This window comes from Streptomyces sp. NPDC058683 (assembly GCF_042716195.1).
Classification (GTDB): domain Bacteria; phylum Actinomycetota; class Actinomycetes; order Streptomycetales; family Streptomycetaceae; genus Streptomyces.
Genome location: NZ_JBHXSK010000017.1, coordinates 114,392 through 170,630, shown reverse-complemented (window position 1 = coordinate 170,630; position 56,239 = coordinate 114,392). Strand labels below are relative to the sequence as shown.

Annotated in this window: 53 protein-coding genes and 1 riboswitch (2 of these 54 cut by a window edge); of the genes, 27 read left to right on the top strand and 26 right to left on the bottom strand. The window is 70.7% G+C overall.

Annotated elements, in window-relative coordinates; genetic code table 11:
- Positions 1–34: the 3' end of a hypothetical protein gene (locus tag ACFWXC_RS20650; RefSeq protein WP_384480622.1), read on the top strand. Its footprint begins 425 nt before the window's first position; 34 of the gene's 459 nt are visible here — the last part of the coding sequence; its start codon lies off the left edge, out of view; its stop codon occupies positions 32–34.
- A 156-nt stretch (positions 35–190) separates the two neighbouring features.
- Here the strand turns inward: ACFWXC_RS20650 and ppk2 are convergent, their stop codons facing one another.
- From ppk2 to ACFWXC_RS20635, 3 genes are read right to left on the bottom strand one after another with little or no spacing between them, the layout of a single operon-like run.
- On the bottom strand, positions 191–1,105 hold the full coding sequence (gene ppk2 / locus ACFWXC_RS20645) for a polyphosphate kinase 2 (RefSeq protein ID WP_384480621.1): 915 nt from the start codon (positions 1,103–1,105) through the stop codon (positions 191–193).
- Positions 1,106–1,139: 34 nt separating this feature from the next.
- Complete coding sequence (locus ACFWXC_RS20640) at positions 1,140–1,370, bottom strand: hypothetical protein (protein ID WP_384480619.1); 231 nt, start codon at positions 1,368–1,370, stop codon at positions 1,140–1,142.
- Positions 1,371–1,384: 14 nt separating this feature from the next.
- Positions 1,385–2,539, bottom strand: coding sequence for an anion permease (locus ACFWXC_RS20635; protein WP_384480617.1), 1,155 nt, complete (start codon positions 2,537–2,539; stop codon positions 1,385–1,387).
- 106 nt (positions 2,540–2,645) lie between these two features.
- Here ACFWXC_RS20635 and ACFWXC_RS20630 point away from each other — a divergent pair, with 106 nt between their 5' ends.
- The 6 genes from ACFWXC_RS20630 (at position 2,646) to ACFWXC_RS20605 (ending at position 7,364) form a co-directional block, all read left to right on the top strand.
- A complete protein-coding gene (locus tag ACFWXC_RS20630) occupies positions 2,646–3,044 on the top strand; it encodes a helix-turn-helix transcriptional regulator (protein WP_351705021.1) in 399 nt (132 codons plus the stop codon).
- A gap of 112 nt (positions 3,045–3,156) precedes the next feature.
- Entirely contained in the window at positions 3,157–3,525 is a 369-nt protein-coding gene (locus ACFWXC_RS20625) for a hypothetical protein (protein WP_384480615.1), read from the top strand.
- 1 nt (position 3,526) lies between these two features.
- Positions 3,527–4,843 carry a tetratricopeptide repeat protein gene (locus ACFWXC_RS20620; protein ID WP_384480613.1) on the top strand — a complete coding sequence of 439 codons (1,317 nt, stop codon included), beginning with the start codon at positions 3,527–3,529 and terminating at the stop codon, positions 4,841–4,843.
- Positions 4,824–6,137 (top strand): Clp protease N-terminal domain-containing protein, encoded by a 1,314-nt coding sequence (locus ACFWXC_RS20615; protein ID WP_384480611.1) that lies wholly within the window; start codon positions 4,824–4,826, stop codon positions 6,135–6,137. The genes ACFWXC_RS20620 and ACFWXC_RS20615 overlap by 20 nt, the downstream gene beginning before the upstream one ends.
- Before the next feature lie 50 nt (positions 6,138–6,187).
- The gene (locus tag ACFWXC_RS20610; protein WP_384480609.1) at positions 6,188–6,604 is read left to right on the top strand and encodes a VOC family protein; all 417 of its coding nucleotides are present in this window, start codon (positions 6,188–6,190) and stop codon (positions 6,602–6,604) included.
- 19 nt (positions 6,605–6,623) lie between these two features.
- A complete protein-coding gene (locus tag ACFWXC_RS20605) occupies positions 6,624–7,364 on the top strand; it encodes a VOC family protein (RefSeq protein ID WP_384480607.1) in 741 nt (246 codons plus the stop codon).
- Here the strand turns inward: ACFWXC_RS20605 and ACFWXC_RS20600 are convergent.
- The 4 genes from ACFWXC_RS20600 to ACFWXC_RS20585 form a co-directional block, all read right to left on the bottom strand.
- The gene (locus tag ACFWXC_RS20600) at positions 7,361–7,693 is read right to left on the bottom strand and encodes a DUF952 domain-containing protein (protein WP_384480605.1); all 333 of its coding nucleotides are present in this window, start codon (positions 7,691–7,693) and stop codon (positions 7,361–7,363) included. The genes ACFWXC_RS20605 and ACFWXC_RS20600 overlap by 4 nt on opposite strands.
- 16 nt (positions 7,694–7,709) lie before the next feature.
- Entirely contained in the window at positions 7,710–7,913 is a 204-nt protein-coding gene (locus tag ACFWXC_RS20595; protein WP_384480603.1) for a hypothetical protein, read from the bottom strand.
- A gap of 208 nt (positions 7,914–8,121) precedes the next feature.
- The gene (locus ACFWXC_RS20590) at positions 8,122–9,222 is read right to left on the bottom strand and encodes a family 2 encapsulin nanocompartment cargo protein polyprenyl transferase (RefSeq protein WP_384480602.1); all 1,101 of its coding nucleotides are present in this window, start codon (positions 9,220–9,222) and stop codon (positions 8,122–8,124) included.
- A 113-nt stretch (positions 9,223–9,335) separates the two neighbouring features.
- A complete protein-coding gene (locus ACFWXC_RS20585; protein ID WP_384480600.1) occupies positions 9,336–10,742 on the bottom strand; it encodes a family 2B encapsulin nanocompartment shell protein in 1,407 nt (468 codons plus the stop codon).
- A gap of 287 nt (positions 10,743–11,029) precedes the next feature.
- On the opposite strand from ACFWXC_RS20585, the gene ACFWXC_RS20580 reads away from it, so the two are divergent.
- Together ACFWXC_RS20580 and ACFWXC_RS20575 are read left to right on the top strand one after the other, a co-directional pair.
- Complete coding sequence (locus ACFWXC_RS20580) at positions 11,030–11,620, top strand: N-acetylmuramoyl-L-alanine amidase (RefSeq protein WP_384480598.1); 591 nt, start codon at positions 11,030–11,032, stop codon at positions 11,618–11,620.
- 6 nt (positions 11,621–11,626) lie between these two features.
- Positions 11,627–12,535: a 1-aminocyclopropane-1-carboxylate deaminase/D-cysteine desulfhydrase gene (locus tag ACFWXC_RS20575; protein ID WP_384480596.1), complete on the top strand. Its 909-nt coding sequence runs from the start codon at positions 11,627–11,629 to the stop codon at positions 12,533–12,535.
- A 20-nt stretch (positions 12,536–12,555) separates the two neighbouring features.
- Here ACFWXC_RS20575 and ACFWXC_RS20570 read toward each other — a convergent pair whose 3' ends face one another.
- Positions 12,556–14,151, bottom strand: a complete 1,596-nt coding sequence (locus ACFWXC_RS20570) for a Na+/H+ antiporter (protein WP_384480594.1) — start codon at positions 14,149–14,151, stop codon at positions 12,556–12,558.
- Positions 14,152–14,212: 61 nt separating this feature from the next.
- Between ACFWXC_RS20570 and ACFWXC_RS20565 the strand changes: the two genes are divergently transcribed.
- The 3 genes from ACFWXC_RS20565 to ACFWXC_RS20555 all read left to right on the top strand — a co-directional run bounded on the left by ACFWXC_RS20565 (position 14,213) and on the right by ACFWXC_RS20555 (position 16,249).
- Complete coding sequence (locus tag ACFWXC_RS20565; RefSeq protein ID WP_384480592.1) at positions 14,213–14,473, top strand: UBP-type zinc finger domain-containing protein; 261 nt, start codon at positions 14,213–14,215, stop codon at positions 14,471–14,473.
- 271 nt (positions 14,474–14,744) lie between these two features.
- Positions 14,745–15,158, top strand: coding sequence for an anti-sigma regulatory factor (locus ACFWXC_RS20560; RefSeq protein WP_020130755.1), 414 nt, complete (start codon positions 14,745–14,747; stop codon positions 15,156–15,158).
- Positions 15,155–16,249 carry an RNA polymerase sigma factor SigF gene (locus ACFWXC_RS20555; protein ID WP_384480590.1) on the top strand — a complete coding sequence of 365 codons (1,095 nt, stop codon included), beginning with the start codon at positions 15,155–15,157 and terminating at the stop codon, positions 16,247–16,249. Before ACFWXC_RS20560 ends, ACFWXC_RS20555 begins: the two co-directional genes overlap by 4 nt.
- A 21-nt stretch (positions 16,250–16,270) precedes the next feature.
- Here ACFWXC_RS20555 and ACFWXC_RS20550 read toward each other — a convergent pair whose 3' ends face one another.
- Positions 16,271–16,711: a hypothetical protein gene (locus ACFWXC_RS20550; RefSeq protein ID WP_384480588.1), complete on the bottom strand. Its 441-nt coding sequence runs from the start codon at positions 16,709–16,711 to the stop codon at positions 16,271–16,273.
- A gap of 135 nt (positions 16,712–16,846) precedes the next feature.
- Between ACFWXC_RS20550 and ACFWXC_RS20545 the strand changes: the two genes are divergently transcribed.
- Positions 16,847–17,815, top strand: coding sequence for a diacylglycerol/lipid kinase family protein (locus ACFWXC_RS20545; protein WP_384480586.1), 969 nt, complete (start codon positions 16,847–16,849; stop codon positions 17,813–17,815).
- A 320-nt stretch (positions 17,816–18,135) separates the two neighbouring features.
- Positions 18,136–18,393, top strand: a complete 258-nt coding sequence (locus ACFWXC_RS20540) for a WhiB family transcriptional regulator (protein WP_006142322.1) — start codon at positions 18,136–18,138, stop codon at positions 18,391–18,393.
- A gap of 163 nt (positions 18,394–18,556) precedes the next feature.
- Here the strand turns inward: ACFWXC_RS20540 and ACFWXC_RS20535 are convergent, their stop codons facing one another.
- Complete coding sequence (locus tag ACFWXC_RS20535; protein ID WP_384480668.1) at positions 18,557–20,023, bottom strand: sensor histidine kinase; 1,467 nt, start codon at positions 20,021–20,023, stop codon at positions 18,557–18,559.
- A gap of 573 nt (positions 20,024–20,596) precedes the next feature.
- On the opposite strand from ACFWXC_RS20535, the gene nagB reads away from it, so the two are divergent.
- Positions 20,597–21,382, top strand: coding sequence for a glucosamine-6-phosphate deaminase (nagB, locus tag ACFWXC_RS20530; RefSeq protein ID WP_384480584.1), 786 nt, complete (start codon positions 20,597–20,599; stop codon positions 21,380–21,382).
- Between the two features lie 127 nt (positions 21,383–21,509).
- On the opposite strand, the gene ACFWXC_RS20525 is transcribed toward nagB, so the two are convergent.
- From ACFWXC_RS20525 to ACFWXC_RS20510, 4 genes are all read right to left on the bottom strand, one after another.
- Positions 21,510–23,012, bottom strand: coding sequence for a glycoside hydrolase family 3 protein (locus ACFWXC_RS20525; protein ID WP_384480582.1), 1,503 nt, complete (start codon positions 23,010–23,012; stop codon positions 21,510–21,512).
- An 8-nt stretch (positions 23,013–23,020) separates the two neighbouring features.
- A complete protein-coding gene (locus ACFWXC_RS20520; RefSeq protein ID WP_384480580.1) occupies positions 23,021–23,857 on the bottom strand; it encodes a carbohydrate ABC transporter permease in 837 nt (278 codons plus the stop codon).
- Entirely contained in the window at positions 23,854–24,840 is a 987-nt protein-coding gene (locus ACFWXC_RS20515) for a carbohydrate ABC transporter permease (protein ID WP_384480578.1), read from the bottom strand. Before ACFWXC_RS20515 ends, ACFWXC_RS20520 begins: the two co-directional genes overlap by 4 nt.
- Positions 24,841–25,017: 177 nt before the next feature.
- Positions 25,018–26,304 (bottom strand): extracellular solute-binding protein, encoded by a 1,287-nt coding sequence (locus ACFWXC_RS20510; RefSeq protein WP_384480576.1) that lies wholly within the window; start codon positions 26,302–26,304, stop codon positions 25,018–25,020.
- A gap of 358 nt (positions 26,305–26,662) precedes the next feature.
- On the opposite strand from ACFWXC_RS20510, the gene ACFWXC_RS20505 reads away from it, so the two are divergent.
- The 3 genes from ACFWXC_RS20505 (at position 26,663) to mctP (ending at position 29,445) form a co-directional block, all read left to right on the top strand.
- Positions 26,663–27,427, top strand: coding sequence for a GntR family transcriptional regulator (locus tag ACFWXC_RS20505; protein ID WP_093499171.1), 765 nt, complete (start codon positions 26,663–26,665; stop codon positions 27,425–27,427).
- A gap of 123 nt (positions 27,428–27,550) precedes the next feature.
- Positions 27,551–27,820, top strand: coding sequence for a DUF3311 domain-containing protein (locus tag ACFWXC_RS20500; protein WP_384480574.1), 270 nt, complete (start codon positions 27,551–27,553; stop codon positions 27,818–27,820).
- Entirely contained in the window at positions 27,817–29,445 is a 1,629-nt protein-coding gene (mctP, locus tag ACFWXC_RS20495) for a monocarboxylate uptake permease MctP (RefSeq protein ID WP_384480572.1), read from the top strand. The genes ACFWXC_RS20500 and mctP overlap by 4 nt, the downstream gene beginning before the upstream one ends.
- Before the next feature lie 30 nt (positions 29,446–29,475).
- Here mctP and ACFWXC_RS20490 read toward each other — a convergent pair whose 3' ends face one another.
- Complete coding sequence (locus ACFWXC_RS20490) at positions 29,476–33,099, bottom strand: NACHT domain-containing protein (protein ID WP_384480570.1); 3,624 nt, start codon at positions 33,097–33,099, stop codon at positions 29,476–29,478.
- A 176-nt stretch (positions 33,100–33,275) separates the two neighbouring features.
- Here ACFWXC_RS20490 and ACFWXC_RS20485 point away from each other — a divergent pair, with 176 nt between their 5' ends.
- The 3 genes from ACFWXC_RS20485 to ACFWXC_RS20475 all read left to right on the top strand — a co-directional run bounded on the left by ACFWXC_RS20485 (position 33,276) and on the right by ACFWXC_RS20475 (position 37,464).
- A complete protein-coding gene (locus ACFWXC_RS20485) occupies positions 33,276–33,830 on the top strand; it encodes a GNAT family N-acetyltransferase (protein WP_384480568.1) in 555 nt (184 codons plus the stop codon).
- Between the two features lie 29 nt (positions 33,831–33,859).
- Positions 33,860–33,938: riboswitch (cobalamin riboswitch) on the top strand.
- 146 nt (positions 33,939–34,084) lie between these two features.
- Complete coding sequence (locus ACFWXC_RS20480) at positions 34,085–36,451, top strand: ribonucleoside-diphosphate reductase subunit alpha (protein ID WP_384480566.1); 2,367 nt, start codon at positions 34,085–34,087, stop codon at positions 36,449–36,451.
- Positions 36,451–37,464 (top strand): ribonucleotide-diphosphate reductase subunit beta, encoded by a 1,014-nt coding sequence (locus ACFWXC_RS20475; RefSeq protein WP_384480564.1) that lies wholly within the window; start codon positions 36,451–36,453, stop codon positions 37,462–37,464. The genes ACFWXC_RS20480 and ACFWXC_RS20475 overlap by 1 nt, the downstream gene beginning before the upstream one ends.
- Here ACFWXC_RS20475 and ACFWXC_RS20470 read toward each other — a convergent pair.
- A complete protein-coding gene (locus ACFWXC_RS20470; protein WP_384480562.1) occupies positions 37,377–37,619 on the bottom strand; it encodes a hypothetical protein in 243 nt (80 codons plus the stop codon). The two genes, ACFWXC_RS20475 and ACFWXC_RS20470, sit on opposite strands and share 88 nt — an antisense overlap.
- Before the next feature lie 93 nt (positions 37,620–37,712).
- Here ACFWXC_RS20470 and ACFWXC_RS20465 point away from each other — a divergent pair, with 93 nt between their 5' ends.
- Entirely contained in the window at positions 37,713–38,678 is a 966-nt protein-coding gene (locus tag ACFWXC_RS20465; RefSeq protein ID WP_384480560.1) for a helix-turn-helix domain-containing protein, read from the top strand.
- Positions 38,679–38,717: 39 nt separating this feature from the next.
- Here ACFWXC_RS20465 and ACFWXC_RS20460 read toward each other — a convergent pair whose 3' ends face one another.
- The 10 genes from ACFWXC_RS20460 to ACFWXC_RS20415 form a co-directional block, all read right to left on the bottom strand.
- Positions 38,718–40,097, bottom strand: a complete 1,380-nt coding sequence (locus tag ACFWXC_RS20460; RefSeq protein WP_384480558.1) for a cytochrome P450 — start codon at positions 40,095–40,097, stop codon at positions 38,718–38,720.
- Entirely contained in the window at positions 40,094–41,179 is a 1,086-nt protein-coding gene (gene cyc1 / locus ACFWXC_RS20455) for an epi-isozizaene synthase (RefSeq protein WP_384480666.1), read from the bottom strand. Before cyc1 ends, ACFWXC_RS20460 begins: the two co-directional genes overlap by 4 nt.
- Before the next feature lie 293 nt (positions 41,180–41,472).
- On the bottom strand, positions 41,473–42,123 hold the full coding sequence (gene def, locus ACFWXC_RS20450) for a peptide deformylase (RefSeq protein WP_351704917.1): 651 nt from the start codon (positions 42,121–42,123) through the stop codon (positions 41,473–41,475).
- Between the two features lie 150 nt (positions 42,124–42,273).
- Entirely contained in the window at positions 42,274–43,254 is a 981-nt protein-coding gene (locus ACFWXC_RS20445; protein ID WP_384480555.1) for a tetratricopeptide repeat protein, read from the bottom strand.
- Positions 43,255–43,365: 111 nt separating this feature from the next.
- Positions 43,366–44,610, bottom strand: coding sequence for an HD-GYP domain-containing protein (locus ACFWXC_RS20440; protein ID WP_384480553.1), 1,245 nt, complete (start codon positions 44,608–44,610; stop codon positions 43,366–43,368).
- 224 nt (positions 44,611–44,834) lie between these two features.
- On the bottom strand, positions 44,835–46,154 hold the full coding sequence (locus tag ACFWXC_RS20435; RefSeq protein WP_384480551.1) for an HD-GYP domain-containing protein: 1,320 nt from the start codon (positions 46,152–46,154) through the stop codon (positions 44,835–44,837).
- Positions 46,155–46,289: 135 nt separating this feature from the next.
- On the bottom strand, positions 46,290–46,631 hold the full coding sequence (rsrA, locus tag ACFWXC_RS20430) for a mycothiol system anti-sigma-R factor (protein WP_384480549.1): 342 nt from the start codon (positions 46,629–46,631) through the stop codon (positions 46,290–46,292).
- Positions 46,628–47,311 carry an RNA polymerase sigma factor SigR gene (gene sigR, locus ACFWXC_RS20425; protein ID WP_362569623.1) on the bottom strand — a complete coding sequence of 228 codons (684 nt, stop codon included), beginning with the start codon at positions 47,309–47,311 and terminating at the stop codon, positions 46,628–46,630. Before sigR ends, rsrA begins: the two co-directional genes overlap by 4 nt.
- 256 nt (positions 47,312–47,567) lie before the next feature.
- Entirely contained in the window at positions 47,568–48,200 is a 633-nt protein-coding gene (locus ACFWXC_RS20420) for an alpha/beta family hydrolase (protein WP_384480546.1), read from the bottom strand.
- 9 nt (positions 48,201–48,209) lie between these two features.
- Positions 48,210–49,025: an SOS response-associated peptidase gene (locus tag ACFWXC_RS20415; protein ID WP_384480544.1), complete on the bottom strand. Its 816-nt coding sequence runs from the start codon at positions 49,023–49,025 to the stop codon at positions 48,210–48,212.
- 332 nt (positions 49,026–49,357) lie between these two features.
- Here ACFWXC_RS20415 and ACFWXC_RS20410 point away from each other — a divergent pair, with 332 nt between their 5' ends.
- The 5 genes from ACFWXC_RS20410 to ACFWXC_RS20390 form a co-directional block, all read left to right on the top strand.
- On the top strand, positions 49,358–49,921 hold the full coding sequence (locus ACFWXC_RS20410) for a hypothetical protein (RefSeq protein WP_384480542.1): 564 nt from the start codon (positions 49,358–49,360) through the stop codon (positions 49,919–49,921).
- 104 nt (positions 49,922–50,025) lie between these two features.
- Complete coding sequence (locus ACFWXC_RS20405) at positions 50,026–51,525, top strand: ABC1 kinase family protein (RefSeq protein ID WP_384480540.1); 1,500 nt, start codon at positions 50,026–50,028, stop codon at positions 51,523–51,525.
- A gap of 80 nt (positions 51,526–51,605) precedes the next feature.
- Positions 51,606–52,364, top strand: a complete 759-nt coding sequence (locus ACFWXC_RS20400; RefSeq protein WP_384480538.1) for a thioesterase II family protein — start codon at positions 51,606–51,608, stop codon at positions 52,362–52,364.
- Positions 52,358–53,128 carry a class I SAM-dependent methyltransferase gene (locus ACFWXC_RS20395; RefSeq protein ID WP_384480536.1) on the top strand — a complete coding sequence of 257 codons (771 nt, stop codon included), beginning with the start codon at positions 52,358–52,360 and terminating at the stop codon, positions 53,126–53,128. The genes ACFWXC_RS20400 and ACFWXC_RS20395 overlap by 7 nt, the downstream gene beginning before the upstream one ends.
- A protein-coding gene (locus ACFWXC_RS20390; protein WP_384480534.1) for an amino acid adenylation domain-containing protein crosses the window boundary here: on the top strand, positions 53,125–56,239 show its 5' portion. Its footprint extends 2,738 nt past the window's final position; the window shows 3,115 of its 5,853 coding nt (coding positions 1–3,115); the start codon lies at positions 53,125–53,127; the stop codon falls past the right edge of the window. Before ACFWXC_RS20395 ends, ACFWXC_RS20390 begins: the two co-directional genes overlap by 4 nt.

Here is a 56,239-nt window from a genome sequence, read left to right as displayed (position 1 = left end):
CCGGATCATCGTCGAGCGCTGGCATCACTCCTGAGCGAGCAGGACGACGACGCCGCGGCACTCCTGTCCGCGGGTCGTCACGCGGATCATGCGGAAGATGCCGGGGCCCCGCGCCGAGCCGTGTTCATTCGGTTCCACGAGCAAAGGGGCCGACCGGAGATCCGGTCGGCCCCTGCCCTGTTCGCCGGTGCTAGTGCCCGCCGCCGTGGTCGTCCTCGCCGGCCTCCAGGAGGCCCGCCGCCGCACCTACGATCCGCGGGTCCGGGCTGCCGACGACCTCCTCGTCCTTGTTGGCGTAGTCGAAGCGGGCCAGGACGCTGCGCATGGCCTCGACCCGGGCGCGCTTCTTGTCGTTGCTCTTGACCACCGTCCAGGGCGCGTACTCGGTGTCCGTCTCGCGGAACATCGCGACCTTCGCGGCCGTGTAGTTGTCCCAGAGATCCAGCGAGGCCAGATCCATCGGGCTGAGCTTCCACTGCCGTACCGGGTCGACCTGGCGGATGGTGAAGCGGGTCCGCTGCTCGCTCTGCGAGACCGAGAACCAGAACTTCACCAGGTCCACCCCGTCGTCCACCAGCATCCGCTCGAACAGCGGGGCCTGGCGCATGAAGCGCCGGTACTCGTCGTCCGAGCAGAAGCCCATGACCCGCTCGACGCCGGCCCGGTTGTACCAGGACCGGTCGAAGAGGACGATCTCACCGGCCGTCGGGAGGTGTTCGACGTAGCGCTGGAAGTACCACTGGCCGCTCTCGCGTTCGCTGGGCTTCTCCAGCGCCACCACCCGCGCGCCACGGGGGTTCAGGTGCTCCGTGAAGCGCTTGATGGTGCCGCCCTTGCCGGCCGCGTCCCGTCCCTCGAAGACGATGACGATCCGGCGGCCGGTCTCCTTGATCCAGGTCTGCAGCTTCAGCAGTTCGATCTGCTGGAGCCGCTTGTGCCACTCGTACTCCTTGCGCTCCATGCGCTGCGGGTACGGGTAGTTCTCCCGCCAGGTGTCGATCGGGGATCCGTCCGGGCGGATGAGTACGGGGTCGTCGGGGTCGCTGTAGTCGACCTTCAGATGGGCCAGGTCGGCCAGGTCGGACAGCAGGTCCGGCGTCGTCATCCAGTCCTCCTCAGCGGCTCGGTGGGGCAGGGGATCAGTGGAACTGCGGGACGATCAGGTAGATGCCGTACGCCACCACCGCCAAGCAGGCGAGGCAGCACAGCCCCGCCTGGGCGGCGCCCACGGTGCTGGTGCCGCCCTGCTCCTTGGCACCCTCGTAACGGGCGAGCCCGAGGACACCGAGGGCGAAGACGACCACCACTGCGACTGTAACTCCGATGCTCACCGCGGTGACCTGCCCGAGTGTGCTCCAGTCGATACTCATGGGAACTCCCTCACTCAGGCGGCGGTGCCGACGTTGGACGGGGGCGTGGTGCGGATGGCGACCTCGTGGCCGTCGTTGACGTTCTTCGCGTCGATCGGGTTGCGACGCGACAGCAGGACGATGCCCGCCGCGAGCGCGGCGCCGACCAGCGCGACCACGACCGTGCCGAAGTTGCCGCCGTGCTTGACCGCGGCCGCGGAGACGCCGCCGACCAGCGCGGCACAGGGCAGGGTGATCAGCCAGGCGGCCACCATGCGGCCGGCGATGCCCCAGCGGACCTCGGCGAGTTTCCGGCCGAGGCCCGCGCCGAGGATGGAACCGGAGGCGACCTGCGTGGTGGACAGGGCGAAGCCCATGTGGGCGGAGGTCAGGATGACGGCCGTGGAGGCGGTCTCCGCCGCGAAGCCCTGCGGGGACTGGATCTCGGTCAGGCCCTTGCCCATGGTGCGGATGATCCGCCAGCCGCCGATGTAGGTGCCGAGGGCGATGGCGAGACCGGCGCTGAAGATCACCCAGACCGGCGGCCCGGCGTCCCCCGGGAGCGCGCCGACCGAGATCAGGGTCAGGGTGATGATGCCCATGGTCTTCTGGGCGTCGTTGGTGCCGTGCGCGAGCGAGACCAGCGAGGCCGAGCCGATCTGCCCGAGCCGGAAGCCCTTGGTCACGGAGTTCTCGCGGCCGCGGGTGGTGATCTTGTAGGCGAGGTACGTCGCGATCAGCGCGGCGACGCCCGCCACCACCGGCGAGGCGAACGCCGGGATGATGATCTTCTCGAGAACCTTGTCGAAATTGACCGCCCCCGAGCCGGCACCGACCCACACCGCGCCGATCAGCCCGCCGAACAGAGCATGGGAAGAACTGGAAGGCAGTCCGACCAGCCAGGTCAGCAGATTCCAGAGGATCGCACCCACCAGCCCCGCGAAGATCATCCCGGGGGTCACCTTGGCGTCGTTCACAATGCCGCCGGAGATCGTCTTGGCGACCTCCGTCGAGAGGAAGGCTCCGACCAGGTTCAGCACACCACTGATCAGAACGGCTGTCTTCGGTTTGAGCGCGCCGGTCGCGATGGACGTGGCCATCGCGTTCGCCGTGTCGTGGAACCCATTGGTGAAGTCGAAAGCAAGTGCAGTGACGATCACGACCGCCACGAGGAACGTGATGTGGTCCATTCTTTAATGCAAACAAGCGCGAGCCAATTGCGCGAGAACCGGAGGCAAACGAAGGTTCAAGAACAGAGCTGGTCCGTGTGGGGGATGTGCATGCCATGCTGAGGCCATGACCCTGGAGGACCTGAGACGGCTGCGCCGGGCGCGCGACCGCATGGACCGCGAGTACGCCGAGCCGCTCGACATGACCGAGCTCGCCAGGACGGCCCTCATGTCCCCGGGACACTTCCAGCGCAGCTTCCGCAAGGCCTTCGGGGAGACGCCGTACAGCTATCTCATGACCCGCCGGGTCGAACGGGCCAAGGCGCTGCTGCGGCGCGGCGACCTCACGGTCACGGACGTGTGCATGGCCGTCGGCTGTACGTCGCTGGGGTCCTTCAGCTCGCGGTTCACCGAGCTGGTCGGGGAGACGCCGAGCGCGTACCGGGCGCGGGACCACGAGGAGAGCACGGTGATCCCGTCCTGTGTGGCCCGTACGTTCACCAGGCCCCGTCGCCGTCCGTACTGACCAGGTCGCTTTCCGCTGCCCCGGCCCTACACTGGCCGTCAAGGTCGACACCGTCGCCCGACAGCGTCCGTGCACGCTTCGGGCAAGGTCGGTGCACGCATCGGGGGGATCCTTGGCAACTGCGATCATCTCTGTCCTGAGCCCCGCCCCGGTCACGGACGCAGAGTCCCTGGCCGACTGGCTCAGCGGCGAGCCGACGCTCGCCGGCAAGGTCCGACTGACCGGGGGCGCCCCGGCCGAGGGCCGGCTGGGCGTCCCGCTCGACACGGTGTCCGTGCTGCTGGGCGCGGGCGGCCCGCTCACCGTGCTCGCCTCCTGTCTGCGCGCCTGGATCACCCAGCCGCGCCGCAGCGACGTGAAACTGAGCGTCAAGCACGAGCACGGCCCGGCCGTCGAGATCGACGCCAAGCGGGTCAGCCGCGAGGACGTCGAACAGATCCTGCGGCAAGCCCTGGAGGAGCGGCCGGACCAGGGCGGGTGACATGCGCCTCCCCGACCCCCACCGCTCCCGGGTCGTCCTGATCGGCGCGAGCCGCTACTCCGACCCGGCACTGCCCGACCTGCCGTCCGTCGAACGGACCGTGACCGACCTCGCCGGGCTGCTCACCGAGCCCTTGTACCGGCTCGTCCCCGAGAGCCACTGCACGGTCCTGCTCGACGACGGCGACCTGCGCACGGTCGGCGACCGGCTGCGCTCCGCCGTCGCCGAGGCCGAGGACCTGCTGCTGGTCTACTACGCCGGTCACGGCCTGGTCGCCGGCCGCCGCCACAGCCTGTACCTGGCGCTGCCGGACAGCCGCTGGGAGGCGCCCGAGTTCAACTCCCTGGAGTACGACAAGCTGCGCGACGCCGTCCTGGACTCCCCCGCCGAGACCAAGGTGGTCGTCCTCGACTGCTGCTTCTCCGGCCGGGCCGTCGGCGACTCGCTCAGCGGCGACACCGGGCGGATCGACCGGCTGGAGGTGGCCGGCACCTACGTTCTGACCTCCGCCCAGCGCGATCAGGTCGCCCTCGCCCTCCCCGACGAGGAACACACGGCGTTCTCGGGCCGGTTGATACGCCTGCTGCGCGAAGGAGTGGTCGGCGGGCCCGAGTTGCTCACGGTCGACGACCTCTACCGCCGCCTGAGCGCCATCATGGCCGCCGAGGGCCTGCCCACCCCGCGCAACCGGGGCGCCGGCACGGCCAGTTCGATCGCCCTGGGCATCAACCGCGCGTTCGGCACCACCGCCGGGCCCGAGCTGCGCCGCCGCCACACGGCCGCGGTCGAGCAGGGCCGGGCCGGGGACTGGACGGGGGCCGCCGCGCTGCTCCGGGAGATCGTCGACGAGCAGACCCGGATCCTGGGCGCCGAGCACGAGGACACCCTGCGCGGCCGCCAGTCCCACGCGCACAGCCTCGGCGGCGCCGGCAGTCCCGTGGAGGCGGCCGGGCTGCTGCGCCGGCTCCTCGCCGAACAGCTGCGGCTGCTCGGCCCCGACCACGAGGACACCCTGCGCACCCGGCAGTTCCTCGCCGTCAACCTCGGCGAGGCGGGGCACCGGGAGGAGGCGGTCGGGATGCTCCGGGTGCTGCTCGCGGACCGGGGGCGGGTACTGGGCACGGAACATCCGCACACGCTGCGGACCCGGCATCTGCTGGCCCGCAACCTGGCGTTCGCGGGCGGCCGGGAGGAGGCACTGGCACTGCTGCGGGAGGTGGTGGCGGTACGGGAGCGGCTGCTGGGCGCGGAGCACCCGCACACCCGAAGGGCCCGGGCGGACCTGGCGGGGGTGAGCCATGTACGAGAGGTTCAGTGACCGGGCGCGGGAGGTCGTCGACCTCGCCCGCGAGGAGGCACGGGCGCTCCGGCACTGGTACGTCGAGTCCGGGCATGTCCTGCTCGCGCTGCTCGTCGCGGACGAGACCGAGGTCGTAGGGCTGCTCGGCACCCCCGCCGAAGGGCTGCGCGCGGCGCTGACCACCGCCCTGGGCCGGGGCACGGCCGAACCGGGGGACCACCTGCCGCTGACCGGTGAGACCACCGCCGTCTTCGAGCGGGCGCCTCAGGAGGCCGACCGGCTCGGTCACCGGCTCGTGCAGCCCGTTCACATCCTGCTCGCGCTGCTGGCCACCGCGCACACCCTGCCGGCGGACATCCTCACGGAACACCAGTTCGCCCCCGGGCGGGTCCGCGCGTCCTCCACCGCCCCGGACTCCCTCAGCCGGGACCCGGCCACCCTCTCCCTGCTGGAGTCCCTCACCCGGGATCCGGCCGCCGGCGCCCTGCCCGTCATCGGCCGCACCGCCGAGATCGACCGGGTCCTGCGCACCCTCACCCGCCGTGACCGCCGGGTCCCGCTCCTCACCGGCCCGCCCGGCGTGGGCAAGGAGGCCGTGGCCGTGGGGGTCGCCCGGGCCGTCGGCGAGGGCCGGGTACCGGACGCCCTCCTCCGCCACCGGGTCCGCGCCCTCGACCTGAGTGCCGTCCTGACCGACCCCGAGCACCGCGCCCGCGGCACCGCCCTGATCGCCGGCCTCCTCAACGAGATCAAGGGGAGCACCGGCCTGGTGCTCTACCTGAAGGGTGCCCTCACCCCCCTGCGCCTGCCCGAGGGCACCACCACCCCCCTCGGTCTGCTCCGCCCGCTCCTGGACGCCCCGGGGGTCCTGGTCTTCGGCGACTGCGGCCCGAGGGACTACGACCGCCGGGACCCCGACCCCGGCCTCGACCGTCTCGTCCAGCCCGTCCCGCTCGAAGAGCCGCCCGCCGCCGACGTACGCGAGATCCTCCGCGCCGGGCGGGCGGGCCTGGAGGAGCACCACGCGGTGACACTCACCGACGAGGCCCTGGCGACGGCCGCCGCCCTCGCCCACGACCACGTGCCGGACCGGGCGCTGCCCGGCTCGGCGTTCGACCTCCTGGACGAGGCGGCGGCCCTGGCCCGGACCCATGCCGCCCGCGCGGACCCACCCCCGGACGGCCCGCTGACCGTCACGGCCGCCCATGTCACCGAGGCCCTCGCCACCACCTCGGGGATCCGCACCCCGGCCCCCACCGCTCAGGCCGGCCCGCCCCCCGGGCACGACCCCTACGTCTGGGCCATGAGCTGAGGCCATGAGCCGATCCGGCACGGCCGGCCGTTTCCTCCTAGCCTGACCCCATGGACGTAAAACTCGCGCAGTGTTTCATCGCCGTCGACGACCATGACAAGGCTCTGGCCTTCTACCGGGACGTCCTCGGCCTGGAGGTCCACAACGACGTGGCGTTCGAGGGGATGCGCTGGGTGACCGTCGGGTCGCCCCAGCAGCCGGGCGTGGAGATCGTGCTGGAGCCGCCCGGCGCCAACCCGGACGCCTCCCCCGCCGACCGGCAGGCCATGGCGGAGCTGCTCGCCAAGGGCATGCTGCGCGGGGTGATCTTCTCCACCACCGACTGCGACGCGCTCTACGAGCGGGTGCGGGAACACGGCGGTGACGTGATCCAGGAGCCGACGGACCAGCACTGGGGTGTCCGGGACTGCGCGTTCCGGGATCCGGCGGGCAACCTGCTGCGCTTCACGGAACGCCGGGACAACTAGCACCTTTACGATCCCGTCCATGACCATCCGCTGGACGTACGCCTTCGCCGACCGCCCCGCCGCGCACCTCGCCGCCGCCCAGGCCTTCTGGACGGCCGTCACCGGCACCTTCCTCTCCGCACCCCGCGGGGAGAACGACGAGTTCGTGACGCTCCTGCCGGCCACCGGCGTCGACGCCTGCGTCAAGCTCCAGGGCGTCGACTCGGGCCCCGGCGGAGCCCACCTGGACCTCTGTGCGGAGGACGTGCCGGGCCTGGTGAAGCGGGCCCGGGAACTCGGTGCCGAACCGGTCGCCGAGCACGAGGGCTGGGCCGTACTGCGGTCGCCCGCCGGGCAGTTGTGGTGCGCGGTGCCCTGGCAGGGGGAGTCGGTACGGCCGCCGGTCGCCGCGGGCAGCCGGCTCGACCAGGTCAGCCTCGACATCCCGCCGTCCGCGTACGAGACGGAGACCGCGTTCTGGGCGGAGCTGACCGGCTGGGAGCTGCTGACCGGTGTGCTGCCGGAGTTCCGGGTGCTCAGGCCTCCGGCGGGGCTACCCGTGCGGATCCTGCTCCAGCGGCTGGCCGACGAGCGGCCCGCCGCCGCCCACCTCGACCTGGCCTGCGCGGACATCGCGGCGACCCGGGCCCGGCACGAGGAGCTCGGCGCCGTCCATGTGGCCGACGGCCGGCACTGGACGGTCCTGCGCGACCCGGCGGGCGGCGTCTACTGCCTGACCGGCCGGGACCCGGAGACCGGCGGACTTCCGGTCCGTGGCTAGCCCCAGGGCTCCACATCCACCACGGCCGTGACCGGGATCGGCCCGTACACGTGCGGGAACTCCTCGCCGCCCGGCTCCGCCGACTCCCACTTCACCGGTACGCCGACCAGGGCCGGGTCCACGACCAGCACCACCAGCTCGTCCGGGCCGTCGTAGGAGCCGTACAGGAAGGCGGCTATGCGCGGGAGTTGGTCGCGGGTGGAGCAGTGGATGAAGCCCTCCTCCCGGAGGGTGCGGCCGCGGGTGGACAGCTCGTAGGTGCCCCGCGCACGGGCCTCCTCCCACAGGGAACGCTCGGTGATGTGCAGGATGTTCGGAAGTCCGGTCATGGGAGCACGCTACGGGTCAGCGAGCAGGGCTCGCATCATCCGATTCGGGCGGCGCGGGCTGGGGCGCCGGCTGCTCTTCTGTGCGGTTCTCGGCGCAGTCGGGGTTACGGCAGGGACCGGGCCTCCAGACGGGAACCCACGCACCCAGCGTCTTGTGCCGACGCACCACACTCCCGACGGTCTGCCCGCACACCGGACAAACCTGGCCTTGGCTGTCCATACCCCCAGCGTAGGCCGAGGCCGGAAGCGCTGCCCGTTGGAAAACAGCGGAAAACAGCGATGAACGGCGGTGAACGGCGGTGAACGGCGGGAAAAAGCGGAAATCGGCGGGCCCCGCACACCGTGGGGATGTGCGGGACCCGTCGGGCCGGAGCCCCCGGGGGCCGTGCGGGGTCAGGAGCCGCACGGTTCCGGGGACTCCGGGGTCTTCACCTGCTGCGCCGGGTCACGAACTCGGCGAGCGCGAGCAGACCGCCGGCCGACTCGGGTGCGGGTACGGCACGGGCGAGCTCCTGCACAGCCCGGGCCATCCGGTCGGCCGCCTCGGCCTGCGCCCAGTCGCGGCCGCCCGCCCGCTCCACGGCCAGTGCCGTTCGCGCGATCTCGTCGGCGTCGGCCCGCACCCGCGGCCTGGCGTACAGCTCGGCGAGTTCGTCCGCGGCCGGGGTGCCGGAGGTGAGGGCCGCGACGACCGGCAGGGACTTCTTGCGGGCTGCCAGGTCCGCGCCGGCCGGCTTGCCGGTACGCCGTGGATCACCCCATATCCCGATGACGTCGTCGATCAGCTGGAAGGCGAGCCCGGCCTGCCGGCCGAAGCCGTCGAGCGCGGCCACCTCCTCCGCTGCCGCCCCCGCGTACAGCGCTCCCAGGGCGCAGGCGGAGCCGAGCAGCGCCCCGGTCTTGGCCTCGGCCATGACGAGCACCTCGTCGAGGGTGACCTCGCCGGGGGCCCGGTCCTCCATGGCCGTGTCCGCGTGCTGACCGGCGCACAGTTCGAGGACGCACTGGGCGAGCCGGGCGGCGGCCGGGCCGGACGCCGGGTGCGGGTCCTCGGCGAGCAGCCGCAGGGCCAGCGCCTGGAGGGCGTCCCCGGCGAGGATCGCGTCGGCGTCACCGAACACGGTCCAGGCCGTGGGCCGGTGCCTGCGGGAGGTGTCCCGGTCCATGACGTCGTCGTGCAGCAGCGTGAAGTTGTGCACCAGCTCCACCGCGGCCGCGGCCCGTACGGCGGTCGCGCGGGCTGCCGGTCCGCCGAGCGCGTCGGCGGCGGCGAGGACCAGGGCGGGCCGGATGGCCTTGCCCGCGTCGCCGGCCGCCGGGGTGCCGTCCGCCTGCTCCCACCCGAAGTGGTAGCGCGCGATCCGCCGCATCGAACCGGGCAACGAGTCGACGGCCGCGTGCAGTTCGGGATCGACGCAGGCCCGGGCCCGCTCCAGTATGGCCGTCGCCTCGGCCCCGTCGGGGGACTCGGACCTCTCCGGCGGCACCCCCGTGGCAACCTGCTGCCGCTCCGTCACGAACTCGGCCATGGCCTCCCCCTCGCGGAGTGCGCATACGGTGGCGTCTCCGCCCCGGCTCGGCACGTACCCCGAGGGTGTACCCGCCCCGGAGGGCGGGAACACGGCCGCCAAGTGCGGAAACGTCACCTCCAGCGGCCGATCTCGACGTTCTCCAGCACGCCGAGCGCGTCGGGGACCAGGACGGCCGCCGAGTAGTAGGCCGTGACCAGGTAGTTGATGATGGCCTGCTCGTTGATGCCCATGAAGCGCACCGAGAGGCTCGGCTCGATCTCGTCGGGGATCCCGGACTGGCGCAGCCCGATGACGCCCTGGTCCGCCTCGCCCGTACGCATGGCGATGATCGACGTGGTCCGGGCGTCGGAGACCGGGATCTTGTTGCACGGGTAGATCGGGACCCCGCGCCAGGTCGGGATGCGGTTGCCGCCGACCTCGACGGACTCGGGGACCAGTCCCCGCTTGTTGAGCTCACGGCCGAAGGCGGCGATCGCTCGCGGGTGGGCGAGCAAGAGCTTGGTGCCGCGGCGGCGGCTGAGCAGCTCGTCCATGTCGTCCGGGCTGGGCACGCCGTCGTGCGGCTGCAGCCGCTGGTCGTACTGGCAGTTGCTGAGCAGACCGAACTCGGCGTTGTTGATCAGCTCGTGCTCCTGGCGCTCCTTCAACGCCTCGACGGTGAGCCGGAGCTGATGCTCGGTCTGGTTCATCGGCTGGTTGTAGAGGTCGGCCACCCGGGTGTGGATGCGCAGCACGGTCTGGGCGATGCTCAGCTCGTACTCGCGCGGCCGGGCCTCGTAGTCGACGAAGGTGTGCGGGATCTCGGGCTCGCCGCTGTGGCCGGCCGCGAGGGCGACCTCCTTCTCGCCGAACTTGTTGGTGCGCTGCTCGGGGATCGCGCGCAGCTGCTGAAGGTGCTCGCGCAGCGAGTCGGCGCGCTCCGCGACCTGCTCGAAGTCCTGCCGGGACAGGGTCAGCACGGTGCAGGCCGTGTCCGCGCGGGCGGTGTACTCCCAGATGGCGTCCGGGTCGATCAGGCCCTGCTCGCCGAAGTGCGCGCCGTCGGCGAGGACGCCGAGCACCGCGTCGTCGCCGTACGGGCCGGTGCCGATCTTCTCGACACGGCCGTGGGCCAGCAGATAGACCTCCTCCGCCTGGTTGCCGAACGAGGTGATGACCTCGCCCGCGGCGAATTCGCGCTGCCGGCAGCGCTGGGCCAGCTCCCCCAGCACCTCCTGGTCCTCGTAGGACCGCAGGATGGGCAGCTCGCCCAGCTCCGCGGGGATGACCTCGACCCGGTCGCCGGTCTTCAGGAACGTGATACGGCCGTCGCCGACCGTGTAGGTGAGCCGCCGGTTCACTCGGTACGTGCCGCCCTGGACATCTACCCAGGGCAGCGTCCGCAGCAGCCAGCGGGAGCTGATCTCCTGCATCTGGGGCGCGGACTTGGTCGTGGTGGCCAGGTTCCGCGCGGCCGCCGTGTCCAGAGACTGCTGCGGCTTGCCCTGATCCGTGCGGACCTCTTCGCCTACCGACATAAGGAAATGCCCTCCCATACCTGCGCGGGCGCCGAACTGCCCGCGCATCGGTCTCACCGGCCACCCTGTCATCACGGAACGTGTCGGGGCCATTACCCGAAAGAGCGGGAATAGATCATCGAACAAGTGGGCATGCCGGGCGAATATCCGCTCGCCTGACCCGCGATATGGCGACTTGTCCGGATCGGCTCGCACACGATCCGAACACCTTCGTGGGAGCTGGTCCGGGGCCCGCACCTTCGGTAGAAGTTCCGGCACAAGCCAGTACAAAAGCGAAGGAGGCGGTCATGGCCCCACCCATGTCCGCGGGCGCTTTCCTCGACGCGTTGCGGAACGAGGGCGTCTCGGTCGTCGAGGTCGGCGACTGGAGAGAACACAACCGGAACCACAAGGGACCCTGGGGCCCCGTCCACGGCGTGATGATCCACCACTCGGTGACCCACGGCACCGGAGCCACGGTCCGGATCTGCTACGACGGCCGCCCCGACCTCCCCGGCCCGCTGTGCCACGGCGTCATCACCAAGGATGGCACGGTCCACCTCGTCGGCCACGGCCGCGCCAACCACGCGGGACTGGGCGACGACGACGTCCTGCGCGCCGTGATCGCGGAGAAGGCCCTGCCCCCGGACAACGAGGCGAACACCGACGGCAACCGGCACTTCTACGGCTTCGAGTGCGAGAACCTGGGCGACGGCGAGGACCCCTGGCCCGAGGCCCAGCTGGAGGCGATCGAGAAGGTGGCCGCGGCGGTGTGCCGGCGGCACGGCTGGTCCGAACGGTCGGTGATCGGCCACGCGGAGTGGCAGCCCGGGAAGGTGGACCCCCGCGGCTTCACCATGGGCTGGCTGCGCGAGCGCGTCCGGGACCGCCTGAAGTGAGCCCCGATGCGCGCTACGGGCGACAATGACGGCGTGACCAGCGCCGACATACTTTCGCCCCGGCTCCCGTCCCCCCTTGAGGAGGTGGCCGACGACCGGTTCGCCCGCCAGGGCGTCCGGCTCCTCCTCAAGCGGGACGACCTGATCCACCCGGAGCTGATCGGCAACAAGTGGCGCAAGCTGGTCCCGAACATCGAGGCGGCGGCCGGACGGCCGGTGCTCACCTTCGGCGGGGCGTACTCCAACCATCTGCGGGCGACGGCCGCCGCCGGGCGCCTGCTCGGTTTTCCGACGGTGGGCGTGGTCCGGGGCGAGGAACTGGCCGCCCGGCCGCTGAACCCCTCGCTGGCCCGGTGCACGGCCGACGGCATGCGTCTGCACTTCGTCGACAGGTCGACCTACCGGCGCAAGACCGAACCGGAGGTGCTGGCCGCTCTGGCGCGGGCGGCGGGGGCCGAGCACGCGTATGTCGTGCCGGAGGGCGGCAGCAACGCGGCGGCGGTACGCGGGTGCCGGGCCCTCGGCGAGGAGCTGCGCGGACGGGCCGACCTGGTGGCGATCGCGTGCGGGACCGGGGGCACGCTGGCCGGGCTCGCCGCCGGGCTGGGCGCGGGACAGCGGGCGCTGGGGGTGCCGGTGCTGCGGGGCGGGTTCCTGGCGGGGGAGGCGGAGCGGCTCCAGACCGAGGCGTTCGGGGGACGCCGGGGGGACTGGTCGCTCGACGAGCGGTTCCACTTCGGCGGATACGCGCGGACGGCGCCCGGACTCGACGACTTCGCGCGGGACTTCGAGGACCGGCACGGGATGGCGGTGGAACGGTTGTATGTCGCCAAATTGCTGTATGGGCTTGTCGAGCTGGCGACGGAAGGCGCGTGGGAGCGCGGGACCCGGGTGGCGGCGGTCATCACCGCCTGACCAGTGCTTCTCCTGGTGACTCAGGCCGCCTCCCGGTACGCCGCCGCCTCCTCCAGGTCCAGTCGGCGCAGCAGGGTGCGGAGCATCTCGTCGTCGATGTAGCGCTTGTCGCGGAGCCGGACGAAGACCGCGCGTTCGGCGCTGATCATGTCGCGGGACAGCCGGCGGTAGGTGTCGTCGACCGACTCGCCGGTGACGGGGTTGGTCTGGCCGAGGCGCTCCCAGACGGCGTTGCGGCGGCGTTCCAGGACCGAGCGCAGGCGGTCGGCGAGTGGCGGCGGCAGCTCGTTGCGTTCGTCGGAGAGGAGTTCGGCGAGGCGGTTCTCGGCCGCGCGGGACGCCTGCGCCTGGGCGTTGGCCTCGGCGAGGGTCTCGGCCTGCACGTCCCGGGGCGGAAACTTCATCAGGCGGATCAGCGGGGCCAGGCTGAGGCCCTGCACCACCAGGGTGCCGATGACGGTCGTGAAGGTCAGGAACAGGATCAGGTTGCGCTGCGGGAAGTCACCGCCGTCGTGCACGGTGAGCGGGATCGAGAAGGCGATGGCCAGCGAGACGACCCCGCGCATGGCGGCCCAGGACTCGACGACGGGCGTTCTCCAGGTGGGACTCTCCTCCCGTTCGCGGATCCGCCGGAACAGCAGGCGCGGCAGGAAGGCCGCCGGGTAGATCCACACGAACCGGGCCGCGACCACGACGAGGAAGAGGGCGATCGCGTACCAGGTGGCGTCGATGCCCTTGTACGCGCCGAGCCCCTTCAGGACGACCGGCAGTTGCAGTCCGATCAGCGCGAAGACCGCCGACTCCAGCAGGAACGCGACCATCCGCCACACCGCGTCCTCCTGGAGACGGGTGGCGAAGTCGACCTCCCAGGCGCGGTGGCCGAGATAGAGGGCGACCACCACGACCGCCAGCACACCGGAGGCGTGGAACTGCTCGGCGACGCCGTAGGCGACGAACGGGATCAGCAGCGACAGCGTGTTCTGGAGCAGGGGCTCCTGGAGATGGGTGCGCAGCCAGTGGATCGGCACCATCAGCGCCAGCCCGACCAGCACGCCGCCGATCGCGGCCACCAGGAACTCGCCGACCCCGTGGATCCAGGAGGCGCCCTCGCCGAGGGCGGCCGCGACGGCCACCCGGTAGGCGGTGATCGCGGTGGCGTCGTTCAGCAGGGACTCGCCCTGAAGGATCGTGGTGAGCCGGGACGGCAGCCCCACCCGGCGGGCGATCGCGGCGGCCGCGACGGCGTCCGTGGGCGCCAGCACCGCGCCCAGCGCCAGCGCCGCGGGCAGCGGCAGCCCGGGCACGATCACGTAGGCGGCCCAGCCGACCACGAAGGTCGCGAAGAGCACGTACCCCACCGACAGCAGCGCCACGGGCCGCATGTTGGCCCGCAGATCGAGATACGAGCTCTCGGTGCCTTCCTTGTACAGCAGCGGGGGCAGCACCAGTGGCAGCACGATGTCCGGGTCGAGGGTGTAGTCGGGAACTCCGGGAATGTACGACACGGCCAGCCCGACGGCGACCAGCAGCAGGGGCGCCGGCACCGGGGTGCGACGCGCCGCACCGGCGATCGCCGCGCTTCCGGCCACCAGCAACAGCAGTGGCAACACGTCCATGATCCTCGCCCGCCCTCATTTTCCGCGCGGCCACCCGCACAGCCGTCGTAATCTGGCAATCATGAAACAGTGCACGCACGCCGGCGCGCTGCCGCACCCGGAACCCGAGCCACTGAACGAGACCTGCCCGGAGTGTCTCGCCCGGGGCTGGCACCCGGTCCAGCTGCGGCTCTGTCTGTCCTGTGGCCATGTCGGCTGCTGCGACTCGTCACCGGGAAGACACGCGACGGGCCACCACGAAACGTCCGGTCACCCCGTGATGCGGACCTTCGAGCCAGGCGAGGACTGGCGCTGGTGCTTCGTCGACCACGTCCTCGTGTGACACTGCACTACGGCTGCTGAAGGCGGCCGTGGCGACGGTTCGACGGTTCGACGCCGGGGTACGTCAACCCGGCGCGCGCTCTTCCCAATTGGGCAAGCCGGACCCCTAGACACGGAGCGTATCCACAGGTTTACTGTGAGTGACGCCAGGGGGTTGGGGTCCCGGGACAGAAAAGTTCGGAGCGCGGTAGCGTCACCGCTGAACCATGTAGTGCGTTACCCCGGGGGGCGACCCTCGGCCCCGAAAAGCTTGTACCACCATGGAGGTGAGGGTGTCCCAGATCGCAGGCGAGCCCGCGACCCAGGACTTCGTGGAAGTCCGGCTGCCGGCTGCGGGTGCCTACCTGTCGGTGCTGCGGACGGCCACGGCCGGTCTCGCCGCCCGCTTGGACTTCACCCTGGACGAGATCGAGGACCTGCGCATCGCGGTGGACGAGGCCTGCGCGATCCTGCTCCAGCAGGCCGTTCCCGGCTCGGTGCTCAGCTGTGTCTTCCGCCTCGTCGACGACTCGCTGGAGGTCACGGTCTCCGCCCCGACCACGGACGGCCACGCCCCTTCGCGCGACACGTTCGCCTGGACCGTGCTCTCGGCCCTGGCGGGCAAGGTCTCGTCGGCCGTCGACGAGGACAAGACCGTGACGATCAGCCTCTACAAACAGCGCGGCGCGGGACCCGGGCCGGCGTGAGGAACGGGGACGGGCCGGTGCGGGACGAAGAGCGCGGCACACGGGAGTTGCCGGCCGGGGGCGAAGACCCCGAGGCCGGTTCCCGCCGCATGGCTGACGGCATCGACGGCATCCCGGAACAGGCCAGGCCGCACCCGGAGGAACCCTCCGCGTCGGCCGGGCTTGACGGTGCCGTGCAGAGCGCGCCTCCGGAAGGGCGGAACGGGGTCGCGGCCCCGGACCGAGCCGGGGCGAAGGCTCGTGGAAGGGCGACGGGCGGGACGATGAGCGAGCACGAGCGATACGCCGAGAACGAGGCGCTGGCCGCGGAGGTTGTGCAGGCGACCCAGCACGGACCTCAGGACCGCAGCGGGGCGCGCGCCATGTTCATCGAGCTGCGCAAGCTGAAGGACGGCAGCCCCGAGTACGCGGAGCTGCGCAACAAGCTGGTCCGGATGCACCTGCCGCTCGTGGAGCACCTCGCGCGCCGGTTCCGCAACCGCGGCGAGCCGCTGGACGACCTCACCCAGGTCGCCACCATCGGCCTGATCAAGTCGGTCGACCGGTTCGACCCGGAGCGGGGCGTGGAGTTCTCCACGTATGCCACCCCGACCGTGGTCGGCGAGATCAAGCGCCACTTCCGCGACAAGGGCTGGGCGGTCCGCGTCCCGCGCCGTCTGCAGGAGCTGCGTCTCGCGCTCACGACCGCCACGGCGGAGCTGTCCCAGCAGCACGGCCGCTCCCCCACGGTCCACGAGCTCGCCGAGAAGCTGGCGATCTCGGAGGAGGAGGTCCTGGAGGGCCTGGAGTCGGCCAACGCGTACTCCACGCTGTCCCTGGACGTCCCCGACACCGACGACGAGTCCCCGGCGGTCGCCGACACGCTCGGCGCGGAGGACGAGGCCCTGGAGGGCGTCGAGTACCGCGAGTCTCTCAAGCCGCTCCTGGAAGACCTCCCGCCCCGAGAGAAGCGGATCCTTCTCCTCCGCTTCTTCGGCAACATGACCCAGTCCCAGATCGCCCAGGAGGTCGGCATCAGCCAGATGCACGTCTCCCGGCTGCTGGCCCGGACGCTGGCTCAGCTCCGGGAGAAGCTGCTGGTGGAGGAGTAGGTCTCCGCAGCGCCCCGCGGATCAGCTACTACGCCCGGGCCCCTTGATTCCCAGGGCCTGGGTGGTAGCGGAGTTCACCAGCAGAACCAGCGAAGCCACAGCCACCACGGCCAACGCGATCCCCGCCGGAATGGCGGCACTGTCGGCCTGCAGCAGGCTGTAGGCCACCGGCAGCGCCATGATCTGCGTGATCACCGCGGGCCCCCGGCTCCAGCTCCTGCGCAGCAGCAGCCCCCGCGCCGCCAGCAGCGGCAGCAGCGCCAGCACGATCACGGTGATGCCCCCGGTGACCGCCTGCCCCCGGTCGTCCGGAGACCCGGTGAGCCCGAGGACGAGCATCCATACCCCGCCGACCGCCAGTGCGAGCCCTTCCAGTCCGCTCAGCGCGGCCGCATACGTCAGCCGCCGTGGGCGGGACCCGTCGGTTACGTCGGCCCTCTCGGCCGTAGGCGCATTGCTCACGCCAGAAGGGTAGCCCTCGCCCGAAAACACCGGCCCCGCCCCGCAGGGCCACGTGTTCAGACTCACGCCCCTTTCTCTTACCGGATCCCTAACACGGCCTGGGCCCGGTACTTTCGAGTAGGTACGCTGCAATCCATGCGTGCACTTCTCGTGGTCAATCCGGCGGCAACCACCACAAGCGCACGTAGGCGCGACGTCCTGATCCACGCGCTCGCGAGCGAGGTCGAACTGGAGGCCGTCACCACCGAGTACCGCGGCCACGCCCGTGACCTGGGCCGGCAGGCGGCGGAGAGCGACGACATCGACCTCGTCGTGGCCCTCGGCGGCGACGGAACGGTCAACGAGGTGGTCAACGGACTCCTCTACGCCGGCCCCGACCCGGACCGGCTGCCCGGTCTCGCCGTGGTCCCCGGCGGCTCCACCAATGTCTTCGCCCGCGCCCTCGGCCTGCCCAACGACCCGGTCGAGGCCACCGGCGCGCTGCTCGCCGCGCTGCGCGAGAAGCAGGAGCGGGTCGTCGGCCTCGGGCTGACCGCCGGCACCCCCGGCACCGCGGACGAGGGGGTCCCGGCCCGCTGGTTCACCTTCAACGCGGGGCTCGGCTTCGACGCCGGTGTGGTCGGCCGGGTCGAGCAGCAGCGCGAGCTCGGCAAGAAATCGACGCACGCCCTGTATGTACGGCAGGTCGTCCGGCAGTTCTTCGGTGAGCAGCACCGCCGGCACGGCACGATCACCCTGGAGCGCCCGGGTGCCGACCCGATCGACGATCTGGTCGTGGCGATAGTCTCGAACACCTCGCCGTGGACGTATCTCGGCAATCGCCCGATGTACACGTCGCCTAAGGCCTCGTTCGATAAAGGCATCGACGTACTCGGTCTCAGCCGTCTGTCGACCGCCGCGGTTGCCCGGTATGGCACGCAGTTGCTCACTTCGTCCCCCGAGCGCGGACCCCATGGCAAGCACGCCGTGTCCCTGCACGATCTGGACCAGTTCACCTTGCATTCGAAGGTCCCCCTCCCCCTTCAGATGGACGGCGACCACCTAGGACTGCGTACGAGCGTGACGTTCACAGGCGTACGCCGCGCACTGCGTGTGATTGTGTGAGCGGAACGGGCCAAAGTCCTTTCACTCGAACGTTTAGGCCAGGATCCACCCCATGGAAGTACGGCTGTGACCCAGTCGACACCGAGGAATCAAAAAAAACTTTCCGGAAGGGGTTGTATCCGTCGCTGAGGTTTGCGAGGCTCTACGTGGCGATCGGGACGGCCCGCAAGACCGGCCTCCACTGATCACCGGAATCCCCCTTCAACTCACAGGACCCCTGCCAGGGAACCTGGCGGTCGGCCCTTCACTTGTTGAGGGATTCGTGAAAGCGTTCACATTCACAAGCAACGTGCATGTAATACCAAGGAGAGGTAGCAGCCATGGACTGGCGTCACAACGCCGTTTGCCGCGAGGAAGACCCCGAGCTCTTCTTCCCCATCGGCAACACCGGTCCTGCGCTGCTGCAGATCGAGGAAGCCAAGGCCGTCTGCCGTCGCTGTCCCGTTATGGACCAGTGTCTGCAGTGGGCGCTCGAGTCCGGCCAGGACTCCGGCGTCTGGGGTGGCCTCAGCGAGGACGAGCGTCGCGCGATGAAGCGCCGTGCCGCCCGCAACCGGGCTCGTCAGGCCTCCGCCTGACGCAACCCACCCCGCTCAGCCTGAGCTTGGCGGCGCGTACAGCGAGTACGCATCTCCCGCCCCCGAGCCGCAGCGCGCAGTACCCCCAACGAGTGAACAGCCCCGGATCCACCAGGTCCGGGGCTCTTTGCTGTGCCCGGGACCTGAAGCACCCCGCACCGAACTACTTCTGCGGCTGCACCGGAACGTCGAGGATCACCCGGGTGCCCCGCTCCGGCGCCGGCACCATGTCGAACGTGCCGCCCAACTCGCCCTCCACCAGCGTCCGTACGATCTGCAGACCGAGGTTGCCGGAGCGGTGCGGGTCGAAGCCCTCGGGCAGGCCGACGCCGTCGTCCTGGACGGTGACCAGGAGCCGGGCCTCCTTGGTGGTGCCGCCACGGACCGCCGAGACCTCGACGGTGCCGGTGTCGCCCTCGCGGAAGCCGTGTTCGAGGGCGTTCTGCAGGATCTCGGTGAGCACCATCGACAGCGGGGTCGCCACCTCGGCGTCGAGTATTCCGAAGCGTCCGGTGCGCCGGCCGGTGACCTTGCCCGGCGAGATCTCGGCGACCATCGCGAGCACCCGGTCGGCGATCTCGTCGAACTCCACGCGCTCGTCCAGGTTCTGGGACAGCGTCTCATGCACGATCGCGATCGAGCCGACCCGCCGTACGGCCTCCTCCAGGGCCTCCCGGCCGCGCTCGGACTCGATCCGGCGGGCCTGCAGGCGCAACAGCGCGGCGACCGTCTGGAGGTTGTTCTTCACCCGGTGGTGGATCTCCCGGATGGTCGCGTCCTTGGTGATCAACTCGCGTTCGCGGCGCCGGAGTTCGGTGACGTCCCGGAGCAGCACCAGGGAACCGATGCGGGTGCCCTTGGGCTTCAGCGGGATCGCACGGAACTGGATCGCGCCGTCGGTGGACTCGATCTCGAACTCGCGCGGCGCCCAGCCGCTGGCGACCTTGGCGAGCGCCTCGTCCACCGGCCCCCGGGTCGGGGCGAGTTCGGCCGTGGTCTGACCCAGGTGATGGCCGAGCAGGTCGGTGGCGAGGCCGAGGCGATGGTAGGCGGAGAGGGCGTTCGGGGAGGCGTACTGGACGATGCCGTCCGCGTCCAGCCGGATCAGGCCGTCGCCGACGCGCGGCGAGGCATCCATGTCGACCTGCTGGTTCGGGAACGGAAACGATCCGGCAGCAATCATCTGCGCAAGGTCGGAGGCGCTCTGGAGGTAGGTCAGCTCCAGCCGGCTCGGGGTGCGCACGGTCAGCAGATTGGTGTTGCGGGCGATGACCCCGAGAACCCGGCCCTCGCGCCGTACCGGGATGGACTCGACCCGTACGGGGACCTCCTCGCGCCACTCCGGGTCACCCTCGCGGACGATCCGGCCCTCGTCCAGGGCGATGTCCAGCATGGGGCGGCGGCCCCGCGGGACCAGGTGGCCGATCATGTCGTCCTGGTAGGAGGTGGGACCGGTGTTGGGGCGCATCTGCGCCACCGAGACATAGCGGGTGCCGTCCGCGGTGGGGACCCACAGGACCAGGTCGGCGAAGGAGAGGTCGGAGAGCAGCTGCCACTCCGAGACCAGCAGATGGAGCCACTCGAGGTCGGAGTCGTCGAGGGCGGTGTGCTGGCGGACCAGTTCGTTCATGGAGGGCACATCTGCGAGCGTACCCGCGGGTCTGTTCATGGCCTAAAAGCGGCTGAAAACACCCGCGGGCCGCGGCGCCTGAGAGGGACCCTCAACCCTCCCGGCACCGCAGCCCGGAGCAGCAACGGCCGTGGGGTGTGCGGTCCCAGTCGGCCGAAGGGTGAGGAGCCGGGGCAGTCAGGGCAGAGAGCTCCGGTTCCTCGGTCCGCCTTCCTGTGCGGGGAAGACGGAAGAGTGCGACTGTGTCGTACGGTCCCGCCGTACTCCTTCAGTGCTCGTACGCAATTGTGGACTAGACCACGGTCTGTGTCCATGCGTTGGAGACTGTTCACAGTCGATGCGATCGCAGCGTAGCCCGCCGGAGTCGCTTGTGGGGCCGGATGAGGCGCGGCTTTTCCCGACACTCCGGTACGCGGGTGGGAATTTTCCTTGATTCACCCGTTCTGACGCATTCACGTAACCTCGCACTTGTCCCCTTTTCCTGCACCCGTGCCCAGGGTGACGGGGGCCGGCTCTGTTAGATTGGTCCCATCGGATTGGTCTAAACCACATAGACAGAACGGCAGGCCCAGCGTGGAAGTTGTCATCGTTCCGGACGCCGCCGCGGGTGGCGAGCTGATCGCCGAGGCCATGGCCCAGCTGCTCCGCCGCAAGCCGGACGCGCTGCTCGGGGTGGCCACGGGATCGACCCCGCTGCCCATCTACCAGGCGCTCACGGCCAAGGTGCGGTCCGGTGCCGTGGACACCTCGCGGGCGCGCATAGCCCAGCTCGACGAATACGTGGGACTGCCGGCCGAGCATCCGGAGTCGTACCGGTCGGTGCTGCGGCGCGAGGTGCTGGAGCCGCTCGGGATCGGAATGGACGCGTTCCTCGGCCCCGACGGCGCGGCCGAGGACGTGCAGGCCGCCTGCGAGGCGTACGACGGGGCGCTGGCGCAGGCAGGCGGCGTGGATCTGCAGTTGCTCGGGATCGGGACGGACGGGCACATCGGGTTCAACGAGCCGTGCTCTTCGCTGGCCTCGCGGACACGGATCAAGACGCTCACCGAGCAGACCCGGGTCGACAACGCGCGGTTCTTCGACGGGGACATCTCGCAGGTGCCGCACCATGTGATCACCCAGGGGATCGGGACGATCCTGGAGGCGCGGCATCTGGTGCTGCTCGCGACGGGTGAGGGGAAGGCCGACGCGGTCGCGGCGACCGTGGAAGGGCCGGTCGCCGCGGTGTGTCCCGCGTCGGCGCTGCAGTTGCATCCGCATGCGACGGTGGTGGTGGACGAGGGGGCCGCGTCCAAGCTGAAGCTTGCGGATTACTTCCGGTACACGTTCGTCAACAAGCCGGCCTGGCAGGGGATTTAAGGGCTGTTGCGTCTGCCGGGTTCGGTTGGGGGCGGAGTGCGGGTTCGTGGGGGCTGGTCGCGCAGTTCCCCGCGCCCCTGACGGGGCGCTATGGCTGACGGAGCGCTCCAGCTGGCGGGGGCTTCGGCTAGTCGGGGGCTATGACCTCTGCCGCTGCTGTGCCGCAGACTTGTGCCGCTCCGTGGGTGGCGATGTGCAGGGCGCCCCTGGGGGGTGCCTGGGGGACTCCCATTTCCACCACGATCGTGTCCGGGCGGGACTTGAGGAGTACGTCCAGGGCCGTGGTCATCCAGGGGTGGCGGTGTTCGTCCCGGAGCACTGCCACGATCCTGCGGTCGCCCGCCGCCGACAGGGCCTCCTGACCCGCGTGGTCGCCGGTGAAATCAGCCGTTTCCGTGCCGGGCAGGCGGCGGGAGAGTTCCGCTGCCACTCCCCAGGGGGTCTCCGTGCCCACCGCGATGTTGGACGCCGAGGTGAACACCGCCACGAAGGGGGCCGTGTTCAGGGGCGCGGCGGAGTCGACGCGCGTCACATCGAGTGCGCGGCGGGCCGCGACGAGGCCGATGTCCGTGGCCGCGTGGTCCGGCTGCGCCCGCTCCGTCGTCGCCGTCCAGCGGGCCAGTGACCGTACCCGGTCCGCCGCCTCCGCCAGGCGCTCCTCGGGAAGTTCGCCGGAGTGGACCGCCGCGACCAGGGCGTCGCGCAGGCGCCGTACCGTCTCCTCGTCCGAGAGGCCGCCGCCCACGCAGATCGCGTCGGCTCCGGCGGCGATGGCCAGGACGCTGCCGTGTTCGATGCCGTAGGCCGCGGAGATGGCCTGCATCTCGATGCCGTCGGTGACGATCAGGCCGTCGTAGCCGAGTTCGCCGCGGAGCAGATCGGTGAGGATGGTGCGGGACAGCGTGGCCGGCCGGTCCGGGTCCAGGGCCGGCACCAGGATGTGCGCGCTCATCACGGCGCGGGTGCCGGCGGCGATCGCGGCACGGAAGGGTGCCAGCTCACGGGCGTGCAGGACGTCGGCGGTCGCGTCGATGCGGGGCAGCGCGAGGTGGGAGTCGACGGCGGTGTCGCCGTGGCCCGGAAAGTGCTTGGTGCAGGCCGCCACCCCGGCCGCCTGGAGGCCGGTGACATAGGCCGCCGTGTGGCGGGCGACCAGGTCCGGGTCGGCGCCGAAGGAGCGGACGCCGATGACCGGGTTGGCCGGGTTGGAGTTGACGTCCGCGGACGGGGCCCAGTTGAAGTTCACCCCGCAGGCCGCGAGGCGGCGGCCCAGTTCGAGGGCGACCTCCCTGGTCAGCTCCACGTCGTCGACGGCGCCGAGGGCGTTGTTACCGGGGAAGGAGGAGCCGGTGTGCACCTCGAGGCGGGTGACGTCACCGCTCTCCTCGTCGATCGCCACCAGGACGTCGTCCCGTTCGGCGCGCAACCGGGCGGTGAGGGCGGTGAGTTGTTCGGGTGAGGCGACGTTGCGGCCGAACAGGCCCACGGAGGCGAGGCCTTCGCCGAGCCGGCGCAGCAGCCAGTCGGGTGCGGTGGTGCCGGTGAAGCCGGGCTGGAGGACCGTCAGCGCGTCGCGGGACAGGCGGTCCTTCGGTTCGGACGCGGTGGTGCCGCCGGCGAGTGTCGTCATCGGGTGGGTTATCCCTTCACGGCGCCCGCGGTCAGGCCCGCGGCCATCTTGCGCTGGACGAGGAGGAAGAGGACGACGATCGGCACGGCCATCATCGTGGAGCCGGCCATCATCGGGGCGTATTCGGTGCCGTGCTTGGTGGTGAAGTTGGCGAGCCAGACGGTCGCGGTCTGGTGCTCCTGGCTGAGCAGCATCAGGGCGTAGATGTACTCGTTCCAGGCCTGGATGAAGGCGTAGACCGAGGTGGCGACCAGGCCTGGGGCCAGCAGCGGGAAGACCACCCGGACGAAGGCGCCGGTGCGGGAACAGCCGTCGACCATCGCGGCCTCCTCCAGCTCCTTCGGGATGTTGACGATGAAGCCGCGCATGGTCCACACCGTGAACGGGAGGATGAAGGTCAGATAGGTGATGATCAGGCCGGTGAGCTTGTCGTACTGCCCCAGGTCGTTGAGGAGCAGGAATACCGGGATGATCATCGCGACCAGCGGGACCATCTGGACCGCGAGGATGCCGACGATCACGATCCTGCGGCCGCGGAAGGCGAACCGCGAGATGGCCAGGGCGGCCAGCAGGCCGATGACCATGCCGATCACGACGACGGACAGGGAGACGATCAGGCTGCGGCCCACCGAGCCCCAGAAGTCGCCGATGTCCAGGGCGCGCTGGAAGTTGGACAGGGTCAGGCCCGTGGGCAGCAGGCTCGGATCCGGGTCGATGGCGTCTTTCGCCGGCTTGAACGCCGTGTTCAGCATCCAGTAGACGGGGAAGCCGACGACGACGAAGACCAGGAGGCCGACGAGGTTCCAGCCCAGGCGGGGTCCCCTGCGGACGGTTGGGGTGCTCATTCGACCTCTCCGATCTTCAGCATCTGGCGCATGTACACGGCGACGACACCGAGCAGGAGGAGCACGGTGAGCAGGGCGATCGCGGAGCCCTGTCCGTAGTCGTTGACCACGAAGGCACGGTCGTAGGAGTAGGTGGTCAGCAGCTGGAACTCGGGCTCGGGGTGGCCGCCGCGCATCACGAAGACCTGGGGGAAGACGCCCATGTCCCAGATCACCGAGAGGGTCGTGAGCATCACGATGATCGGCTTGAGGATGGGGAGCGTGACATACCGGAAGACGCCCCAGGCGCCCGCGCCGTCGAGCCGGGCGGCCTCCTCCAGCTCCGCCGGGACCTGGGTCAGACCGGCACTCAGCGTGATGACCACGAAGGGCACCGCTCCCCAGACCACCAGGAGCATGATCACCGCGAGTCCCTCGGGGCCGCTGGCGAACCAGTTGTGGCCGATCATCTCCACCCCGGGGATCTTGCTGAGCAGGGCGTTGAGGATGCCGTAGTCGGAGTCGAAGAGCCACTTGAAGAGCGTGGTGGCGACGATGACCGGCATGCCCCAGCTGGCCACCAGCACGATGTTGACCAGGGTCTTCACCCAGCCGGAGACCCGCTGCAACAGCAGGGCGACGAGCATGCCGACGACCATGGTGAAGACCACGCTGCCGACCGCGAAGACGATCGTGCGGAGCACGACCTGCCAGAACTCGGTGTCGCCCAGGACGTCGGAGAAGTTCCCGAACCCGACCCACTCGGCCGGCTTGAACCCCCACAGCTGGGACTGCCCGAACTCCTGGAAGGAGAGGGCGACCAGCCGGTAGAGGGGATAGCCGAGCACCAGCCCGAGAATCGCCAGACAGGGCGCGAGCAGCAGCCAGGGGACGGACGGCCCGCCCGAGCGCCGGTTCGCACGTGGTCTGGCCTGGGTGCCCAGTGGTGGCGCCTGCCGCTGCGGCGGCACCTTGGCGGGTGTGGTGGTATCAGCGGCACTCATCGCGAGCTCCTCAAGCAGTTCGAGAGAGGCCGGCAGCGGCGCGCCCCTTCAGGGGCGCGGGGAACTGCGCGACCAGCCACAACGCACCGGTACCGACCCACCAACCCGTCGCGGCTCTTTCCGACTTCACCCACCGGCCGGGCCTGGCCCCCCGTCGGCCAGGCCCGCCGCAGGCGGCTACGCCTTGTTGATGACCTTGTCGATCGCCGCGTCCGCGGTCTTCGCCGCCGCCTCGACCGTCTGCTTGCCCGTGCCGATGTTCTGCAGCATGGTCTGCAGGACCTGCGCCTTCTCGACCTGACCCCAGCCCGGCGCCATCGGGACGAACCAGTTGGACTCGGCCGCCTCGGCCGGCACCGCGGTCGCCGGGTCGTTCTTCAGCGTCGCGAGGTCGGTCTTGTTGTTGGGCAGGTTGCCCTTGGCCATCAGGCCCTTCTGGCCGGAGGGACCGGTGAACGCGTTGATCCACTCGGCGGCCACACCCTGCGCCTTGGACTTCACCGGGATGGCGAGGTCGGAACCGCCCAGGAAGACCGGCATGTTCTTGCCGGACGGGCCGGGCATCACGAAGTTGACGAGGTTGTCCTTCAGCTTGCCGCCGGTCTTGTCGTTCTTCGGGTCGGCCGCGGTGGCGCCTTCCCACGCGGCGCCGAAGATCATGGCCGACTTGCCCTGGCCGTAGACGATGTACCGGTCGGACTCGTCCTTGGTCTTGTCACCGTGCATGTACTTGTCGATGACGTTCTTGAACTCGGTGAGGCCCTTGATGGACTCGGGCGAGGAGAGGTTGCCCTTCCACTGGCCGCCGGACTCCGCGGCGATGGAGCCGCCCGCGTCGTAGACGAAGGACATGGCCGCGTACCAGTCGCGGGTGGGCTGGTACCAGGCGCTGAACTTGTCGCCTTCCTTCTTCTGGATCTTGTCCAGGTCGGCGGTCAGCTCGGTGTAGGTCTTCGGCGTGGTCTTGACGCCGGCCGAGGCGGCGACGTCCTTGCGCCAGTTGGCGACGCGGCCACCGGCGTAGTACGGCACGCCGTAGGTCTTGCTGTCGTACGTCACCGAGGCCTTGAGGCCGTCGAGCCACTGGTCGGCGTTGGTGAACTGGGAGGTCTCGACGGGGGCGAAGGCGCCCTTGACCATGTAGCTGAGCATCTCGGTGTTGCCCATCTCGACCACGTCGGGGGCCTTGTCCGTGGCAAGGACGGCGTCCAGCTTGGTGTTCTTGTCCGGCCAGCCGTAGTACTCGTGCTTGATCTTGATGCCGGGGTGCTTCTTCTGCACGGCGGCGTCGGCGGCCTTCACCAGGTCGGGCCAGTTGTTCTGGGCGTCCACGGTGAGCCAGACGGTCAGCTCCTTGGCGTCCGTCCCCTGCGCCTTGTTGTCGTCCTTCTTGTCACTGCCACACGCCGCGATGGAGACGACCATGCCCGCGATACCAATCGCGGCTATCAGCTTGCGCTTCACGCCACCCTCCTCAGGGATGCCACAAACCCCCCTGCCTCCCCGCGCGAGCGTTGGGCCGGGACCTGGACCAATGGTGTAGACCAGTGCGGGAAGCTTGGCCCAGACCAGCAGGCCTGTCAAGGGTGGTCGAATGGCCTCCGACCAGCCGTTATGCGACCTATATATGCAGGAACCTTTAAGTAAGAAGCCCTCGAAAACCCGGGGCGCGGACGAGACAATTCCGGTAGACCACTCACCTGGTGGACTAGACCAAAAGAGCCCGCGGCGGTATACAGAGGGGATCACGCAGCGTGCTGGGGATGTCCCGGTACGCTGCCGTGCCACGAAGTGGCCGGATCAGGAGCCGGGAAGGCGGAGCATGAGCACCGACGTCAGCAGTGCGGAGAACGAGAGCGGGACAGCCGTCCGTACCGCGCGCGTGCCCAAGTACTACCGCCTGAAGAAACATCTCCTCGAAATGACGGAGACACAGGCGCCCGGCACCCCGGTCCCGCCCGAGCGCACACTGGCCGCCGAGTTCGACACCTCCCGCACCACCGTCCGCCAGGCCCTCCAGGAGCTGGTCGTCGAGGGCCGCCTGGAGCGCATCCAGGGCAAGGGCACCTTCGTCGCCAAGCCCAAGGTCTCCCAGGCACTGCAGCTCACCTCCTACACGGAGGACATGCGCGCCCAGGGCCTGGAGCCGACCTCACAGCTGCTGGACATCGGCTACATCACCGCCGACGACCGGCTCGCCGGCCTGCTCGACATAACGGCAGGCGGACGGGTGCTGCGCATCGAGCGGCTGCGCATGGCCAATGGCGAGCCCATGGCCATAGAGACCACGCACCTGAGCGCCAAGCGCTTCCCGGCCCTGCGCCGCTCCCTGGTCAAGTACACGTCCCTCTACACCGCCCTCGCCGAGGTGTACGACGTCCATCTCGCCGAGGCCGAGGAGACCATCGAGACCTCGCTGGCCACCCCGCGCGAGGCCGGCCTGCTCGGCACCGACGTGGGCCTGCCGATGCTGATGCTCTCCCGGCATTCCCTGGACCGCGACGGCCAGCCGGTGGAGTGGGTGCGCTCGGTGTACCGCGGCGACCGCTACAAGTTCGTGGCCCGCCTCAAGCGCCCGCAGGACTGACGCGGAGCGCCTTTCACAGAATCGACATGCCGATAGCCGAACAGCTACTTCCGCTGCGGTGACGCCGTGACCTAGATTGCCTGCGCATTACACAGGCGAACGGTGAGGGGACGGAGCCGCGGTATGTCGGATGTACCTGAAGTGAGGCAGCCGGTGGTGACACCGATACGCGTGGTCATCGCCGTCTGCCTCGTCGCGCCCTTCGTGGCGATGCTGTGGGTGGGCTCCTACGCCAAGACGGACCCGACGTTCATCGGGATCCCGTTCTTCTACTGGTACCAGATGCTGTGGGTACTGATATCCACCGCGCTCACGATGACCGCGTACCAGCTGTGGCAGCGTGACCAGCGCGCCCGCAAGTCCGAGAGCACGAGCGGGGGTGCGCAGCGGTGAAGGACGGTGTGAACGGCGTCGCGCTCGGCGTCTTCATCTTCTTCTTCCTGGCCGTCACGGTCATGGGCTTCCTGGCCGCGCGCTGGCGCAAGGCCGAGAACGAGCACTCCCTGGACGAATGGGGCCTGGGCGGCCGGTCGTTCGGTACCTGGGTCACCTGGTTCCTGCTCGGCGGCGACCTCTACACGGCGTACACCTTCGTCGCCGTACCGGCGGCGATCTACGCGGCGGGCGCGGCCGGCTTCTTCGCGGTGCCGTACACGATCCTCGTCTATCCGCTGATCTTCACGTTCCTGCCCCGCCTGTGGTCGGTCTCCCACAAGCACGGCTATGTGACGACCTCGGACTTCGTGCGCGGCCGCTTCGGCTCCAAGGGCCTCTCGCTCGCCGTCGCCCTGACCGGCATCCTGGCGACGATGCCCTACATCGCGCTCCAACTCGTCGGCATCCAGGCCGTCCTCGACGTCATGGGCATCGGCGGCGGCGACGGCACCAACTGGTTCGTGAAGGACCTCCCGCTCCTCATCGCCTTCGGCGTCCTGGCGGCGTACACCTACTCCTCCGGTCTCCGCGCGCCCGCGCTCATCGCGTTCGTGAAGGACGGGCTGATCTACCTCGTCATCGCGGTGGCGATCATCTACATCCCGATCAAGCTGGGCGGCTTCGACGACATCTTCGCCAAGGCCGGCGACGCCTTCGCCCAGGTCAATCCGGCCACCGGCAAACCACGCGGCGCGCTGGCACCGGCCGAGGCCGGCCAGTGGACCTACGCCACCCTGGCCCTGGGCTCCGCGCTCGCGCTGTTCATGTACCCGCACTCGATCACCGCGACGCTCTCCTCCCGCAGCCGTGACGTGATCCGCCGCAACACCACGATCCTGCCGCTGTACTCCCTGATGCTGGGCCTGCTCGCGCTGCTCGGCTTCATGGCCATCGCGGCCGGCGTCAAGGTCACCAACGGCCAGCTGGCGATCCCTCAGCTGTTCGAGAACATGTTCCCGGACTGGTTCGCGGGCGTGGCCTTCGCGGCGATCGGCATCGGCGCCCTGGTTCCGGCGGCCATCATGTCCATCGCGGCCGCGAACCTCTTCACCCGCAACATCTACCGGGACTTCATCAAGCCGGACGCCACACCGAAGCAGGAGGCCCAGGTCTCCAAGCTCGTGTCGCTGCTGGTGAAGGTCGGCGCGCTGGTCTTCGTCCTCACCATGGACAAGACGGTCGCCATCAACTTCCAGCTGCTGGGCGGCATCTGGATCCTCCAGACCTTCCCGGCCCTGGTCGGCGGCCTGTTCACCCGCTGGTTCCACCGCTGGGCCCTGCTGGCGGGCTGGGCGGTCGGCATGGTCTACGGCACGGCCGCGGCGTACGGCGTGGCCTCCCCCACCCAGAAGCACTTCGGCGGCTCGGCCAAGGAGATCCCGGGCATCGGCGAGATCGGCTACATCGGCCTGACGGCGTTCGTGATGAACGTGGTGGTGACGGTCGTCCTGACGTTCGCGCTGAAGGCGCTGAAGGCGCCCGAGGGCGTCGACGAGACGACCCCGCAGGACTACACGGCGGACGCGGGCGACGCGGACGTGGAGGTCGAACTCCCGCCGGCCGTCGCGGGATCCGCGCACTGACGAGGCCCGGCCGGGCGCACGCGTGGCTCTCTAGTGACGCGTGCGCCCGGCCATCGCGTCCCAGAAGCGGTCCAGTTCGCGGACGCGCATGCTCACCCAGGGGGGTGTCTTGCGGTGCACCAGCCTGGGGAAGAACCGCCGTACGGGTCCCGGCAACAGCACTTGCTGCTGACGGCAGAACGGCTCACGGACCTCTCCCCGGGGCACCGTGCCCCGGGGCGGGTACGGACAGAGCTGGAACTTGCAGTCGGGCAGACACGTGGCACCCGGGGCGGGTGGCGCCGCGGTGCCGGGCCGCAGACCGGCGCGCAGCGGCTCACGGCTCGTGCGGATGCACGGCGGGAGCGGCACACCCGACAGCTCGGCGCGGGCCATGCGCTCCTCGACCTCGTCGGGATATCCGTCCCGCTCGACCAGGTTCAGCATGAGCAGCACGTCGGCGACGAGGCGCTGGGCGCGTCCGTCGAGGGTGCTCCAGCCGGCCGAGGGCGGTATCCACAGGTTGTGCTTGCGGTAGCCGCCGTTCTGTCCGGTGCGCGAGCCCACGTTGTCGGTGACGGTCTTCTCGTCGATCCACAGGAAACGCTCGGGCTGCCCGGTCTCCAGCGCCATCGCCGCCAGATCGCCGGCCTCGGCGACGAACGGATGCAGTGTCCGCCGGGGCGCGTCACCGTTCGTGCCCGGCGAGCCCGGCGGGCTGTTCACCGTGCCCGTCATGGACAGCCAGCGCTGCACCGTCTGCACCGCGCTGGTCCCGCCGATCGCCCGGGACTGCTCGGGCGACCCGTCGGGGTGGTCGTCCCGCCACATCGCGTCCTGCGCGTCCCGTTCGCGGCGGCCGGCGCTGTCCGGGAGTTCCCACAGGCACAGCGCCTGGATCAGGGTCAGGTGCGTGTACCAGCACCGGGACCGCTGGAGCATGGTCTCCGCCTGCCGGATCAGCTCGGCCCGGCTGCCCGGATACGAATAAGGGTGGCGTTTGCGCCGGTTGGCCGCGAACCTGAAGCCCTGGGCGAGCGCGGCCTCCAGGGCGAGCGGCAGGTCGGGGGCGCCCTGGGTGTACTTCGGGTCGAGATGGCGCAGCCACTTGGCGAGGCGTTCGCGGGCCTCGTCACGGTGGGCGTCGTCGACGGAGCCGAGGAGCATGGGGATCATCGTGGCCCTCATCACGAACTCCCTGGACAGCTCGATACGGTCGTTCCGGTACCGCTGCTTGATCTCCTTGCGGCGCTGCTGCAGCCGGTCGATCTCCACGGCCGACCTGTCCCATGAGGAGGCGCGGGCGGTCATCGCGTCCCGCATCCGCCCGGTCCAGTCCTGGTCCTCCCTCCTCCTGCGGGTCCGCAGCCGGCCGACCGCCTCGTCGTACTCCTTGACGGGATCGGTGTTCAGGCCGAACTTCTCCCGGATCACCGCGAACGCCGCGGTTCCGCCGCTGCCGAACTCCTGGGCGACAGCCAGGCGCACGGCGTACGAGGACTCCGCCTTCCCGATCTGGAAGAGGTGGTGGTAGAGCCGCATGGTGTCGGTCTTCTCGGAGGCCGCACGCAGTGTCGTGCCGAGCTGCTTGAGCAGCCTGCGCTTGGCGTCCTCGACGGTGCGCCGGTCGCCCTTGATGTCGGGCCAGCGCTCGCGCACCTTCTCGACGATGTCGCTCAGCAGGCGCTGCAGGGGTTCCACGCTGTCGATCTCCAGGGCCGCCGCGTACAGGTCGAGGGCCTTGGGATCATCCGTACGGCGGTTCGCGGCGGTGAACAGGCGGTCGGCCATGGGCCGGCCGAACACCGGGGCCTGCCGCCACAGCTCGTCCCGGTGCTTGCGCAGCTCCGCCGCGAGATTGCCGCCCTTGGCCGACAGCTCCGCCGCCCGGCGACGGGAGAGCAGCACCAGGGCGATGAGCAGCTCACGGCTGGGGCCCGGCGGCCGCAGCGCCAGCTCGATCAACTCGCCGGCGTCCCGCTCGCCGAGGTGATGCAGCATACGGAAGCCGAAGTAGGCCTGGATGATGCTGTGCGGGAAGCGGACCCTCTTCTCGAAACTCTCCACCAGCCGGAGTCTGTTCGCGTTGGCCGCGAAGTGGGCGAACGCCGTCTGGCACTGGCCCATGCTGCCCTCGCTCAGACGCTTCCGCTCCCTGGGGCTCAGGTGAGCGCAGAGCGTGTCCCAGATCCGTTGCCGGTGCCACTCCGAGAAGGTGTTCCCGCGCTTGCCGTACCGGTCGAAACGGCGTGTCCTGGCCCACAGATGGTCCGCCCGGGCCGATGTCCGCCGCGCCCGGCCCGGGTGGACGTCACTGCCCAGCAGTTCGCCGAACCCGACCTCCAGCTTGTCCTGGAGCAGTCCGATGCACGCGAGCGCGGCGACCACCTTGCCGGTGTCGTCGCGTTCCTGCGGACTCAGCTCGACGCCCTCGCGCAGCCGGCCCTCGCGCACGGCACGGTCCCACGTCTCCAGCAGCCACAGTCGCAGCGTGCCGCGGTCCCAGCTGCGCGTGTCCAGCCGGTGGGCGTCGTCGCGCGGACGGTCGCGTTCCAGGCCGCCGCGGTGGTGCAGTTCGCGGGCGATCTGCAGATAGATGGGCGACTCGGTGACCTCCGCGGTCTCCACGATCCAGTCCAGGCGGCGCTCGTCCGTCTCCGGGACCCGCGCCTCGACGAAGCGCAGCGCCTCCTCCTCGCTCAGCGGTTCGAGCTCCACGATCGCCGCGGGCGTGCTCTCCAACGGGCTGTGCGGCCGGGACGCGATGACCAGCGGCAGCTTCTCCTCGTGGGCCCGCTCGATGGCCTTGCGGATGATGTTGTCCCGGTCTTCCTGGAACCTCTCGTCGAGTACCGCCTCTTCCAGGCCGTCGGCGATGACGACCACCTTGTCGTCGGCGAGCAGTTGCTGCCAGACCCGGCCGTTCTTGCCGCGCGCCAGAATGCCCTGGGGTGCCTCCTCGGCGAACCGTTCCCGGGCCATGCGCTCGAAGTTCAGGTCGCCCCCGGTGGCGTCCCGCAGCCGTATCGGCACAGGAACGGCATGCTGCCGGGCCAGCAGTTCGGTGAGCCGTACCAGAACGGCGGTCTTGCCCGAGCCGATACCGCCGACGAGCAGATAGGGCCGGCGGGTCTCGCGCTGCCGCAGCCGCTGGGCGATGACCCGGGCCAGCTCCTCGCGCCCCACGACCTCGGAGATGTCCGGTCCGGCCGTGCGCACCAGCCTGCGCGGATCGGTGCGTGCCTTGGCCAGGTAGCGCCGCTTGGTCCAGTGGTACCAGAAGAACAGAAACGTCGCCGCGGCGACGGAGGCGGCGAGGAGGGGACCGAGGAAACGCAGGACGGCTTCGAACCCGGCGTCCGAGTCCTTCCGCCACCTCTCGAACGGGGTCGTCTGGTGGGTGGCGAGGATCCAGACACCCTCGGCGACCCAGGCGAGGAACAGGATCAGGAGGGTCAGCCAGACAACTCGGCTGAGATTGGTGTACGACCACCACCGGCGCCAGTTCCTGGGACGGGTGGTGTTGCGGCGGGCCTCGAGCCGGATCGTCAGATGGTGCCAGTGCCCCAGGAGGAACCGCCGGGCTCGGCGCCACGCCCGGCGTGCGTCCAGCGTCGCCATCGGCGCACTGCGTGGCCGTACCTTGCCCGGCGGGTGACGGACGATTCTCGTCATGGTGCCTCTCCTTGCGAGACCGGCTCTCGGTACGGAGGACCCGCCGGGCACCTAACTCCATGGAAGCACTCCCCTCCGGCCCCGCAACTCGACTGCGTGCACGGCCCGAACGGGGAGGCGGCACCTCCTGGAAATCCAGGAGCACCTTGTCAGCGGCCTCCGGCAGACTCGGCAGCATGGACATCACGATCCGGCCCGTGGACCCCGCCGAATACGAAGCGCTCGGTGAGATCACCGCCCGGGCCTACCTCCGGGACGGCCTCCTCGACTACGGCGAGGGCGACGAGTACCTGCCCGTGCTGAAGGACGTGGCACACCGGGCGGCCGCCGCCGACGTGCTCGTGGCCGTGGACGGCGAAAGGCTCCTCGGCGGAGTCACCTTCGTCGCCGGCCCCGGCCCGATCGCCGACATCGCACGCCCCGGCGAGGCCGAGATCAGGGCGCTCGCGGTCGCGCACGAGGCCCGCGGCCGGGGTGCCGGCGAGGCCCTCGTCCGCGCCTGCGTCGACCGGGCGCGAGCCACGGAGGGCTGCACGGCCGTCGTCCTGTCGAGCCAGCGGAGCATGCACACCGCCCACCGGATCTACGAACGCCTCGGCTTCGTCCGCACACCCGAGCGGGACTGGAATCCCGTGCCGCACCTGGACGACATCACTCTCCTCACCTACGAGCTGACACTCCGACACCTCCGCGACACAACATGTGGGGGTGACACCGCGACCCGGCACTAGATGTATGCTCATGCTCGCTGTCGCCGCAGGGGAATCCGGTGCGAATCCGGAACTGTCCCGCAACGGTGTACTTGCGCACATCTGTGCACAAGCGTCAGTCCGAGGACCTGCCGACAGCACACCCGGCCGTCCGGCCCGGGTGTTCTGACGTCCGGGCCTCGTGGAGTGGGCCGGGGACGCGACACGCGTGCGTGCGCTCGTGTGCTGCCTCCTGCCCTCCGCCAGGCCCCGTGCCGAGCGAGGGAGAGCCCCACGTGACCATCGCGCCAGCCGAACCGGCTTCAGCGACCATCTCTGTGGACGAGGACGGTCCCGGCACCGCGTTGCTGCGGACCCTGACCGGGCTGACCGCCGACCTCCCCGACGCCGACCCCGGCCGGGTCGCCGCCGCCGCGCTGCGCGGCCGGTCCGCGCGGGCCGACGAGTCGGAGTTGCGCGAGCTGGCCACCGAGGCGGCCGCCGGCCTCATCTCCGAGGACCCCGCCTACTCCCGGCTCGCCGCCCGGCTGCTGACGATCTCGATCCGCGCCGAGGCCGCCTCGCAGGGCGTGACGTCCTTCACCGAGTCCGTCGCCGTCGGCCACCGCGAGGGCCTCGTCGCCGACCGCACCACCGAGTTCGTGCGCGTGCACGCGGCCCGCCTGGACGCCCTGGTCGACCCGGACGCCGACGACCGCTTCGGCTACTTCGGCCTGCGCACCCTGCACAGCCGTTACCTGCTCCGGCACCCGATCACCCGCAAGGTCATCGAGACCCCCCAGCACTTCATGCTCCGGGTCGCCGCCGGCCTCGCGGAGGACGACACCACTCGCGCCCTGGACGAAGTCGCCGCGCTCTACCGGCTCATGAGCCGGCTCGACTACCTCCCCTCCTCCCCCACCCTCTTCAACTCCGGCACCCGCCACCCCCAGATGTCGTCCTGCTACCTCCTCGACTCCCCGAAGGACGAGCTGGACTCCATCTACGACCGCTACCACCAGGTGGCCCGGCTCTCGAAGCACGCCGGCGGCATCGGTCTTTCGTACAGCCGCATCCGCTCCCGCGGTTCGCTGATCCGCGGCACCAACGGGCACTCCAACGGCATCGTGCCGTTCCTGAAGACCCTGGACGCCTCGGTGGCCGCGGTGAACCAGGGCGGCCGGCGCAAGGGCGCGGCCGCGGTCTACCTGGAGACCTGGCACTCCGACATCGAGGAGTTCCTGGAGCTGCGCGACAACACCGGTGAGGACGCCCGGCGTACGCACAACCTGAACCTCGCGCACTGGGTCCCCGACGAGTTCATGCGCCGGGTGAACGCCGACGAGGTGTGGTCCCTGTTCTCCCCCGCCGACGTGCCGGAGCTGGTGGACCTGTGGGGCGACGAGTTCGACGCCGCCTACCGCAGGGCCGAGGCCGAGGGGCTCGCGCGCAAGACCATCCCGGCCCGTGACCTGTACGGCCGGATGATGCGCACCCTCGCGCAGACCGGCAACGGCTGGATGACCTTCAAGGACGCGGCGAACCGGACCGCGAACCAGACGGCCACCCCCGGCCATGTCGTCCACTCCTCCAACCTCTGCACGGAGATCCTGGAGGTCACGGACGACGGCGAGACGGCGGTCTGCAACCTGGGGTCCGTGAACCTCGGCGCGTTCGTGGACACGGCGGCCGGTGACATCGACTGGGAGCGCCTGGACGAGACCGTCCGCACCGCGGTCACCTTCCTCGACCGGGTCGTCGACATCAACTTCTACCCGACCGAGCAGGCGGGCCGCTCCAACGCCAAGTGGCGTCCCGTCGGCCTCGGTGCCATGGGTCTGCAGGACGTCTTCTTCAAGCTGCGGCTGCCCTTCGACTCCGCCGAGGCGAAGGCGCTCTCCACCCGGATCGCCGAGCGGATCATGCTCGCCGCGTACGAGGCCTCCGCCGACCTCGCCGAGCGCGGCGGCCCGCTGCCGGCCTGGGAGAAGACCCGTACCGCACAGGGTGTCCTGCACCCCGACCACTACGGCGTCGAGTTCACCTGGCCGGAGCGCTGGGCGGCGCTGCGCGCGCGGATCGCCACGACCGGCCTGCGCAACAGCCTGCTGCTGGCCATCGCACCCACCGCCACCATCGCCTCGATCGCCGGTGTCTACGAGTGCATCGAGCCGCAGGTCTCCAACCTCTTCAAGCGCGAGACGCTGTCCGGTGAGTTCCTCCAGGTCAACTCCTACCTGGTGCAGGAGCTCAAGGACCTGGGCGTCTGGGACGCCCGCACCCGTGAGGCGCTGCGCGAGGCCAACGGCTCGGTGCAGGACTTCGCTTGGATCCCGGCGGACGTACGGGCGCTGTACCGCACGGCGTGGGAGATCCCGCAGCGCGGTCTGATCGACATGGCAGCCGCCCGCACCCCGTACCTGGACCAGGCCCAGTCCCTGAACCTGTTCCTGGAGACGCCGACCATCGGCAAGCTCTCCTCGATGTACGCGTACGCCTGGAAGTCGGGCCTGAAGACGACGTACTACCTGCGCTCGCGCCCGGCGACCCGGATCGCCCGCGCCGCGCAGGCCCAAGCCACCGTTCCCGCCCAGCAGACGGCTCCCGAAGACGCGGTCGCCTGCTCCCTGGAAAACCCCGAGTCCTGCGAGGCCTGCCAGTAATGACCACCCAGCACAAGAACCTGCTCGACCCGGGCTTCGAGCTGACTCTGCGACCGATGCGCTACCCGGACTTCTACGAGCGCTACCGGGACGCCATCAAGAACACCTGGACCGTCGAGGAGGTCGACCTCCACTCGGATGTCGCCGACCTCGCCAGGCTCAGCCCCTCCGAGCAGCACCTGATCGGGCGGCTCGTCGCCTTCTTCGCGACCGGTGACTCGATCGTGGCGAACAACCTGGTGCTGACGCTGTACAAGCACATCAACTCCCCCGAGGCGCGGCTGTACCTGAGCCGCCAGCTGTTCGAGGAGGCCGTGCACGTCCAGTTCTATCTGACCCTCCTGGACACCTATCTCCCCGACCCGGAGGACCGCACGGCCGCGTTCGCCGCGGTGGAGAACATCGCCTCCATCCGCGAGAAGGCCCAGTTCTGCTTCAAGTGGATGGACTCGGTGGAGAACCTGGACCGCCTGGAGTCCCAGGCCGACCGGCGCCGCTTCCTGCTCAACCTGATCTGCTTCGCCGCGTGCATCGAGGGCCTGTTCTTCTACGGCGCCTTCGCGTACGTCTACTGGTTCCGCAGCCGGGGTCTGCTGCACGGTCTCGCCACGGGCACCAACTGGGTGTTCCGTGACGAGACGATGCACATGAGCTTCGCGTTCGACGTGGTCGACACGGTCCGCAAGGAGGAGCCGGAGCTCTTCGACGACGAGCTTCAGCAGCAGGTCACCGACATGCTGCGGGAGGCCGTCGAGGGGGAGCTGCAGTTCGCCCGTGACCTGTGCGGTGACGGCCTGCCCGGCATGAACACCGACTCGATGCGCCAGTACCTGGAGTGCGTCGCCGACCAGCGGCTCGGCCGCCTCGGCTTCGCTCCGGTGTACGGCTCGGAGAACCCGTTCTCCTTCATGGAGCTGCAGGGCGTTCAGGAGCTGACGAACTTCTTCGAGCGGCGTCCGTCCGCGTACCAGGTCGCGGTGGAGGGCACCGTGGACCTGGACGAAGACTTCTGAGTCTCCCGCTCCCCGTGGGCCTCATGGGCCTCCCTGATCTGCCGGTCGATGCGCCTGTCGCGCAGGACACCGAGCACGGACGGGAGGGCCATGAGGACCAGGATGCCGAGGACCAGGACCATTCCGACGAGACCTTCGATCTGGTTTCCGTTCATGGACACCACTGTCCCGCCGAATGCTCCTTACCGTGAGTGGCAGCACTGCCACACACCCTCGAATTACTGCCAGCGGCGAGGCACACTGGCAGCATGCTGAAGAACGTGGCCGCAGTGCTTCTGGACGGCGTGCACCCCTTCGAGCTCGGCGTGGTCTGCGAGGTCTTCGGCCTGGACCGCTCCGACGAGGGGCTGCCGGTGTACGACTTCGCGGTGGTCTCGGCGGAGGGGCCGACGCTCGGCACCCATGTGCCGGGCCTCACCGTCTCCACGCCGTACGGCCTGGACCGGCTGGACGAGGCCGACCTGATCGCGGTGCCGGCCTCCGACGCCAACGTCGACCGGGACTACCCGCCCGAGCTGCTCGACGCGCTGCGTCGGGCCGTGGACCGGGGCGCCCGGGTGCTGAGCGTGTGTTCCGGCGTCTTCGTCCTTGGCGCGGCCGGGCTGCTGGACGGGCGGCGGTGCGCCGTGCACTGGCGGCATGCCCGGCTGCTGGCCCGCCGTTTCCCGCGCACCCGGGTCGAGCCGGACGTGCTGTACGTCGACGAGGACCCGGTGATCACCTCGGCGGGCACCGCGGCCGGTATCGACGCCTGTCTGCACATCGTCCGCAAGGAGCAGGGGCCCGAGGTCGCCAAGAAGATCGCCCGGCGGATGGTGGTGCCCCCGCACCGGGACGGCGGCCAGGCCCAGTACATCGAGCGCCCGCTGCCGGAGGGCCCCTGCGACACGGTCGGCGAGGTGCTGGCCTGGATGGCGGAGCATCTCGACGAGGAGGTCACCGTCGAGCAGCTGGCCGCCCGCGCCCTGATGGCCCCGCGCACCTTCGCCCGCCGCTTCCAGCAGGAGACCGGCACCACGCCGTACCGCTGGATCCTGCGGCAACGGGTGCTGCTGGCCCAGGAGTTGCTGGAGGGGACCGACGAGACGATGGACGCCGTCGCGGGCCGCACCGGCTTCGGTACGGCGGCCGCGCTGCGGCACCAGTTCGTGAAGGAGCTGGGCACCACGCCGAACGCCTACCGGCGCGCGTTCCGGGGCCCGGAGGCCGCCTGAGCGCGCGCCGGTATCAGGAGCCACCCGCCGATCGGCCGGTCACCAGGGCACGGGCGTCAGCAGCAGCCGGTGCGGCCGCAGCGTGATGCCCACCCGGGTGGCGTCGTTGGACCCGGGAACCTGTTCGAAGCGGTACCTGGCGCACAACGCCGCGGTGATCAGGCTGAGTTGGGTCATGGAGAAGTGGTCGCTGGGGCACTTGCGGTTGCCGACGCTGAAGGGGCTCATGGCGTACTTCGGCACCTCCTGGGCCCGCTCCGGAAGCCAGCGGTCCGGGTCGAAGTCGAGGTGCGCGTCGTACGAGTCGGCGTCGCGCTGGATGGCGTAGGGGCTGTAGACGATGTCGGCCCCCGCCGGAATGCGATAGCCGCCGAGCTCGGTGTCGGTCTTGGCGCGCCGCGTCAATATCCATACGGCGGGCCGCAAACGCATCGCCTCGACGACGACATTGTTGGTGTGCGTGAGCCGCCGAACGTGCTCGAATCCAACCGGTCGACCTCCTGTCACGGATTCGACCTCGGTCCGTACCTTCTCGGCATGTTCCGGGTGTTCGGCGAGGACCTGGAGCAGCCACATGATCGTGGAAGCGACAGTTTCGCTGCCGGGGGTGAGTATCGCGACGACCTGGTCGTGGATCTCCTGTTCCCCGATGGGCTCGCCATTCTCATCCTTCGCCGCCAGCAATGCTGTCAGCAAATCGTCCGGCTTTTGACCAGATGCCCGGCGTTCGGCGACGATCTCGTCGACGAGGAGATGCAAATCGGCCAGCGCCCGGTTGAATTCACGGTTGGCCGGCAGCGGCAGCCGGTACAGCGGGCCCAGTGGTACGACCATCCGCCGGTACATACCGCGGAAGACGCTCGCGAGGTCCACGCTCAGCCGCTCGGCGCGCTCGTCCATGTACTCGCCGCGCAGCAGGCAGCGGGCGGCGATGCGGACGGCGACCCGGAAGGACTCCGAGGTGCAGTCGACGGTGTCGCCGGGCTGCCAGCGCTCGGTCAGCGCGTGCGCCTCCTCCTCCATGATCGGCCCGTAGTCGGGGATCGCGGAGAGGTTGAAGGCGGGCTGGATGGTGCGGCGCTGGCGGCGGTGGCGGGGCCCGTTGGCGGTGGCCACGCCCTCCTTGCCGAGCAGTCCCTCCAGGGACTCCCAGAGCGGGCCGGCGATGATGAAGTCGGGGTTGAGGGCGAGGGCCCCGGTGAGCGCCGGGGTGGTGACGGCGTACACCTCCTTGGGGCCGAGGCGCAGGCGCACCATGGCGCCGTCGGCGCGCAGCCGGGACATGAAGGCCAGCGGGTCGCGGACCAGCTGCCAACCGTGGCCGAGTATCGGCACACCGCCCCCGGCCAGGGGCGGTTCGCGCAGTTCACCGCGTTCGGAAGCCTCCGCGGTCGCGGGCTTCACGGACTCGACGGTCATTTCTCACCTGCCGCTTCGTTGTTGACGTACGGGGGCGTGGACCGGTCGTCCCAGCTGTCGACCATGTAACGGCCGGATTCGTGGTGGAACCAGTAGACGGAACTGAACCAGTTCCGCATATTGGCGACACAGGCCAGGACCGCGGCACCGAGTTCCTTTCCGCGCACGGTGCCGTCTTCGAGCTGTTCGGCGAATCGATGAGCGGTCCGCTCGGCGGCCAGGAATTCGCTAATGCATTCCTCGACACGTCGCCTGACTTCTTCGACCGCCTGTTCCAGACTCATTCCCTCGTGGGTGACGAGACTGATTCCGAGATTGTGCACCTCATTGCCCGCTATTTCCTTGGGCAGCGAGCAGAGGTCGTTGTACCAGGCGGCGAATTCCTGGCTGAGCAGCGCCGGACGACGGTATGCCGGATTCTTGCGCACGGCGTCCGGGAGTTCGATCCCGGCGCTCGGTTCGAGCAGGTCCGTCCATATCCAGTGGGCGAAGGTGAGGCGCCGCAGGGCGAGGTATTCCTCGACCCCCGGAATGTATCCCGTGGTGCGGTTGCGGTACTCGCGGTCGTACGCCTCGATCACCTCGTGGAAGTGCCGGGCGAACCGCTGGTTCCAGGTCCCCGGCAGGAACGAGTACAACCGGGCGACACTGTCCGCGAACCCCGCGACCAGGGTGTCCGGGTGGTGCAGGTGGTGCAGGGGGGCATCGAGGGCCGTGTGCAAACGGAACCTCAGCCGTCGCCAGTCGGCCGACCGGCCGTGCACCACGTCACGGTCGTGCCGGTCGTCCCAGACGAAGAACCACGCGCTGTAGTCGCATATCGCCTGGATCACCTCGTCGGACGCGCCCAGGTAGTACCCGGCCATGAGGTCGGTGTAGCAAAGTCCATCGGCATATTCCTGCACCTTGTCCGCCGGCATCAGCCGCTTTTCCAGCAGCCAGAGGCGGGTCTTCTCCTGGAGCCGCGGCCAATACGGATGCAGTTGCCGAGGAAACTCGGCCTCGATGACGGGCAGGGCGAGTTGTGGTGGAACCGCGATCGCCGTCGGCGTCGATGTGGTGCTGTGTGAGAAAGCGTGCACGAACAAACCCCTCTCAGCCGCCAGGTGCGCACACCCCTCCCGCTGTGCCGGGCGTGCGCCGTTGCGTATCCCCGCACTTCCCATTCAGCACCACAACTGACCGGTCTGGGAACGGATTTGCTCCATTCACTACCCCACCATGCCGAGAATCTCCCCTTGTGTGACTGGTTAGGGATCGCTAGGGGCGCACAAAGGATCGAATGTACGACGGACAGGTGAGCGAGTCTGACCGAACATGACGAACGCCTGGCCGGGGCGATCCCGACCAGGCGTCACAACAGCCCTTGTGCGTCTCAGTCGTTGGCGACCACGGGGTAGCGGGGCTCGTTCTCGGCCATCTGCCGCAGGGCGTCCTTGCGCTCACGCTTGGAGAGCCGGTCGATGTACAGGTACCCGTACAGGTGATCCGTCTCGTGCTGCAAACACCGAGCGAAGTAGCCGGTGCCGCGCACCTTGATCGGGTTGCCCTGCTCGTCCTGCCCGGTGACCTCGGCGTAGTCGGGCCGGGCGAGCGGGGCGTAGGCGGTGGGCACCGACAGGCAGCCCTCGTTGCTGTCGTCCAGCCGCCGCTTGTCCGCCGGCAGGTCGACCAGCTTCGGGTTGCACACCACACCGACGTGCCGGGCGCCCTCGTCGTCCTGGCAGTCGTAGACGAAGACCTTCAGGTCGACGCCGATCTGGTTGGCGGCGAGGCCGACGCCCTCGGCGGTCCGCTGGCTGGCGAACATGTCGGCGACCAGCTGTGCCAGCTCGTCCCCGAACTCGGTGACGTCCTTGCACTCCTTGTGCAGCACCGGGTTCCCGACGACGGTGATGGGCCGCGAGGTCCCCCGCGCACGCCAGGCGTTCTCGCGCTCCTCGGTCCCCTCGGTGTCGACGACGAACCCGTCGTCATCCACGGGGAGCACGCCCACGTGCTGCTGATCGGTGTCCTGCTGGGCCATGACCGACGTAAGCCTTCCTAGGTAAAACGGGGGGAGATGTTGCAGGTACAGGGTACGTGGATGCTTTTTGGGGGGCGCGGGGCTGTGACATATACGGCTCCGCCGCGCGGGCGCGATCGGCCACATCCGGCCCGCAGCCGAAGCGCAAGCTCAGCAGACCTCTTCCAGATCCCGCCAATCCCGGGAGTCGGGGCTGTCCGCGACCCACCCGTCCAGCAACCCCCTCACCAGCGCAGCCGGCGCAGCCACCCCGCACTCCCGCTCCGGCACCCACAGCTGCCCGTCCGTCCGATGCCCGAGCGGCCCCGGATGCCCCGGCTCACTGTGGTCGTGCGGATCCAGGTGCACCCCGTCGCCCTCGTCCGACGGCATCCGCGACTCGGAGCACATCCGGCACAGCAGCCGCACCGACGAGGACCAGTCCTCCGCAGCGAACCCGGCGTCCCCGGCCAGCTGCTCCAGCGCGTCCCGGTCGCCCTCCGTCGCCGCCTCCAGCAGCACCACCCAGGTCGGGACCGGCGACGGCGCCCACAACTCGATCTCGTCGAAGACGGGGTACGCGTGCCCGGTCGCCGTGGTCCGCTCACCGTGCGGCACGCCGTCGTGCAGCACGACCTCGCCCCAGCGCCGCCCGGACGACGGCAGCGGAATGGACTGCACCTCGATCCGGGCCGGGTCCAGCCGCCGCCCCCACACCACCTCGGCCTCCCCCTCCGGGGACAGCCGTACGGCGGCGCTGCCCAGGTCCATCCCGGCCGGCTCACCGGACACCGTGGCGCCGCCCGGCACCCGCAGCCCGTACGCCTGCCAGGCCCGCCGGGCCAGCGGCCAGTCCTGCAGCGCGGTCGCGGCGATGCCCACGTTCCACCAGTCGGGCGCCCCGGTCTCCCGGTCGAGGAGGGCCACCGCCCGCAGGCCGGCCGCCCGCGCCTGCTCCCAGTCGTGCCGGAACTTGTGCAGCAGGGCGAGGTTGAACCAGGACTCGGACAGCCAGGGTTCCAGGTCGGCGGCACGTGTCAGCAGTTCGCCCGCGTCCTCGTACCGGCCGTCGCCGATCAGCGTGAACGCGCGATCGGTGGCCTGCCGCCAGGAGGCGGAGGGCCGGTGCCGTCCCTTGCCGAAGATCCTCACGATTCCCGCCTGCCAGTTCCATTTCCGCACAGTGGGCTGGCTTGTGCCCCCGGACACGCTCTCCCTCGCATCCAACCACGTACGACGGGAGGGCCGCTCATTACCCATGGGTTACCCAGCCGCACGCAAGGTCAGACAGTCCCTGGAGAGTACGCGCGCCAGGCATTCCACGACCTCGGGAGCGTAGTCCCCAGCGGTGGCCAGCCGTAACTCCTCCAGCGCGGTCAGCGGCCCGCCGGGCCCGGAATCCCGGGCCTTCTCCTCATACGCGTTGACGACCCGCACGATCCGGGCGGCGAGCGGCTGCTCCCGGTACGGATCGGCCTGCCGCTCCACGACCACGGCGACCGCCGCGTCCACCCCGGTCTGCCGTACGACGGCACCGCCGAGCAGGGCTATGCGCCGCTGCTCCGCCGCCGGCAGTCCGGCGGTGGCCCCGGCGGGCACCGGGTCGACGAGACTGAGCTGGCCGATGTCGTGCATCAACGCCGCGTACTCCAGCACGGTGAGCTCCGCTCCGGACAGCCCCAGGTCACGCCCGACGGCCTGGCTCAGCGTGGCGACCCGGCGGGCGTGGCCGGCCGGGGTGTACCCCGCTATCTCGGTGGCACGGGCGAGGGAGGCGATGGTCTGCCGGTAGGTGGCCCGGACGGCCGCGTACCGGCGCAGGGACAGCTGGGTGAGGAAGAGGGGCAGACAGAACACGGGCAGCGCCCACAGCCCGACGACGGCGACGGCCAGCGCCATCACCGCGCCGGTGGCGCAGACGGCGGACCCGATGCCGAGCAGTCCGCGCAGCTCGTCCCGCAGCAGCGGCCCGAACGGCCATCCGGTGCGGGAGTGCTCCTGCGCGGCGGCGAGCACGGCGTCGCACAGCGCGGTGAGCACCAGCAGCGCGACCAGCAGCAGCGCGTACGCCGGTCCGCCCCACTGCGCCAACACGCCTCTGCTGTAGAGGGGTTGGAAGCAGACGGCGGCGAAGCCGACGGTGAGCACCCGGCGGGCGAGGCGGTCGAGGGTGGGCCGGCGCCCGCCGGCTATGTGGGGCACGCTGCCGAGCAGCGACGCCGTGCAGACGACGGTGACGACCTGGAAGGCACCGTCGTGGGTGGCGGCCCCGCCGTCGGCACCGAGCAGGGCGTAGGCGAGCCCCCCGGCAGCCGCGAGCGGAGCGGCCTCCCGGGCCTCGGCACCGCTCCGCCGGCTGAGCTCCCCGACGGCGACGAGCCCCCCGAAGGCGAGCGCGATCCCCCGGTCGGCGAGCCCTTCCCAGAGCGTGCCGCCGAGACACCCGAGGACGAGAGTCAGCGCGGCGACCCGGATGCCCCACAGGGCGGCGGGAGGACGGCACCGCAACCCCGCGGACACCCCACCAAAGCCAAGCCCACCACCCCGAAACCCGACCACCTCCCCGAGGCCACGCCCTCCACCACCAACCCCGTCCACCGAACCCACCGGACCGGACCCCACACCACCGACCTCTGACGAGGAACCCTCTGGGCCCAGCTGCGTCTCCCAGGGGCTCGGAGTCGGAGCGGCGGGGGGCGTGGGTCTTGGGGTGGGCGGCGGGTCGTCGGGAGTCATGGGGTGCTCCGGCCGACGCTCTGGGCCTCGCTTCTCGGCCGACTGGAAACGGGTGGGTCGGGTGGGCAGGCGTCGGCGGTTACCGCGGGGTGCCAGCCCTGCTTGGCCAACGCTCGGACCAGGGCGTCGACGGCGCCCGCGTCGAACTGCCGGCCGGCGCAGCGTCGTAACTCCTCCACCGCCGCCCTCACCGGCCGGGCCCGGCTGTAGGAGCGCGTCGAGGTCATCGCGTCGAACGCGTCGGCGACGGCCACCACGCGGGCGGACTCGGGGATCTGACTGCCGACCAGACCGTAGGGGTAGCCGCTGCCGTCGATGCGCTCGTGATGGTGGAGGATCGCCGCCCGGGCCTCGCCGAGGAAGGAGATCCCGCGCACCATCTCATGGCCGTACTCGGGATGGAGTTCGATGATCCGCCGTTCCTCCGGGGTGAGCGGCCCGTCCTTGCGGAGCAGCCGGGTCGGGACGCCCAGCTTTCCCACGTCGTGCAGGATCCCGGCGAAGCGGAGCACCTCGACCCGCTCGTCGTCCATGCCCAGCTCGCGCGCGATCATCACGGAGGCCCGTCCGACTCGTTCGCTGTGCCCACGGGTGTAGCCGTCCTTGATGTCGACGGCCTGCACGAGCGCGCGGATGGTGGCCTGGTGGGCGGCCCGTTCCCGGTGGTACTGGGCGAACACCCACCAGGACACGCACATCGGCAGCAGGACGAGCAGCGCGGCGACCGGGCCGAAGGGGCTGCGCCACAGCACCGCCATCATCAGCCCGGCGAGCCCGTGCACCCCGATCGGCCCGAGGGAGCGGGAGAGCAGACCGCGCCAGGCCCGTCGTACCGGAACACGCTCCGCGAGGGCCAGGATCCCGCCGTCCAGCAGGGCGAGCACCCCGCAGAACGCCAGGACCGCGGCCGCGCACGGCAGCAGCGCGTACGGGAAGTCGCAGTCCACGACGGAGTCCCGGCCGCCCAGGGCCCGGTGGACCCGCCCCGCGGCCCACACGGCGAGCGCCAGTTCGGCGGCCCGCCAGATCCGCCGCAGCTCCTGCGGCCGCTGCTCGACGTGCGAGAGCAGCGCACCCGGCAGCGGTACGAGCGCCGCGGCCGGCGGTGGCAGCAGGAACGCACCGGCGAGCAGCACCGGGTAGAAGATGCCGCCGAGCCGCCGTCGCAGGACGCGCTCGCAGCCGGCGTACAGCGCGGCCAGCAGGGCCACCGCCCACCAGGGCGTACGCAGGTCCGGCAGCGGCAGCAGACAGCACAGGGCGCCGAGGGCGACACAGGTCACGTACACGCGCGCCCGCGCCGGAACCGCCTCCATCTCGCCCCTCCCCCGACCATGCCTGTCCAGGCTCCGGAGCCTAGGCGGGAGCCGGAGGGTCCGGGGGATATGAGCGGAGGATTAGCACATTCGGGTGACGGGACACCGTGGGCGGCAACGCCCGGCGAGGAGCGTTCAGCTCTCCTGCGGAGCGACCGGCGCGGTCTGTGCGGCCCGCGTGGGCGTGGGCGTGGCCGTCACGTCATGCTCCGGGACGGCCTGGCCGGAGCGGATCAGGTCCAGCCGCCCCAGCACCTTGGCCCGCAGGTCACTGGGCACGTCGTCATGACCGCAGCACCGCTTGACCAGCTTCTTCACGGCCTGCTCCAGCCCGTACTTCTCCAGGCAGGGCGAGCACTCGTCGAAGTGCTGCTTGAACTTGACGCGATCGACGTCCGGCATCTCACTGTCGAGGAACTCGTACAGATGATCGAGTACCTCGCCGCAGTCCGTCTCGTGCGGCTCTCCGCAGCTCATGAGCCCGAACCTTTCGCTTCGTTCGACTCCCCGGCGCCGGCCGGGACGAGCCCGCGCTCACGCGCGTAGTCCTCCAGCATGCCGCGCAGTTGACGGCGGCCCCGGTGCAGCCGGGACATGACCGTACCGATGGGTGTCCCCATGATGTCCGCGATCTCCTTGTACGCAAAGCCCTCTACGTCGGCAAGGTAGACGGCGATGCGGAATTCCTCGGGGATCGCCTGCAGCGCCGACTTCACATCCGAGTCGGGCAGGTGGTCGAGCGCCTGCGACTCCGCGGAGCGCAGACCGGTCGACATGTGCGACTCGGCGCGGGCGAGCTGCCAGTCCTCGATCTCCTCGGCCGCGGAGCGCTGGGGTTCACGCTGCTTCTTGCGGTACGAGTTGATGAAGGTGTTGGTGAGAATGCGGTACAGCCACGCCTTGAGGTTGGTGCCCTCGCGGAACTGGTGGAAGGACGCGTACGCCTTGGCGTACGTCTCCTGCACCAGGTCCTCGGCGTCCGCCGGGTTGCGTGTCATGCGCAGCGCGGCCGAGTACATCTGGTCGAGGAATTCCAGCGCGTCCCGCTCGAAGCGCGCGGTGCGCTCCGAGGTCGACTCCGCGCTCGTGCCCTGGCCCTCGGGCAGCTCCGCCTGGCCGTTGTCGGTCCCTGCGTCGGTCCCAGTGACCGGACCCACCTCCTCAAGATCCAGGGCAGGACCGAAACCGATCCCACTCGACTCGGAGGATAGAACACGACCCGGGCCTGCCGCCGCTCGAATAGGAGCGGTCTTGGCCGCGTGCAGCACTGTCCAGTCCAGGTCAGCGCTGCTGGTACGGCTCGGGCAGATGGTCGAACCCATGCGGCGGACTTCCTCTCCTTCGGCGTCGGCACTGGTGCCCCAGCGCTTCTGTCCGGCTCAACAGTGGTCCGCCGCTCAACATTCCCGGGCGTCACCCGAGTGCCGCGGTCCATCCGACGACCGCGTCCGTGATGATGGCCACTACCTGGTCCGGCTCGATGTCCGCCCTCTTGGGCACCGCGAATCCATGATCGGCGCCCGGCACCTCGACCAGCCGGTAGTCGCCCGCCGGGAACTCGGCCGGCTTTCCGAACGGGTCCCTCCCGCCCTGGACGACGAGGGTGGGCACCCCGGTCCCCAGCAGCTCCTCGGCCCGCGACTTCTCCGGCCTGCCCGGCGGGTGCAGCGGGAAGCCGAGGGCGAGGACGGCGGCGGCGCCCAGCTCCGTGGCCGTACGGCAGGCGACCCGGGCTCCGGCGCTGCGCCCGCCGGACACCACCGGCAGCCCCGGTGCGGCGAGCGCCGGCCACACGCCCCGCCAGCCCACGTCGAGCGTCCTGGGCGCCGGGGCGACCTTCTTGCCGGCGACCCGCCAGGGCTGCTCCACGAGTGCGACGGTCACGCGGTGCTCCGGCAGCACCGCGGCGAGAGCCTGGAGGTCACGGGCCTCGATGCCGCCGCCCGCCCCATGGCTCACGGCGAGCACCAGCCGCGCCTGCTCCGCCTCGTGCCAGGTGATGCGGGCGTCCCCCGCCTCCGTACCGACGATCTTCGAAGTGGTCACGCCAGAAGGCTAGAAGAGCGTGCTCTCTTCCGGTGCCTCCAGCTCGGTCAGCAGCTCCGGGCCGTTGTTGCGGACGTTGCTGACGGCCGTGGCGACCGGGTAGGCCCGCATCAGGCCCTCCGGCGGCGGGGCGAGCAGCGAGCGCAGGTCCTCGACGTCCGTGCGGGCCGGGTCCAGCCAGGCGTCCCAGCGCTCCGGGGTCAGCATCAGCGGCATCCGGGGGTGGATGTCGGAGAGCGACCGCGGGCCCTCGGCGGGGGCCACCGCCAGCGGCGAGGTCTCCGCCTCCGTGGTGATCACCGAGCAGGTCACCCACCAGGCCAGCGGATGCTCGTCGGGCAGCGTGCGGTCCCGCCAGAACTCGTACAGCCCGGCCATGGCGAAGACCGAGCCGTCGGCGGGCAGCACGAAGTACGGCTGCTTGCGCGGCCGCTTCTTCCTGCCCTCGACCTCCAGCTCCCGCTCCTCCGCGGCGGTGACCCACTCGTAGTAGCCGTCGGCGGGCAGGATGCAGCGGCGGGCGGCGAAGGCGCGGCGGTAGGACGGCTTCTCGTGCACGGTCTCGGCGCGCGCGTTGATCATCCGGGCACCGCCCTCGGGCGACTTGGCCCAGGAGGGCACCAGGCCCCACTTGAGCCTGCGCAGCTGACGGACCGGCCGCTTGTCGTCCGCGTCCTTCAGGGGCCGGTCCAGAACCGCGTAGACCTCCTTGGTGGGGGCCACGTTGTAGTCGGGCACCAGAGTCTCCTCGGGCTCCCACTTCTCGACCTCGAAGATTCCGGCCAGGTCCTCGGGCCCACGACTCGACGCGTACCGTCCGCACATCTTCACAACCCTACATTTCACTCCCAGGGCTGAAGCCGGGACGGCGGAATCGGCACCGGGCCGCGCGGGGCAGTGCACGCACCTCTGGCATATGTGCTGGTCAATAACTCAAGCCGATATGCAGATCAGGCAAACATCCGCAAGTAGTGCAAAATTCTATTACTTCCCTCTTTCCATGCGCCTTGCTAAGTTTTTCAACGCTTCGGATGCCTTTTCCGGACATTCAGCGGTGATACCTCTCCCGCATCCCCCTCCTCCCCGCCCGACGGCCGGCGCCAGGCCGTGGGCTGCCGCGGCACGGCGCACAGCACTCAGCACCAGGAAGGACTCCTGTGGGAACCATCGACACCATCAAGGACTTCTACGGCGATGTCGCCGACGACTGGAAGAAGGCCTGGGACGACCTGCTCGACCGCGACGACGATGACGATCTGCCCTTCGGGCTGCCCGCGCACGCCTTAGCGGCCATGCCCGGGGACACGCTGCGCACGCTCACGGCCATGTCCCTGCTCCAGGACGAGGACAACAAGAAGAAGAACAAGAACAAGAACCGCAATCTCGCGGCCCTCGCCCTGCTGTCCGGCGGAGCCGGCGGGACCGGCGGGCTGGGCGGGCTGGGCGGGCTGACCGGGCCGGGCGGGATCGGCGGTGCCGCCGCTGCCGTCCAGCAGCCCGTCGCCGCCCTCACCGGGGCCGTCGGCTCCCCGGCGGCGGTCGGGGAGCTGACCCAGCAGCTGGGCGCGCTCCCCCACCAACTGGCGGCGCTGCCCCAGCAGATCCAGCAACTGTCCGATGTGGTCGGCCTGTTGATGGACGCACTGAAGGCGGTGGAGCCGCTGCTCGGCGCGGCCGGAGCCATCGGAGCGGTCACCAAGAGCGTGCCCAGGAAGGCGTAGAGCCGCCCGGCTCCCCCTCCTCCCCTCGCACGCCCGCCCGCCGGCGTGCCGCGACGGACCCGCACTCCGTCGCGGTACGCGCGCCACCGGAAGGAACCCCGTTCATGGCCCCGCGCACCGGCAGCCGGATGCGGACGGTAGCCGCCGTACTGAGACAGGTCATCGGTGAGACCAGAGCGGCCCCGCCCTCCGACGCCCCGGACGAGCGGGAGCGGCGGCGGGCCCGGGCCGTGCGCGGTGCCCTGGAGAGCCTGGGGCCCTTCTACGTGAAGATCGGTCAGATGCTGTCCACCCGGCCCGACATGGTCTCCCCGATCATGATCGAGGAGCTGCAGAACCTGCACGACGAGGTGGACGTCCAGCCGTTCTCCGAACTCGAACCCGTCCTGGAGCAGAACCTCGGCCCGGACTGGAAGCGGTACTTCGACGACATCGATGTCGAGCGCCCGCTCGGCGCCGCCTCCCTGGCCCAGGTGCACCGGGTCACCCTGGCCGACGGCCGGCCGGGGGTGATCAAGGTGCAGCGGCCCGGTATCCGGGAGACCGTGCTGACGGACATGGCGCTGCTGCGCCAGGCCGCCCGGCTGACCGCCCGGGTGGCCCCGAGGTTCAGCACGGTCGTGGATGTCGAGTCCATGCTCGGCGGGGTCTTCGACGCCATGGAGCCGGAACTCGACTTCACCAAGGAGGCCGCGAACATGGACCGGGCGCGCGAGGCGCTGCGCGGCTTCTCGCGGCTGTCCGTGCCCGGCGTCCTGGCCGCCACCCCCGGGGTCCTGGTGCAGTCCATGGCGCCGGGGGTCTCCGTGCGCAAGGCGGACCCGGCCTCGCTGCGCGACCGCGACCGGCTCGCCGTCAGCCGCGAACTGATCGCGTTCATGTACCGCAGCTACTTCATCGAGCGCATCTACCACGCCGATCCGCACGCCGGGAACGTCTTCGTCACCGACGACGGGGAGGCGACGCTGATCGACTGGGGCATGATCGGCCGGATCGACCAGCGCACCAGCATGCGGCTGCTGCTGGTGCTCATGGCCGTCGCCCAGAACGACGGGCACGGCCTGGCCAAGGCCTGGGTGGAGATGGGCCGCACCACACCGTGGTCGGACATCCCCGGGTTCTCCCAGGACATGGCGGCGCTGGTGCCGAAGATCGCGACGGCCTCCCTGGACGAGCTGAACTTCGGCATCACGCTCACCAGCGTCCTGGAGAAGTCGACCCGCCGGGGCATCGCCTCCTGCCCGGCGGTCTCGCTGCTCGGCAAGTCCTTCGCCAACCTGGAGGGCTCGGTGCGCTGTCTGGCACCCGAGCTGGCGCTGGTCGACGTCTTCCAGCGCGAGGTCCCCCGCATCGTCCTGCACATGGTGCGCGAGACCGCCTCCCCGCAGCAGTCGGCACGGCGTCTCCTGGAGGCCACCCTCACCCAGGCCGGAGCCGCCGAACAGCTCCGCGCGCTGAACGACGACATCGCCGACCGCACCCTCAGGGTGCAGTTCAGCGAGGTCGTGCCGACCCGGTCCCAGGGCGGCAGATCCGGCCCGAACGTGGCGCTCGCCCTCGGTGCCCTCGCCCTCTACCTGGACCACCGGCGGCGCCGGGCGTGAGCGCCCGCCGCCGCCTCTCCCACCCGTCCGTTTCGGGTGGCGTGACCCGTCACCCGTGAACCGAAGGTCTCTGTCTGCCCGTGTGTGTCACAACAGCACCCTCGTGGTTCCCGCACGCCCTGCCGGGCGCGTCCCGGCCGTCCCCTCCCCGCGTCCGGTTCTTCTGCATCCCCCACGGCGGCGCCGGCGGCTCGGTGTTCCGCCCCTGGCAGCACCTGCTCGGCCCCGGCACCGAGGTCGTCCCCGTCCAGTTGCCGGGGCGTGAGATCCGTATGACGGAACCCGCCGAGACATCGGTCGTCCGGCTCGCGGAGAAACTCGCGGCCCCGCTCGCCCGCCGGGCCGAAGGGCTGCCGTACGTCCTGTTCGGCCACAGCATGGGCGCCCTGCTCGCCTATGAACTCGCCCTCGCCCTCCAGGACTCCGGCCGTCCGCCGGCGGCGCTGGTCGTCTCCGGCAGCGTGCCGCCCCACCTCCCGCGCTCCACCCCCGCCATGCATCCGCTCCCGGACCGCGAGTTCGTGGCCGGGCTGCGGCGACTGGGCGGCATTCCACCGGAGTTGCTGGCCGACGAGGAGTGGCTCGCGCTCGTCCTGCCCCAGTTGCGCGCGGACTTCGAGGCCGCCGAGACCTACCGGGCCGCCGCGGTGCTGCGGCCCGGGATCCCGCTGATCGCCCTCGGCGGGTCCGACGACCCCGCCGCCGCACCCGCCGAGGTCGAGCGCTGGCGCGACCTCGGCACCGACGTCAGGGTCCGGGTCTTCGCCGGCGACCACTTCTTCGTCTTCGCCGCCGCCCCGCAGGTCCTCACCTTCGTGGCCGGGGAGCTGGCGTGGTAGGCGCGGCCGGGAAGGGCCGGTACGGCGTCGACGCGCCCGGCTGGCTGATCGGGCTGGGCGGCTCGGTCGTGCTGCCGCTGGTGGCGGTCGCCGCGGGGGCACCCCGCTGGCTGCTGCGGATCCCGGCGGTGACGGCCGCCCCGGCCGGGCTGTTCCTGCACGCCAGCGTGCGCGGCAAGTTCCTGGTGTGGGAGGAGCTCCTTGACGGGCTCCGGCTGCGCGGCGACGAACAGGTCCTGGACCTGGGCTGCGGGCGCGGCGCGGTGCTGACCGCGGTGGCCCGCCGGGTGGAGCGGGGCCGGGTCACCGGCGTCGACCTGTGGCGCTCCGTCGACCAGTCGGGCAACCGCGCCGGGACCACGCTGGAGAACGCCGGCCGGGAGCGGGTCGCCGACCGGATCGACCTGGTCACCGCCGACATGCGGCACCTCCCCTTCGAGGACGGCCGGTTCGACCTCGTGGTGTCCAGCATGGCCCTGCACAACATCACCGACGCGCGGGGCCGCGGGGAGGCGGTGCGTGAGGCGTACCGGGTGCTGCGGCCGGGCGGGCGGCTGCTCGTCGTCGACATCCTCCACACCGGCCAGTACCGCGACCTGCTGCTCGCCGCCGGCGCCCGGGACGTGACCTCGGCCGACGTCGGCCACCGGATGTGGTGGAGCGGACCGTGGGTGCCCACCCGGTGGGTGCGGGCGGAGAAGCCCGGGCACCCCGGTCCCTCGGAGCGTCCCGAACCTTCAACGGAAACCGGAGGACCAGCATGAACGCCCCCCTCAAGACCGTCCCGCGCAGTCTCGTCGACCTGCTGCGGACCCGCGCCGCGGAACAGCCCGGCCGGTCGGCGTACGTCTTCCTGGACAGCCACGGCACGGAGGAATCCACCCTCACCTACGCCGAGTTGGACCGCCGGGCCCGGCAGGTGGCGGCGGCCTTACAGGCGAGCTGCTCCCCCGGTGACCGGGTGCTGGTCCTGCATCCGCCGGGCACCGCCTACCTGACGGCGTTCTTCGGCTGCCTGTACGCCGGACTGGTCGCCGTACCGTCGTATCCGCCGCATGCCCGCAACGCGGCGCGGCTGCGGGCGATCGCCGCGGACGCGGCGCCCGCCGCCGTGCTCGCCGGTGACCGGGGCATGGCCACCGCACGGCGGCACCTGGCCGAACTGGGGTCCGTCGCCTGGCTGTCCGGCGCCGCCCCGACCGCCGACCCCGACGCCTGGACGGACCCGGGCGCCGGCTGGGAGGATCTCGCCTTCCTGCAGTACACCTCGGGCAGCACCGCCGTGCCGAAGGGCGTGATGGTCTCGCACGGCAACCTGCTGCACAACTCCGCCCAGATCCAGTGGCGGCTGCGGACCACGGAGGACTCCCGCCTGGTCAGCTGGCTGCCGCCGTTCCACGACATGGGGCTCATCGGCGGCATCCTCCAGCCGCTGTTCGGCGGTTTCCCCGGGGTGCTGATGGCCCCGGGCACCTTCGTCCTGGACCCCGTGCAGTGGCTGCGCGCGATCTCCGTGTACGGCGCCACGGCGTCCGCCGTACCGCCGTTCGCCCTGGACCTGTGTGTCGAGCGCGTCGACCCCGCCGCCGGGGCGCCGCTCGACCTGTCCGGTCTGGAGACCGTGGTGGTCGGCGCGGAGCCGGTGCCGGCCGCGGCCCTCGACCGGTTCGCCGCGCACTTCGCCCCCTGGGGGATGCGCCGGGAGGCGCTGCGGCCCAGTTTCGGGCTGGCGGAGGCCACGCTGATGGTGTCCTGCGGGGACCGGCTCACCGACGCGGCCGCCGTCACCCTGGACGCCGCCGCGCTGGAGGCGCACCGGGTGGTGCCCGGCAGTGCGGGGCAGCGCCGGACCGTCGTGGGGTGCGGCGGTGCCGTCGACGGACAGCGGCTGCTCGTCGTCGATCCGGCCGCGGGGACGCCGTGCCGGACCGGGCAGGTCGGGGAGATCTGGGTCGGCGGTCCGAACGTGGCACAGGGGTACTGGAGCCGGCCGGAGGAGAGCGCGGCCGTCTTCGGCGCCCGTACGGCGAGCGGCGAGGGTCCCTTCCTGCGCACCGGCGACCTCGGTTTCCTGCGGGACGGCGAGCTGTTCGTGACCGGGCGCAGCAAGGACCTGATCATCGTGCGCGGCCGCAATCTCTATCCGCAGGACATCGAGCGCTGCGCGGAGGGCGCCCATCCGGCGCTGCGGCCCAACGCCACGGCCGCCGTCGGCATCGACGGCGGCGACGGTGTGGAGCGGCTGGTCGTGGTCGCGGAGGTGCGGCGGGGGGTGGCCGCGCCGCCCGTGGCCGAGGTGGCGGATGCGGTCGGGCGGGCGATCACCGCGGAGTTCGACGTACGGCTGCACCGGCTCGTCCTGGTCCGCGCCTCGACCGTGCCCAAGACGTCCAGCGGGAAGATCCAGCGCCGGGCCACCCGGGCGGCGTTCGTCGCCGGGTCGCTCAGCGTGGTGGGCGAGTGGGCCGACGGGGCGTCCGCGGAAGACCACGACGGGGCGTCCGTGGAGGACTATCTGACCGACCTCGTGGCCTCGCTCGCCCCCGCCTCCGGGCGGCGGCCCGGGCCCGCGGACTCGCTGCCGGGCCTCGGCCTGGACTCACTGGCCATGCTGCGGCTCGCGGGACGGATCGAGCAGGACCTCGGGATCTCCCTCTCCGAGGACGCGCTCTACGACGCCCAGACGATCGCCGCGCTCGCGGCGGCCGTCGGGGAACGGCCGAGGTCCGCCTCCGCCTCCGCGCCGTCCCCGGCTCCGGCTCCGGTCCCGCCGGACGACCCGCACGCCCCCTTCCCCCAGACCGACACCCAGCAGGCCTACTGCCTGGGCCGCACCGGCACCTTCGAGCTGGGCAACGTCTCCACCCACGTGTACGTGGAGTTCGACGCCCCCGATCTCGACCTGCCCCGTTTCGAGCACGCCTGGCGGCGGGTGATCGACCGGCACGAGATGCTGCGCGCGGTCATGGTGCCCGACCGCAACGAGCAGCGGATCCTGCCCGAGGTGCCGCCCTACGAGATCCGGGTGACCGATCTGCGCGGGCAGGAGAAGGACGCGGCCGAGGCCGGGCTGGCGGCCGTGCGGGAACGGCTGTCGCACGAGGTGCGGCCCGCCGACCGGTGGCCGCTGTTCGAGGTGGCCGCCACCCGGCTGGACGACGGCCTGCGGATCCATCTCAGCGTGGACTCGCTGATCGCCGACTTCTCCTCCGGCCGGCTGCTCTTCGACGACCTGTCCCGCTTCTACTGCGAGCCCGACGCGGGGCCGCCCGCCCCCGCCCGCTCGTTCCGCGACCACGTCCACGCCGAGACCCGGCGCAGGGACACCCCCGAGTACCGGCGCGCCTACGACTACTGGTGGCGCCGGCTGCCGGAACTGCCCCCGGCGCCGCAGCTGCCGGCCCGGTCCGCGGCCGTGGACGTACCGCACTTCGAACGCCGGGACACCGTGCTGTCCGCCGGGACCTGGCAGGGCCTCAAGGAGCGCGCGGGACGGGCCGGGCTGACCCCGAGCGCCCTGCTGCTCGCGGTGTACGCGGAGGTGCTGGCCGTCTGGAGCAACAGCCGCCACTTCACGCTCAACGTGCCGCGCCTGACCCGTCCGGTGCGCGACCCGTCGTACGACGAGGTGTTCGGCCAGTTCGCCTCCTTCACGCTCCTCGAGATCGACCACCGGGGTGCCGAGACCTTCCTGGAACGGGCCCGGCAGGTGCAGCGGCGGCTCCGGGACGATCTGCGGCACGCGGCCGTCAGCGGGGTGGAGGTGCTGCGCGAGCTGATGCGCCTGCAGGGCGGGTACGACCGGGCGCTGATGCCGGTGGTGATGACGAGCAACCTCGCCTTCGCCGCCGCGGAGCGCACCCCTCTGGAACGGC

Bases quoted from the DNA above. Each gene is read 5' to 3' on its own strand.
- ACFWXC_RS20610 (WP_384480609.1), top strand. From the start codon at position 6,188: ATGGACGTAAAACTCGCGCAGTGTTTCATCGCCGTCGACGACCATGAC.
- ACFWXC_RS20565 (WP_384480592.1), top strand. From the start codon at position 14,213: ATGAAACAGTGCACGCACGCCGGCGCGCTGCCGCACCCGGAACCCGAG.
- def (WP_351704917.1), bottom strand. From the start codon at position 42,123: ATGGCCCAGCAGGACACCGATCAGCAGCACGTGGGCGTGCTCCCCGTG.
- ACFWXC_RS20475 (WP_384480564.1), top strand. From the start codon at position 36,451: ATGACCACCCAGCACAAGAACCTGCTCGACCCGGGCTTCGAGCTGACT.
- ACFWXC_RS20500 (WP_384480574.1), top strand. From the start codon at position 27,551: ATGTCGGATGTACCTGAAGTGAGGCAGCCGGTGGTGACACCGATACGC.
- ACFWXC_RS20465 (WP_384480560.1), top strand. From the start codon at position 37,713: ATGCTGAAGAACGTGGCCGCAGTGCTTCTGGACGGCGTGCACCCCTTC.
- ACFWXC_RS20490 (WP_384480570.1), bottom strand. From the start codon at position 33,099: ATGACGAGAATCGTCCGTCACCCGCCGGGCAAGGTACGGCCACGCAGT.
- ACFWXC_RS20545 (WP_384480586.1), top strand. From the start codon at position 16,847: ATGCGTGCACTTCTCGTGGTCAATCCGGCGGCAACCACCACAAGCGCA.
- ACFWXC_RS20460 (WP_384480558.1), bottom strand. From the start codon at position 40,097: ATGACCGTCGAGTCCGTGAAGCCCGCGACCGCGGAGGCTTCCGAACGC.
- ACFWXC_RS20470 (WP_384480562.1), bottom strand. From the start codon at position 37,619: ATGAACGGAAACCAGATCGAAGGTCTCGTCGGAATGGTCCTGGTCCTC.
- ACFWXC_RS20485 (WP_384480568.1), top strand. From the start codon at position 33,276: ATGGACATCACGATCCGGCCCGTGGACCCCGCCGAATACGAAGCGCTC.
- ACFWXC_RS20570 (WP_384480594.1), bottom strand. From the start codon at position 14,151: ATGGACGTGTTGCCACTGCTGTTGCTGGTGGCCGGAAGCGCGGCGATC.
- ACFWXC_RS20585 (WP_384480600.1), bottom strand. From the start codon at position 10,742: ATGTCGGTAGGCGAAGAGGTCCGCACGGATCAGGGCAAGCCGCAGCAG.
- ACFWXC_RS20540 (WP_006142322.1), top strand. From the start codon at position 18,136: ATGGACTGGCGTCACAACGCCGTTTGCCGCGAGGAAGACCCCGAGCTC.
- ACFWXC_RS20515 (WP_384480578.1), bottom strand. From the start codon at position 24,840: ATGAGTGCCGCTGATACCACCACACCCGCCAAGGTGCCGCCGCAGCGG.
- ACFWXC_RS20595 (WP_384480603.1), bottom strand. From the start codon at position 7,913: ATGGACAGCCAAGGCCAGGTTTGTCCGGTGTGCGGGCAGACCGTCGGG.
- ACFWXC_RS20605 (WP_384480607.1), top strand. From the start codon at position 6,624: ATGACCATCCGCTGGACGTACGCCTTCGCCGACCGCCCCGCCGCGCAC.
- ACFWXC_RS20580 (WP_384480598.1), top strand. From the start codon at position 11,030: ATGGCCCCACCCATGTCCGCGGGCGCTTTCCTCGACGCGTTGCGGAAC.
- ACFWXC_RS20630 (WP_351705021.1), top strand. From the start codon at position 2,646: ATGACCCTGGAGGACCTGAGACGGCTGCGCCGGGCGCGCGACCGCATG.
- ppk2 (WP_384480621.1), bottom strand. From the start codon at position 1,105: ATGACGACGCCGGACCTGCTGTCCGACCTGGCCGACCTGGCCCATCTG.
- ACFWXC_RS20635 (WP_384480617.1), bottom strand. From the start codon at position 2,539: ATGGACCACATCACGTTCCTCGTGGCGGTCGTGATCGTCACTGCACTT.
- ACFWXC_RS20535 (WP_384480668.1), bottom strand. From the start codon at position 20,023: ATGAACGAACTGGTCCGCCAGCACACCGCCCTCGACGACTCCGACCTC.
- ACFWXC_RS20415 (WP_384480544.1), bottom strand. From the start codon at position 49,025: ATGTGCGGACGGTACGCGTCGAGTCGTGGGCCCGAGGACCTGGCCGGA.
- ACFWXC_RS20620 (WP_384480613.1), top strand. From the start codon at position 3,527: ATGCGCCTCCCCGACCCCCACCGCTCCCGGGTCGTCCTGATCGGCGCG.
- ACFWXC_RS20525 (WP_384480582.1), bottom strand. From the start codon at position 23,012: ATGACGACACTCGCCGGCGGCACCACCGCGTCCGAACCGAAGGACCGC.
- ACFWXC_RS20600 (WP_384480605.1), bottom strand. From the start codon at position 7,693: ATGACCGGACTTCCGAACATCCTGCACATCACCGAGCGTTCCCTGTGG.
- ACFWXC_RS20505 (WP_093499171.1), top strand. From the start codon at position 26,663: ATGAGCACCGACGTCAGCAGTGCGGAGAACGAGAGCGGGACAGCCGTC.
- ACFWXC_RS20405 (WP_384480540.1), top strand. From the start codon at position 50,026: ATGGCCCCGCGCACCGGCAGCCGGATGCGGACGGTAGCCGCCGTACTG.
- ACFWXC_RS20640 (WP_384480619.1), bottom strand. From the start codon at position 1,370: ATGAGTATCGACTGGAGCACACTCGGGCAGGTCACCGCGGTGAGCATC.
- ACFWXC_RS20615 (WP_384480611.1), top strand. From the start codon at position 4,824: ATGTACGAGAGGTTCAGTGACCGGGCGCGGGAGGTCGTCGACCTCGCC.
- ACFWXC_RS20575 (WP_384480596.1), top strand. From the start codon at position 11,627: ATGCGCGCTACGGGCGACAATGACGGCGTGACCAGCGCCGACATACTT.
- rsrA (WP_384480549.1), bottom strand. From the start codon at position 46,631: ATGAGCTGCGGAGAGCCGCACGAGACGGACTGCGGCGAGGTACTCGAT.
- ACFWXC_RS20590 (WP_384480602.1), bottom strand. From the start codon at position 9,222: ATGGCCGAGTTCGTGACGGAGCGGCAGCAGGTTGCCACGGGGGTGCCG.
- ACFWXC_RS20435 (WP_384480551.1), bottom strand. From the start codon at position 46,154: ATGGAGGCGGTTCCGGCGCGGGCGCGCGTGTACGTGACCTGTGTCGCC.
- ACFWXC_RS20520 (WP_384480580.1), bottom strand. From the start codon at position 23,857: ATGAGCACCCCAACCGTCCGCAGGGGACCCCGCCTGGGCTGGAACCTC.